At 49.3% G+C, this 57671-nt stretch carries 53 protein-coding genes and 1 pseudogene (2 of these 54 cut by a window edge); 28 read left to right on the top strand and 26 right to left on the bottom strand.

Annotation, left to right across the window (positions count from 1 at the left end):
• Nucleotides 1-668, bottom strand: partial view of a preprotein translocase subunit SecA gene (gene secA / locus WJT86_RS11500; protein ID WP_346337723.1) — the 5' portion only. It extends 2131 nt beyond the left edge of the window; only the first 668 of its 2799 coding nucleotides appear in the window; its start codon is at nucleotides 666-668; its stop codon lies beyond the left edge, outside the window.
• 468 nt (nucleotides 669-1136) lie between these two features.
• Between secA and WJT86_RS11495 the strand changes: the two genes are divergently transcribed.
• From WJT86_RS11495 to WJT86_RS11485, 3 genes are all read left to right on the top strand, one after another.
• Entirely contained in the window at nucleotides 1137-2030 is an 894-nt protein-coding gene (locus WJT86_RS11495) for a foldase protein PrsA (RefSeq protein ID WP_346337722.1), read from the top strand.
• Between the two features lie 79 nt (nucleotides 2031-2109).
• Nucleotides 2110-3351 (top strand): bifunctional glutamate N-acetyltransferase/amino-acid acetyltransferase ArgJ, encoded by a 1242-nt coding sequence (gene argJ, locus WJT86_RS11490; protein ID WP_346337721.1) that lies wholly within the window; start codon nucleotides 2110-2112, stop codon nucleotides 3349-3351.
• Between the two features lies 1 nt (nucleotide 3352).
• The gene (locus WJT86_RS11485) at nucleotides 3353-3769 is read left to right on the top strand and encodes a (deoxy)nucleoside triphosphate pyrophosphohydrolase (protein ID WP_346337720.1); all 417 of its coding nucleotides are present in this window, start codon (nucleotides 3353-3355) and stop codon (nucleotides 3767-3769) included.
• Here the strand turns inward: WJT86_RS11485 and WJT86_RS11480 are convergent, their stop codons facing one another.
• Nucleotides 3770-5113, bottom strand: coding sequence for an MFS transporter (locus WJT86_RS11480; protein WP_346337719.1), 1344 nt, complete (start codon nucleotides 5111-5113; stop codon nucleotides 3770-3772). It abuts the gene before it with no gap.
• Between the two features lie 83 nt (nucleotides 5114-5196).
• A complete protein-coding gene (locus tag WJT86_RS11475; RefSeq protein WP_346337718.1) occupies nucleotides 5197-6597 on the bottom strand; it encodes a helix-turn-helix domain-containing protein in 1401 nt (466 codons plus the stop codon).
• 168 nt (nucleotides 6598-6765) lie between these two features.
• Here WJT86_RS11475 and WJT86_RS11470 point away from each other — a divergent pair, with 168 nt between their 5' ends.
• The 3 genes from WJT86_RS11470 (at nucleotide 6766) to WJT86_RS11460 (ending at nucleotide 10717) form a co-directional block, all read left to right on the top strand.
• Entirely contained in the window at nucleotides 6766-7029 is a 264-nt protein-coding gene (locus tag WJT86_RS11470; RefSeq protein ID WP_346337717.1) for a hypothetical protein, read from the top strand.
• A 158-nt stretch (nucleotides 7030-7187) separates the two neighbouring features.
• On the top strand, nucleotides 7188-8486 hold the full coding sequence (gene aceA, locus WJT86_RS11465) for an isocitrate lyase (RefSeq protein WP_346337716.1): 1299 nt from the start codon (nucleotides 7188-7190) through the stop codon (nucleotides 8484-8486).
• A gap of 65 nt (nucleotides 8487-8551) precedes the next feature.
• Complete coding sequence (locus WJT86_RS11460; protein ID WP_346337715.1) at nucleotides 8552-10717, top strand: malate synthase G; 2166 nt, start codon at nucleotides 8552-8554, stop codon at nucleotides 10715-10717.
• 55 nt (nucleotides 10718-10772) lie between these two features.
• Here the strand turns inward: WJT86_RS11460 and WJT86_RS11455 are convergent, their stop codons facing one another.
• On the bottom strand, nucleotides 10773-11645 hold the full coding sequence (locus WJT86_RS11455; RefSeq protein ID WP_346337714.1) for a methyltransferase domain-containing protein: 873 nt from the start codon (nucleotides 11643-11645) through the stop codon (nucleotides 10773-10775).
• A 206-nt stretch (nucleotides 11646-11851) separates the two neighbouring features.
• Here WJT86_RS11455 and WJT86_RS11450 point away from each other — a divergent pair, with 206 nt between their 5' ends.
• The 7 genes and pseudogenes from WJT86_RS11450 to WJT86_RS11425 all read left to right on the top strand — a co-directional run bounded on the left by WJT86_RS11450 (nucleotide 11852) and on the right by WJT86_RS11425 (nucleotide 16636).
• A complete protein-coding gene (locus WJT86_RS11450) occupies nucleotides 11852-13087 on the top strand; it encodes an aminotransferase-like domain-containing protein (RefSeq protein WP_346337712.1) in 1236 nt (411 codons plus the stop codon).
• A 63-nt stretch (nucleotides 13088-13150) separates the two neighbouring features.
• Nucleotides 13151-13378: pseudogene (locus tag WJT86_RS12300) on the top strand (double zinc ribbon domain-containing protein); the annotation flags it as partial.
• A gap of 45 nt (nucleotides 13379-13423) precedes the next feature.
• Entirely contained in the window at nucleotides 13424-13954 is a 531-nt protein-coding gene (locus tag WJT86_RS11445; protein WP_346337711.1) for a ComF family protein, read from the top strand.
• Nucleotides 13955-13979: 25 nt separating this feature from the next.
• The gene (grxC, locus tag WJT86_RS11440; RefSeq protein ID WP_346337710.1) at nucleotides 13980-14237 is read left to right on the top strand and encodes a glutaredoxin 3; all 258 of its coding nucleotides are present in this window, start codon (nucleotides 13980-13982) and stop codon (nucleotides 14235-14237) included.
• A 6-nt stretch (nucleotides 14238-14243) separates the two neighbouring features.
• The gene (locus WJT86_RS11435) at nucleotides 14244-15074 is read left to right on the top strand and encodes a carbon-nitrogen hydrolase family protein (RefSeq protein ID WP_346337709.1); all 831 of its coding nucleotides are present in this window, start codon (nucleotides 14244-14246) and stop codon (nucleotides 15072-15074) included.
• A 60-nt stretch (nucleotides 15075-15134) separates the two neighbouring features.
• Nucleotides 15135-15581 carry a DUF1178 family protein gene (locus WJT86_RS11430; protein WP_346337708.1) on the top strand — a complete coding sequence of 149 codons (447 nt, stop codon included), beginning with the start codon at nucleotides 15135-15137 and terminating at the stop codon, nucleotides 15579-15581.
• Between the two features lie 68 nt (nucleotides 15582-15649).
• Nucleotides 15650-16636: a bile acid:sodium symporter family protein gene (locus tag WJT86_RS11425; RefSeq protein WP_346337707.1), complete on the top strand. Its 987-nt coding sequence runs from the start codon at nucleotides 15650-15652 to the stop codon at nucleotides 16634-16636.
• On the opposite strand, the gene ubiG is transcribed toward WJT86_RS11425, so the two are convergent.
• Nucleotides 16633-17385 carry a bifunctional 2-polyprenyl-6-hydroxyphenol methylase/3-demethylubiquinol 3-O-methyltransferase UbiG gene (gene ubiG, locus WJT86_RS11420; protein ID WP_346337706.1) on the bottom strand — a complete coding sequence of 251 codons (753 nt, stop codon included), beginning with the start codon at nucleotides 17383-17385 and terminating at the stop codon, nucleotides 16633-16635. The genes WJT86_RS11425 and ubiG overlap by 4 nt on opposite strands.
• Nucleotides 17386-17643: 258 nt before the next feature.
• Between ubiG and WJT86_RS11415 the strand changes: the two genes are divergently transcribed.
• The 5 genes from WJT86_RS11415 to WJT86_RS11395 all read left to right on the top strand — a co-directional run bounded on the left by WJT86_RS11415 (nucleotide 17644) and on the right by WJT86_RS11395 (nucleotide 24581).
• Nucleotides 17644-18882: an aspartate kinase gene (locus WJT86_RS11415; RefSeq protein ID WP_346337705.1), complete on the top strand. Its 1239-nt coding sequence runs from the start codon at nucleotides 17644-17646 to the stop codon at nucleotides 18880-18882.
• 182 nt (nucleotides 18883-19064) lie between these two features.
• The gene (gene ptsP, locus WJT86_RS11410; protein ID WP_346337704.1) at nucleotides 19065-21338 is read left to right on the top strand and encodes a phosphoenolpyruvate--protein phosphotransferase; all 2274 of its coding nucleotides are present in this window, start codon (nucleotides 19065-19067) and stop codon (nucleotides 21336-21338) included.
• Nucleotides 21335-22420 carry a peptide chain release factor 1 gene (gene prfA, locus WJT86_RS11405; protein WP_346337703.1) on the top strand — a complete coding sequence of 362 codons (1086 nt, stop codon included), beginning with the start codon at nucleotides 21335-21337 and terminating at the stop codon, nucleotides 22418-22420. Before ptsP ends, prfA begins: the two co-directional genes overlap by 4 nt.
• Entirely contained in the window at nucleotides 22410-23303 is an 894-nt protein-coding gene (prmC, locus tag WJT86_RS11400) for a peptide chain release factor N(5)-glutamine methyltransferase (protein WP_346337702.1), read from the top strand. Before prfA ends, prmC begins: the two co-directional genes overlap by 11 nt.
• Before the next feature lie 459 nt (nucleotides 23304-23762).
• Nucleotides 23763-24581 carry a DUF4167 domain-containing protein gene (locus WJT86_RS11395; protein WP_346337701.1) on the top strand — a complete coding sequence of 273 codons (819 nt, stop codon included), beginning with the start codon at nucleotides 23763-23765 and terminating at the stop codon, nucleotides 24579-24581.
• Nucleotides 24582-24640: 59 nt separating this feature from the next.
• On the opposite strand, the gene WJT86_RS11390 is transcribed toward WJT86_RS11395, so the two are convergent.
• The 10 genes from WJT86_RS11390 to WJT86_RS11345 form a co-directional block, all read right to left on the bottom strand.
• A complete protein-coding gene (locus tag WJT86_RS11390; RefSeq protein ID WP_346337700.1) occupies nucleotides 24641-25786 on the bottom strand; it encodes an MFS transporter in 1146 nt (381 codons plus the stop codon).
• Nucleotides 25787-25975, bottom strand: a complete 189-nt coding sequence (gene ccoS, locus WJT86_RS11385; RefSeq protein WP_346337699.1) for a cbb3-type cytochrome oxidase assembly protein CcoS — start codon at nucleotides 25973-25975, stop codon at nucleotides 25787-25789.
• On the bottom strand, nucleotides 25972-28230 hold the full coding sequence (locus tag WJT86_RS11380) for a heavy metal translocating P-type ATPase (RefSeq protein ID WP_346337698.1): 2259 nt from the start codon (nucleotides 28228-28230) through the stop codon (nucleotides 25972-25974). Before WJT86_RS11380 ends, ccoS begins: the two co-directional genes overlap by 4 nt.
• Nucleotides 28231-28237: 7 nt before the next feature.
• Complete coding sequence (locus tag WJT86_RS11375) at nucleotides 28238-28741, bottom strand: FixH family protein (RefSeq protein ID WP_346337697.1); 504 nt, start codon at nucleotides 28739-28741, stop codon at nucleotides 28238-28240.
• A 119-nt stretch (nucleotides 28742-28860) separates the two neighbouring features.
• A complete protein-coding gene (gene ccoG, locus WJT86_RS11370) occupies nucleotides 28861-30333 on the bottom strand; it encodes a cytochrome c oxidase accessory protein CcoG (RefSeq protein WP_346337696.1) in 1473 nt (490 codons plus the stop codon).
• A gap of 206 nt (nucleotides 30334-30539) precedes the next feature.
• Nucleotides 30540-31469 (bottom strand): cytochrome-c oxidase, cbb3-type subunit III, encoded by a 930-nt coding sequence (gene ccoP / locus WJT86_RS11365; protein WP_346337695.1) that lies wholly within the window; start codon nucleotides 31467-31469, stop codon nucleotides 30540-30542.
• Between the two features lie 2 nt (nucleotides 31470-31471).
• The gene (locus WJT86_RS11360) at nucleotides 31472-31627 is read right to left on the bottom strand and encodes a cbb3-type cytochrome c oxidase subunit 3 (RefSeq protein WP_346337694.1); all 156 of its coding nucleotides are present in this window, start codon (nucleotides 31625-31627) and stop codon (nucleotides 31472-31474) included.
• Nucleotides 31628-31637: 10 nt separating this feature from the next.
• Nucleotides 31638-32381 (bottom strand): cytochrome-c oxidase, cbb3-type subunit II, encoded by a 744-nt coding sequence (ccoO, locus tag WJT86_RS11355; protein ID WP_346337693.1) that lies wholly within the window; start codon nucleotides 32379-32381, stop codon nucleotides 31638-31640.
• Nucleotides 32382-32393: 12 nt separating this feature from the next.
• Complete coding sequence (ccoN, locus tag WJT86_RS11350; RefSeq protein WP_346337761.1) at nucleotides 32394-34022, bottom strand: cytochrome-c oxidase, cbb3-type subunit I; 1629 nt, start codon at nucleotides 34020-34022, stop codon at nucleotides 32394-32396.
• A 251-nt stretch (nucleotides 34023-34273) separates the two neighbouring features.
• Nucleotides 34274-35038, bottom strand: a complete 765-nt coding sequence (locus tag WJT86_RS11345) for a helix-turn-helix domain-containing protein (RefSeq protein ID WP_346337692.1) — start codon at nucleotides 35036-35038, stop codon at nucleotides 34274-34276.
• A gap of 332 nt (nucleotides 35039-35370) precedes the next feature.
• On the opposite strand from WJT86_RS11345, the gene hemN reads away from it, so the two are divergent.
• Nucleotides 35371-36720, top strand: coding sequence for an oxygen-independent coproporphyrinogen III oxidase (gene hemN, locus WJT86_RS11340; protein ID WP_346337691.1), 1350 nt, complete (start codon nucleotides 35371-35373; stop codon nucleotides 36718-36720).
• A gap of 37 nt (nucleotides 36721-36757) precedes the next feature.
• Here the strand turns inward: hemN and WJT86_RS11335 are convergent, their stop codons facing one another.
• A complete protein-coding gene (locus tag WJT86_RS11335) occupies nucleotides 36758-38950 on the bottom strand; it encodes a glycoside hydrolase family 3 N-terminal domain-containing protein (protein WP_346337690.1) in 2193 nt (730 codons plus the stop codon).
• Between the two features lie 364 nt (nucleotides 38951-39314).
• Between WJT86_RS11335 and WJT86_RS11330 the strand changes: the two genes are divergently transcribed.
• Nucleotides 39315-40628, top strand: a complete 1314-nt coding sequence (locus WJT86_RS11330; RefSeq protein WP_346337689.1) for an ATP-binding protein — start codon at nucleotides 39315-39317, stop codon at nucleotides 40626-40628.
• A 31-nt stretch (nucleotides 40629-40659) separates the two neighbouring features.
• Here the strand turns inward: WJT86_RS11330 and WJT86_RS11325 are convergent, their stop codons facing one another.
• Both WJT86_RS11325 and WJT86_RS11320 read right to left on the bottom strand, forming a co-directional pair.
• Nucleotides 40660-41019 (bottom strand): hypothetical protein, encoded by a 360-nt coding sequence (locus WJT86_RS11325; RefSeq protein ID WP_346337688.1) that lies wholly within the window; start codon nucleotides 41017-41019, stop codon nucleotides 40660-40662.
• 106 nt (nucleotides 41020-41125) lie between these two features.
• Nucleotides 41126-42523 carry an MATE family efflux transporter gene (locus WJT86_RS11320; RefSeq protein WP_346337687.1) on the bottom strand — a complete coding sequence of 466 codons (1398 nt, stop codon included), beginning with the start codon at nucleotides 42521-42523 and terminating at the stop codon, nucleotides 41126-41128.
• 268 nt (nucleotides 42524-42791) lie between these two features.
• Between WJT86_RS11320 and WJT86_RS11315 the strand changes: the two genes are divergently transcribed.
• Both WJT86_RS11315 and WJT86_RS11310 read left to right on the top strand, forming a co-directional pair.
• Entirely contained in the window at nucleotides 42792-45236 is a 2445-nt protein-coding gene (locus WJT86_RS11315) for a DUF3772 domain-containing protein (protein WP_346337686.1), read from the top strand.
• A gap of 85 nt (nucleotides 45237-45321) precedes the next feature.
• Nucleotides 45322-45810 carry a CAP domain-containing protein gene (locus WJT86_RS11310; protein WP_346337684.1) on the top strand — a complete coding sequence of 163 codons (489 nt, stop codon included), beginning with the start codon at nucleotides 45322-45324 and terminating at the stop codon, nucleotides 45808-45810.
• A gap of 21 nt (nucleotides 45811-45831) precedes the next feature.
• Here the strand turns inward: WJT86_RS11310 and WJT86_RS11305 are convergent, their stop codons facing one another.
• The 3 genes from WJT86_RS11305 to WJT86_RS11295 are packed head-to-tail and all read right to left on the bottom strand — an operon-like array spanning nucleotide 45832 to nucleotide 48882.
• Complete coding sequence (locus WJT86_RS11305) at nucleotides 45832-47118, bottom strand: HlyC/CorC family transporter (protein ID WP_346337683.1); 1287 nt, start codon at nucleotides 47116-47118, stop codon at nucleotides 45832-45834.
• A 10-nt stretch (nucleotides 47119-47128) separates the two neighbouring features.
• The gene (gene aroB / locus WJT86_RS11300; protein ID WP_346337682.1) at nucleotides 47129-48250 is read right to left on the bottom strand and encodes a 3-dehydroquinate synthase; all 1122 of its coding nucleotides are present in this window, start codon (nucleotides 48248-48250) and stop codon (nucleotides 47129-47131) included.
• A complete protein-coding gene (locus tag WJT86_RS11295) occupies nucleotides 48247-48882 on the bottom strand; it encodes a shikimate kinase (RefSeq protein WP_346337681.1) in 636 nt (211 codons plus the stop codon). The genes aroB and WJT86_RS11295 overlap by 4 nt, the downstream gene beginning before the upstream one ends.
• A gap of 180 nt (nucleotides 48883-49062) precedes the next feature.
• On the opposite strand from WJT86_RS11295, the gene WJT86_RS11290 reads away from it, so the two are divergent.
• Both WJT86_RS11290 and xerD read left to right on the top strand, forming a co-directional pair.
• Complete coding sequence (locus WJT86_RS11290) at nucleotides 49063-49209, top strand: hypothetical protein (protein WP_346337680.1); 147 nt, start codon at nucleotides 49063-49065, stop codon at nucleotides 49207-49209.
• Nucleotides 49206-50138: a site-specific tyrosine recombinase XerD gene (gene xerD, locus WJT86_RS11285; RefSeq protein ID WP_346337679.1), complete on the top strand. Its 933-nt coding sequence runs from the start codon at nucleotides 49206-49208 to the stop codon at nucleotides 50136-50138. Before WJT86_RS11290 ends, xerD begins: the two co-directional genes overlap by 4 nt.
• Here xerD and metW read toward each other — a convergent pair whose 3' ends face one another.
• On the bottom strand, nucleotides 50139-50795 hold the full coding sequence (gene metW, locus WJT86_RS11280; protein WP_346337678.1) for a methionine biosynthesis protein MetW: 657 nt from the start codon (nucleotides 50793-50795) through the stop codon (nucleotides 50139-50141).
• Nucleotides 50792-51961: a homoserine O-acetyltransferase MetX gene (metX, locus tag WJT86_RS11275; RefSeq protein WP_346337677.1), complete on the bottom strand. Its 1170-nt coding sequence runs from the start codon at nucleotides 51959-51961 to the stop codon at nucleotides 50792-50794. Before metX ends, metW begins: the two co-directional genes overlap by 4 nt.
• A gap of 204 nt (nucleotides 51962-52165) precedes the next feature.
• Here metX and WJT86_RS11270 point away from each other — a divergent pair, with 204 nt between their 5' ends.
• The 3 genes from WJT86_RS11270 to WJT86_RS11260 all read left to right on the top strand — a co-directional run bounded on the left by WJT86_RS11270 (nucleotide 52166) and on the right by WJT86_RS11260 (nucleotide 55126).
• A complete protein-coding gene (locus tag WJT86_RS11270) occupies nucleotides 52166-53002 on the top strand; it encodes a chorismate mutase (RefSeq protein ID WP_346337676.1) in 837 nt (278 codons plus the stop codon).
• Between the two features lie 72 nt (nucleotides 53003-53074).
• The gene (gene hisC / locus WJT86_RS11265; protein WP_346337675.1) at nucleotides 53075-54169 is read left to right on the top strand and encodes a histidinol-phosphate transaminase; all 1095 of its coding nucleotides are present in this window, start codon (nucleotides 53075-53077) and stop codon (nucleotides 54167-54169) included.
• Nucleotides 54170-54184: 15 nt separating this feature from the next.
• Nucleotides 54185-55126, top strand: coding sequence for a prephenate/arogenate dehydrogenase family protein (locus WJT86_RS11260; RefSeq protein WP_346337674.1), 942 nt, complete (start codon nucleotides 54185-54187; stop codon nucleotides 55124-55126).
• Here WJT86_RS11260 and WJT86_RS11255 read toward each other — a convergent pair.
• A complete protein-coding gene (locus WJT86_RS11255; RefSeq protein WP_346337673.1) occupies nucleotides 55120-56154 on the bottom strand; it encodes a DUF2125 domain-containing protein in 1035 nt (344 codons plus the stop codon). The two genes, WJT86_RS11260 and WJT86_RS11255, sit on opposite strands and share 7 nt — an antisense overlap.
• Nucleotides 56155-56259: 105 nt before the next feature.
• Here WJT86_RS11255 and WJT86_RS11250 point away from each other — a divergent pair, with 105 nt between their 5' ends.
• Nucleotides 56260-56808: a gamma-glutamylcyclotransferase gene (locus WJT86_RS11250; protein WP_346337672.1), complete on the top strand. Its 549-nt coding sequence runs from the start codon at nucleotides 56260-56262 to the stop codon at nucleotides 56806-56808.
• On the opposite strand, the gene WJT86_RS11245 is transcribed toward WJT86_RS11250, so the two are convergent.
• On the bottom strand, nucleotides 56805-57539 hold the full coding sequence (locus WJT86_RS11245) for a lysophospholipid acyltransferase family protein (RefSeq protein WP_346337671.1): 735 nt from the start codon (nucleotides 57537-57539) through the stop codon (nucleotides 56805-56807). The genes WJT86_RS11250 and WJT86_RS11245 overlap by 4 nt on opposite strands.
• A gap of 77 nt (nucleotides 57540-57616) precedes the next feature.
• On the bottom strand, nucleotides 57617-57671 hold the final stretch of the coding sequence (locus WJT86_RS11240; protein WP_346337670.1) for a YdcF family protein. It continues 689 nt past the right edge of the window; 55 of the gene's 744 nt are visible here — the last part of the coding sequence; the start codon falls outside the window, past its right edge; its stop codon occupies nucleotides 57617-57619.

Genomic DNA, 57671 nt, shown 5'->3' with positions numbered 1-57671 from the left:
GGCGTACGGGCTTCGTCAACGAGGATCGAGTCAACTTCGTCGACGATTGCAAAGTTATGTCCGCGCTGAACCATCTGCGCGAGCTCATACTTCATATTATCGCGCAGATAATCAAAGCCATATTCGTTATTGGTGCCGTAAGTGATGTCACACTCGTAAGCGGCCTTGCGCTCTTCATCATCGAGACCATGAACGATGATACCGACAGTCAGCCCGAGAAAACGATAAACACGCCCCATCCACTCGGCATCACGCTTTGCGAGATAGTCGTTGACGGTCACAACGTGAACGCCTTTACCTGAAAGCGCGTTCAGATAAACAGCCAGTGTCGCAACAAGCGTTTTACCTTCACCAGTGCGCATTTCAGAAATGCCGCCATCGTGAAGCACCATACCGCCGATGAGCTGAACATCGAAGTGCCTCTGCCCAAGGACACGCTTGGCAGCTTCGCGAACTGTTGCGAAAGCAGGAATCAAAAGGTCATCAATCTTCTTGCTGCCATCTGCAATCTGAGCTTTGAACTCAGCAGTACGGGCCCGCAGCTGATCATCCGTCAGTTTAGAAATTTCACTCTCAAGTGCATTAATAGCAGCAACCTTCGGGTGATATGACTTCAGACGGCGTTCATTGACCGAGCCAAATAGTTTCTTCGCAATGGAGCTGAGCATCGAAAACCTGTTATCTTTTTTAGATCATGACAAGCGAATATTGTCCTAAGATAGTCATCCATTCGCCTATCTAAAAGGGCTAGAGACCCACTAATCGTCAAAAAAGCAGGTTTAAAGCCGAATATAATTCTGTTTAGGCTGATAAACTCCCGTTAACAAGAGCATTCTCAGGAGTTTTCTAAGGCTTCCAAGGAAGAATTACTTTTCTGAAAGACCTTACTTCGCCATAGCTAGAATAATATTTCCCAACTTCTTAGACCATAACTCTTTCCAAGGCTTTAATATGGCGGAATTTCATCATATCTTCCAATAACCTGAGAATGTTTGAAAGTTGAACAACAAAATACCTCAATTTAAGTGAATTTCTCCAAATCAGAGCACTTTCTCGAAGGAATGTCTTGTCAAGAGCAGGCAACTCAGTCATTCGGTGCTCTATCCGCAATGCATCAGCATGAAATGGGTTTTTAAATGTCTTCATTTGTTTCACAAACACTTCGTATGAGCCTCCTTGCCGCCGGCCTCGCAATCAGCTCGGTATCGTTTTCTCCAGTCATGGCTCAAACAGCAACTGAAAAGCCTGCTGCTGATGCTGTCATTGCCAAAGGTAACGGCTTCACCGTCACAGAAAAAGAACTCGCTGAGATGATGAACGATCCATCTCTCGGTGCAGATAGCCTGCCAGAAGATCAAAAGCGTGAAGCTCTCATCAATTACCTAATTGACCTGAAGGCCGTCTCACAGCTCGCCGCGGCATCTAAGCTTGATCAGGCTCCTGAGTTTGCCAAGAAGATCGCTGATCTGAAACAGCAGCTTCTGGTTCAGACATACCTTGATGAAGAAGTGAAGAAGCTTGTTACCCCTGAAGAAATCCGCAAGCTTTATGATGAAACCACCAAGGAAATGAAGCCGGTTCCGGAAGTTCGGGCCCGTCACATCCTTGTCAAGACAGAAGATGAAGCCAAGGCTGTTGTTGCCCGTCTGAAAAAGGGTGACGATTTTGCCAAGGTTGCTGCTGAACTTTCACAAGATCCAGGTTCCAAGGATAGCGGTGGTGAACTCGGCTTCTTCTCGGCTGATCGCATGGTTGCTCCTTTCTCTGAAGCTGCCTTCAAGCTTGAACCAAAGCAGATTTCAGCCCCGGTCAAATCTGATTTCGGCTGGCACGTCATTGAAGTTGAAGAGAAGCGTAACCGCCCTGTTCCTTCCTATGATGAGCTGAAGCCACAGATCGAAGCTTATCTGACACGTCAGTCTCAGCAGAAGGTTATGGAAGCTGCTCGTGCAACCGCTAAGGTTGAGCGGCTGGACAAACCAGCAGCTGAAGACAAGGCACCGGCTGACAGCACTGCTCCAAAGAAGTAAAGACAAACTGAGGTAAGCAGCTATAACTGCTTACCTCATATCCGTTTCCTGCGGTGACGCCAGTTAGCGAGTTACATTCATGTCAGCACAAATCTCTCCCCTTGCTCCCAAATCCTATGCCAAGCTGACACCAGTTGATGGTGTGACAATGGCAACGGCAGAAGCCAATATCCGCTATAAGAACAGAACTGATGTTCTGTTTGTTCTGATGGACAAGGGCACAGAGGTTGCTGGTGTTTTCACAAAATCCAAATGCCCTTCAGCTCCGGTTGACTGGTGCCGCACCTCACTCGCACAGGGCAAGGCCCGCGCTCTTGTTGTCAACTCCGGTAATGCCAATGCCTTTACCGGAAAAAAGGGTGCTGAAGCCGTAGAACTGACAGCAAAGATCGCCGCCAAAGCCGTCAACTGCAAACCTGAAGAGATTTTCATTGCCTCAACGGGCGTAATTGGTGAGCCACTGGATGCAACCAAGTTTAATGGTGTTCTTGAGAGTTGTGCCAAACAGGCTTCTCCAGATAACTGGATGGAGGCTGCTCAGGCCATTATGACCACCGACACTTTCCCGAAACTGGCTGGTCGGAAAGTGCTGATTGGTGATCAGGAAGTAACCATCAATGGCTTTGCCAAGGGTGCTGGTATGATCCAGCCTGATATGGCAACCATGCTGTCTTTCATCTTTACAGATGCTCCAATTGCAGCCCCTGTCCTGCAGGCCCTGCTCAAGAAGGGTGCCGATAACAGTTTTAACTGCGTTACAGTTGATGGTGACACCTCAACATCAGATACCTTGATGATGTTTGCAACGGGTGCTGCGGCTAAGCGTGGTATCAGGAAAATTGAAAGCACGTCTGACAGTCGTCTGAAAGCTTTTAAGGCGGCCCTTGATGATCTGCTTGCCGAGCTTGCTCAATATGTTGCTAAAGACGGTGAAGGCGCACGCAAGTTCGTAACGGTTTCCGTATCCGGCGCAACCAGCAATGCTTCGGCCAAGAAGATTGCTTTCGCCATTGCAAACTCCCCGCTCGTCAAAACGGCAGCCGCCGGTGAGGATGCAAACTGGGGCCGTGTTGTCATGGCCGTTGGCAAGGCAGGCGAGCCTGCACAGCGTGACCTTCTGACAATTGCATTCGGAGATATCGTTGTTGCACAAAAGGGTGCACGCGCCCCGGATTACAGCGAAGAAGCCGCCTCCGCTTATATGAAAAATGCACACATCACCATCAGCGTCGATCTTGGCCTCGGCAAGGGTAAAGCCCGTGTCTGGACCTGCGATCTGACAAAGGCCTACGTCGAAATCAACGGCGATTATAGGTCCTGATATGACACAGGATATCAAACTCCTTCTCGTCGTCGCTGTGGCTCTTGTTGATCAGGATAACCGCATTCTGCTGGCCCAGCGCCCGGAAGGTAAACAGCTTGCTGGGTTATGGGAATTTCCCGGCGGTAAGCTGGAGCCAAATGAACGGCCAGAACAGGCGCTTATCCGTGAATTGAAGGAAGAGCTTGGCATTGATGTCAAAGAAGACTGCCTTGCCCCTCTGACGTTTGCAAGCTTTGCTTATGAAGAGTTTCATCTTCTGATGCCACTTTACATCTGCCGACGCTGGGAAGGGTTTGTTCAGTCCCGGGAAGGTCAGGCGCTGAAATGGGTTAAGCCTCTGGACTTGCGCCAATACCCAATGCCCCCAGCGGATGAACCACTTATTCCACCTCTGATTGACCTACTGAATATCTAATCAGATTGACGGCCTGCGCAAACCGCTTGTGCAGGCCGCTGCAAATGCCAAAGCGGCAGCCAGCCAGAGTATCAGAATTGTATCGTGGCCCTGTACCAAGCCGAAGATTACAGCCACCAGTGCAGCCCCTGTTGACTGACCAAGCAGACGCCCCGTTGATTGCAACCCACTTGCGCCACCGCTTCTTTCAGGCGGTGCACTGCTAATAATAATCCGGTTATTCGGTGCCTGAAACAGGCCAAACCCCACACCACAAATCGCAAGGCGCCAGCTGATATCAAGAACAGATGGATGATCGCCAATGACAGCCATCAACGCCAGTCCAGATCCAAGGAACACCAAGCCTATTACTCCAAGAAACTGAGGCGCAATCCGGTTGGATAACCGCCCTGACAATGGTGCAATCAATCCGGTCATAACCGGCCATGGCGTCAGTAAAAGCCCGGTCATCGCTGCTGAGTAGCCAAGGGTTTCTTCCAGATAAAAGGGAAGTGATACATAGGCCATGGTTTGAGCGGCAAACGACCCGAAAGACGTCAAGATAGAGAGTGCAAAGATTGGCCGTTTCAACAAATCAACCGGCAGCATCGGCGTCGTCAGTTTCAGCTCACGGCGAACAAAAAAGGCCCCGGCAACACAGGCAATACCAAGCATCCACAAACTGGTATCTAACGCCTTGCTATCACTCAGTGAATTTAATCCGGCAATCAAAAAGCCAAAGGTCAGCGCATTTAAAATAAAGCTCTGGAAATTAAATGGCTTCCCGGCTGCGGGTGTCACCGGTAACGAGCGCGCTGCAATAACCAGTGCAATCAGCCCCAAAGGTACATTGACCAGAAACAGCCATTGCCATGAGCCAAGTGTCAGAATACTGGAGGCAATACTGGGGCCAGCTGCTGATGAAACGGCAACGACAAGCGCGTTATAGCCAATTCCTGCACCTAACCTGTCTTTGGGAAAAATAAACCGAACCAGAGCAATATTCACGCTCATAATTCCCGCTGCCCCTATCCCCTGAACAACACGGGCCAATGACAGCGCCAGGAAACTTCCGGACATGGCACAGGCAAAAGAGGCCAGAGTAAAAACGGCAAGCCCACACCAGTACACTTTCCGATAGCCAATGCTATCGCCGAGGGCCGCTAAGGGAAGCAGAAAAACAATGATTGCCAACTGATAGGCATTGATAATCCAGACGGAATCTGCCGACGAAACAGCCAGCTCACGCTGGATTGTCGGCAAGGCAACATTGACAATAGCACCATCAAGTACGGCCATTGTCAGTGCAATTACAATCGTAAGAAACGCAAAGAACCGTTGCGGATATGCCAATCCATCAGGCAAGATCAGTCTCCAGAATATCTGTCAGCTGTCTTATTCCTCAAAGATACTATGCGCCAGCCATATTGCAGGACTTAAGCACAGGATCAGCCATTCCCCATATAAAGGTTCTCCATGCGCTGGGTTCCATCGACGGGGAAGCGGTGATCGGCAGGGGGATGTGCACGCTGCCCGCACTCATGCCGCGGACAGATACGGCAACCAACACCGATCGGGACAGCCCCTGCTGGCGCATTCAGGTCAATTCCATCGGCATAAATCATCTGGCTGGCATGGGTAATTGAGCAGCCAAGCCCGATGGAAAGATAGCGGCGTGGCGCATTATAGCTATGCCCGCCCTTAATGACGGCTTTAGCGATACAGAAGTAACGCCGCCCATCAGGCATCTGGCTTAGCTGAATATTGATCTGCCCGGGATTCAGAAACGCAGCGTAGATATTCCACCGTGGGCAGGCACCGGTGTGCCGAGGGATATGAATTCCGGAAAGTGAAAAACGTTTGGAAATATTCCCGGCAATATCAGTTCGGACCAGATGAAGGGGAATACCACTCATACCGGGTCGCTGCAAAGTCGTCATGCGGTGGCAGACCTGCTCAAAGGTTGCACGAAAACGACGACCGATGCGCTCAATATCATACCGACTATCCCGGCAGGCATTAAAGAACGGACCATAAGGCATGATCAGCGCAGCTGCCGTATAGGATGAGAGGACTGAGCGGACAAGCCCGACGGAATCAGGCTGCGGTAATGTACTCTGCTCAATCAACGCCGTTATCTCATGCTCGGCAATCAGCCGCGCCAGATGCTGGGCCATACTGAACAACGCTGAACGGGGCTCGAGAATATCGGAAAGCGCTAAGATGCGACCATGATCTTCAAGACGTAAAACAACGCCTCTCGGTAAAGACATCTGTCGGACTTCCGTACCAAATACATTGAACAGGTAGTCCTTTAACCCCTGTTCGAAATCTTCAGACACATTGTCAATTTCCTGCCGCACGCGTTCTGCGGCGGCTTCCAGCGTCGGAAAGTAGTTGGCATTTTCCTGTAAAAAATCAGAAACCGCCTCCGGCATAAGGTTATACCCGGAGGTAGCCACATCTCTAGCAGCCTCCGGCCTTTGTAATTCTTTTACACGATCAAAGAGCTTCAGAACGGCCCGCCCGACAGCCGGATGAGACTGCACAAGATCGCGGATATCCTGATTGGTGAGATCACTGTCAGCAAACAGGTCATCCCCAAAGAGCTCCATGAGATCTCCGGTCAGCTGCCCATCATCATTCTCGGCCAGCTCACCCGGCTCAACGCCAAAATGCCCTGCAATCCTGAAAAGCAAAGGTACCGTAATACGGCGACGGTTATGTTCAATCAGGTTGAGATAGCTGGTGGAGATATCAAGCGCCACGGCAAGTTGGGTCTGGCTCAGACCCTTCTGGTGTCTTAACCGCTTGATGCGCCCACCGATTTGCAATTCGGCGTGTGCCATCTGTCATTCCTTCCTTTTACACAATTTACAAAAACTGTGCTTTTTCTTTTCAACTTTTTACAGCTTAACTTGCTGATTTCATTATTTATCTTGTCATTTCACCCGAAGTTGTCAATTATTTACTTAACGAGAACGGCAATGAACGTTCCGGGTTCCAGGAGGACGGCCATGAGCAATTTGAGCGATCAGACACACGGTTCACAACGGTTGGAAACCAGCCAACCTGATGAGTTCATTACGATTATTGCACCTACCCTTGCAGAGGTAATGGAGAGCTTCCGAACACAGGGTCTTGCCGAGAAACACTATACTATTGTTCATCGTGCTGGACGTCACAGTTTTACGGTTGCAGGCAATAATAGTGAGGCCGAAGCCCTGTTTAATGGAACACCAATGGTCGCTGCTACTTTTGCCCGACGCTTACAGGCTTAACCTGTACAATTTTGAGGCTAAGAGAAGTCCTCTTCTCTTAGCCCTTTAAGATAATAACCACGACCAATTTTAACAAAGCAACTCTTGCAAGCTGGTGCGGGCAAGGGAACGCCTAAACTCACCCTAAAACCAACATAATGACATCAGGAGAACGACAGATGGACAAGATTAATCCTTATCACAAAACAGATTTCCCAACCCCTGAATGGGCAGCTGACCGCTGGAAGAATATCAAGCGTGATTATTCTTATGATGACGTTCTCAGACTTTCCGGCTCTCTCCCAATTCGCAACACACTGGCTGAGAATGGAGCCAAGCGTTTATGGGAACTTCTGCACTCGGAAGACTACGTTCCAACGCTCGGCACCTTCACAGGTAATCAGGCTGTTCAGCAGGTCAAGGCAGGCCTGAAAGCCATCTATCTTTCAGGCTGGCAGGTTGCAGCTGATGCCAATACATCCGGCAATATGTACCCTGACCAAAGTCTCTATCCGGCTGATTCTGTTCCGGCCATCGTCAAGCGCATCAATAAAGCACTGCAACGTGCTGATCAGATTCAGACCATGGAACGTTTTGACGGCAAATCCGATACGGACGTTAATTATTACGTTCCGATTATTGCGGATGCGGAAGCCGGCTTTGGTGGCGCGCTTAATGTCTTCGAGCTGATGAAATCCATGATCGAAGCAGGTGCTGCTGCTGTCCACTTTGAAGACCAGCTGGCCAGTGAAAAGAAATGCGGCCACCTTGGTGGTAAGGTCCTTGTTCCCACCCGTACCTTTATCCGTTCTCTGAATGCGGCTCGTCTGGCAGCAGACGTCATGGGTGTCCCGACACTTATCATGGCCCGGACAGACGCCGAAGCGGCACAGCTCATCACCTCTGATGTCGATGAATATGATGCACCATTCATCACGGGTGAGCGCACTGAAGAAGGTTTCTATCGTCTCAAGGGCGGCTTTGAAGCAGCAATTGCCCGTGGGTTGGCCTATGCACCTTATGCTGACCTGATCTGGTGTGAAACATCAACACCCAGCCTTGAAGATGCCAAGCGTTTTGCTGAAGCCATCCGTAAGGAATATCCGGACCAGCTGCTGGCTTACAATTGTTCGCCATCGTTCAACTGGGCCCGTCATATGGGCGATTCGGAAATGGCAGCCTTCCAGCGCGAGCTGGGTGCAATGGGTTATAAATACCAGTTCATTACATTGGCAGGCTTCCATAACCTTTCGTACACTACCTTCAATCTTGCCCGTCGTTACAAGGAACGCGGCATGGCAGCTTATTCTGAGCTTCAGCAGGCAGAATTTGCAGCAGAGAAGGACGGTTTCTCTGCCATGCGCCATCAGCGTGAAGTCGGCACCTCATACTTTGATGCAGTTGCCACCGCCGTCTCACGGGGACAAAGTGCAACAACGGCCATGTCTGGCTCAACTGAAACTGCACAGTTTCACTAACCAGATATCTTCAGGGCGGAGTTGCTACTCCGCCCTCCCCTTGTGATTTTTAAAAGGGATATCAGATGAGCACCTACGTTAATCGTGCCGGATTGAAAGTTGCTGCCGAGCTTGCCGATTTTATCGAGCACAAGGCATTATCAGGTCTTGATGTCACAGCTGAAAGCTTCTGGCAGGGACTGACATCCCTGGTTGAAACCCATATGCCGGAGAACCGGGCATTACTGAACATCAGAGCAGAGCTTCAAAAGCAGATTGATGACTGGCACCCCAAACATGGCCCAGCCACATCTCAAATGGAGAACTACATCAGCTTTCTGAAAGAGATCGGTTATCTTGAGGATGAGCCAGCCAGCTTCCAGATTTCAACTGAGAACCTTGACCCCGAGATTACACATCTTTGCGGCCCTCAACTTGTGGTTCCCGTTTCCAATGCCCGTTACGCACTCAACGCAGCCAATGCCCGCTGGGGTAGTCTGTATGATGCACTTTACGGGACTGATGCCATCTCCCGTCAGGGAGAACTGGCTCCGGGGAAAACCTACAATGCGATAAGAGGTAAGGCTGTTTTTGAACGCGCAGCTGCATTTCTGGATCAGGCTTTTCCTATTAATGGCGCATCGCATAATGATGTCATCGGTTACAGCATCAGCCAAAATGGGGATGGTGCCCAGCTGATACTTCAAACAGCAAGTGGCGAAGTACAATTAAATAATCCGGATGCCTTCCATGGCTTTTCTGAAAGCAATAAGGGCCTTCACATCCTTCTCAGGCATCATGGATTATTTGCAGAACTGTTGATTAATTCCGCAGATATGATCGGCAAATTACATCCAGCACATGTTGCTGATGTCACGATTGAAAGTGCGCTCTCTGCCATTCAGGATTGTGAGGATTCTGTTGCGGCCGTCAATGCAGCAGATAAGGTTCACATTTACAGCAACTGGCTTGGCCTGATGCGTGGAGACCTTGAAGATACTTTTGAAAAGAATGGCAAGCAGACGACGCGCCGCCTCAACCCTGAGCGCAGCTATACCGGCCGTGACGGACAACCACTGAAAATCCGCAGCCGCTCTCTCCAGCTGGTTCGCAATGTCGGACATCTGATGATGAGTGATGCTATTCTAGATAAAAATAATGATCCGATTGGCGAAGGTATAATGGATGCAGCGGTAACAACGCTTTGCGCCATGCACGATCTCAAGCTCAAAACTAATTCACAAACCGGCGCAATCTATATCGTCAAGCCCAAAATGCATGGATCAAGGGAGGTCGCATTTGCCTGTCAGGTCTTCACGGATGTCGAGAATTTCCTCGGCCTGCCGAAAAACACCATCAAGATTGGTGTTATGGACGAGGAACGCCGAACATCTGCCAATCTCAAAGCCTGTATATTCGCAGCTCGTGAAAGAATTTTCTTTATCAACACTGGCTTTCTCGATCGGACAGGTGACGAAATCCATACCTCCATGGAAGCTGGCCCGGTCTTACCAAAAGATCAGATCAAGTCAGAACGCTGGCTACTAGCTTATGAGAACCGCAATGTCACAATCGGGTTAAGCTGTGGCCTCTCCGGCAAAGCTCAGATCGGTAAAGGCATGTGGGCAAAACCTGATGACATGGCCGATATGCTGACACAGAAGATCGGCCACCCAAAAGCAGGTGCAAATTGTGCCTGGGTGCCATCGCCAACAGCAGCCACACTCCACGCTCTGCATTATCATGAAGTAGATGTTCATGCCGTTCAGAGAGCACGTCTGAGCGAACCAACCGCTTCACTGGAATATCTCTTCTCGATGCCGGTGCTTGACCCACAGTCCCTCTCTGCCGAGCAAATCCAACGCGAACTTGATAACAATGCTCAAGGTATTCTCGGTTACGTTGTCCGTTGGGTTGATCAGGGCATCGGCTGCTCAAAGGTTCTGGATATTAACAACGTCGCATTGATGGAAGACCGGGCAACCTGCCGTATTTCCTCACAGGCTATCGCCAACTGGTTACGGCATGGATTAGTAAGTCAAGAACAGGTTTTAGCAAGCTTTACCCACATGGCCCGGACAGTTGATGAGCAGAATGCCGGAGACCCGCTTTATATCCGGATGTCTGATAATCCCGACCGTTCTGTTGCTTTCAAAGCCGCTCTGGACCTGGCGATAGAAGGAACTGTTCAATCCTCTGGTTATACCGAACCAATTCTACATGCCAGCAGACTAAGATTTCTTGAAAAATAACACCTATCACAGTCAAGCCCGCTTCTCAAAAGCGGGCTTTAAAAATATAAATGCTTTAAACATCCTTGACCTTCAATGCATCAGCCAGTCGCATCTTGGCACTTCCCGGCCGCATGGGCTTCTGCTGACTTTCATGCGGCGCCCAACCAAGGAGCCAGACCAGATCGAATGTCGCTCTGAGGCGCCCGTCAGGATCGGCAAACTGTTCAGCATAGAGCTCTGCTGCACGCATCAGGGTCTGACGTTTAAACGGAACCTTACGGCGCTCCGTCATAATGTTTGTCAGTCCCATCGCACGCAGATCATGCATGAGATTGAACATTGAGCTGTAACGCACAGTCAGAGGTTCACAATCAACGACCGGCAATGCAAACCCGGCACGCTGCATCAGTGCACCAGCATCACGAATTTCAACGAACGGAGCCACCCTAGGGCTGATGCCCCCTTCTATCTCAGCTTCCGCCTGCATCAGAACCTGCCGCAATTCCGTCAGCGTATTCCCGCCCAACATGCACCCCAGAAACAGGCCATCAGGTACCAGACTACGAGATATCTGAATGAGGGCGCCCGGCAAATCGTTAGCACTCTGTAGCGCGAGTAAAGAGATTACCAGATCAAATTCCTGCGCACCGAAAGGCAATGCCTCCTCATCACCTTCAATCTGTTTAATACCGACGGAGGTTTCTGAAGCGACCGGTGTCAGATGAACCAGTTCCTCAACAATACCCGCTTCTTTCAGAAACCGGCCAGCCTCTGGCAGAACCGTTCCCACATCAGCTGCATTTTTGAAGCGGCGTGTAATAACACTCAGTCGTTCACCAAGATCAGCAATGGCATAATCCAGCAAAAAGCGCTCATACCCATTGGCAATGGCACGAAGATAACGTTTCCGCATAAGGCTGCGGTCAAACAGGGGCAGGGTGTTCATAAATCCGTTTTACCCCTGAAATGCCATAAAACCAACGAAAATCATCATACCCATACGCGAATTTTTATAACGACAAAGCGCTATTATTTTTTTATTTAGTACAAATAGGTCATAATTGTTGACATATTTATTTAAAAATGGCTACACCATAGGCCAACAACATTCCGGCCTTACCGGATCATAGAGTACGTTTTGGAGAGTAAGCCATGTCCGAAGCACAGGACGAAAGCAACTGGGATAATCGTTACGCCACCCGCTCAAGCCGGATGCAGGCATCCGAGATTCGTGAGCTTTTAAAGCTTCTGGATCAACCTGACATTATTTCCTTTGCCGGGGGTATTCCTGACCCTCATCTGTTTGCTGCAGAAGACATGCGTAATGCTTATTCTGATGTTCTATCAAAAAATGCTAACGCTGCGCTTCAGTATTCAACCAGTGAAGGGTATGAGCCCCTGCGTCATTGGTTGACAGACTATATGTCAAAAATTGGTGTCAAATGCACACCTGACAACATCATGATTGTCTCAGGCTCACAGCAGGCTCTGGACTATTGTGGCAAGCTTTTCCTGTCACCTAATGACACGGCTCTTGTTACACGCCCGGCTTATCTTGGCGCTCTTCAGGCTTTCAATGCCTATGAAGCACACTATGATTTCATTTCACCTGAAAGTGGCAACAGGACGCCGCAGTCATACAAAGATGAAGCAGCCAAGGCTGGTGGAAGGCCAAAATTCGCTTATCTGACACCAGATTTTGCGAATCCAACAGGAGATACAATTTCCAGAGAAGCCCGAATGAAACTTCTCGCTCTGGCTGATGAACTGGATATCGTTGTTCTGGAGGATTCTGCTTATCAAGGTCTACGCTATAGCGGCGAACATGTTCCACCAATTATTTCTCTCGACCTTGAGCGCAATGGTGGTGACATTGAGAAAATCCGCACACTCTACAGTGGCAGCTTCTCGAAAACAGTTACCCCCGGCCTTCGACTTGGCTGGATCTGTGGGCCTAAGGAAGTCATCCGCAAGCTTGTCCTGATCAAACAGGCAGCCGACCTCCACACGCCTACAATCAACCAGATGGTTATGTATCAGGTTGTCAGCAATATCTTTGACAAACAGGTCGATAAAATTCGTAAAGCCTACCACCACCGCCGTGATCAAATGCTTGCTGCTCTTGAGAAGTATATGCCAGCCAGCGCATCATGGACAAAACCGGAAGGTGGTATGTTTATCTGGCTGACGGTTAAAGAAGGTCTTGATTCTAAAGAACTTCTTGCCAAATCTCTTGAAACAGAGCGTGTAGCCTTTGTTCCAGGAAAGGCATTCTTTGCGGATGGTAGCGGAGCCAATACAATGCGCCTGAGCTACTCTCTGGCCAGTGATGAAGAGATTGATCAGGGCATTATGCGCCTTGCCCGCCTCATTAAATCTTACGAATAAATTTCAACTTTTTGCATGGTTGCCTGCGCTCTCCAGATATGAGGAATATCTGTTGAGGCAACCATGCAATCAAAGATCAGACCATCTGTTGGTTCGTCAACAGCCAAGCATTTTTTATCAGGGAAGCCATACCGTTTCCTAACCAGATGCTTTCGGCACTTTACCGATTTTCTCTACCCGCCAGCATGTCTTAACTGTCGCCTTCCCACAGAACAGCCAGATGCCCTCTGTCCGAAATGCTGGGGGCAACTTGAGCTGATCGAACAGCCTTATTGTGAACGGCTGGGCATTCCCATAACGGAATCCGCAGATGGGCCAATTATCTCTCCAAGAGCGATGGCAGAACCACCTGTTTATGGGAGAGCACGCTCAGCCTGTCGTTATGAGGGATTAGCCCGTCATCTGGTCTATGCACTGAAGTATGGTGACAAACCTGAATATGCAAAAATCATGGGCAGAATGATGCATACAGCCGGGCGGGAGTTGATTGATCAGTGCGACCTGATCATCCCAATCCCCATGCACAGGAGACGTCTGTTTCATCGCCATTATAATCAGGCCGTTATTCTCGCGAATACTATTTCCCAGATAAGTGGCTGCCAAAGTTCAGCCTCTGCTCTCAGACGTATTCGCCCAACTCAAGCGCAAAGCTTTCTCAATAAGGCCCAGCGACGCAAAAACCTTAAAAGGGCTTTTGCAGTAGCGCAGAAAGAAGCCCCTATGATTAAAGGCGCCCGTATCTTATTAGTTGATGACGTTTTAACGAGCGGAGCAACGGCCGACAGTGCGGCAAATGTGCTACTTCACACGGGGGCAAGTGCAGTTGATATCTTGACCTTTGCCCGTGTCGTGAAGAACTACATATAAGGGTCTAAACTTATAGGAAGACGGAATGCCTAAAATTATCATCTACGCCAAAAGCTGGTGCCCATATTGCAAATCTGCCAAACAATTGCTTGAGCAGAAAGGCGCAACCTTTACCGAAATCGACGTCGAGAAAGAAGCCGGCGCCCTTGATGATATGCTGGCGAAATCCGGCGGACGAAAAACCGTTCCGCAGATATTTATCAATGATCAGCACATTGGCGGCTTTGATGATCTGTATGCCTTTGACCAGAGTGGTAAGCTTGATCCTCTTTTAAAAGAGTAATCCATTATGTCAGTGAGCTTCAAAGCAGCCTGTATCCAGATGCAGTCGACACGCGACCCAAGCACTAACAGGGATACTGTCGTTAAATTAGCTTCTGAAGCCGCTAACCTTGGTGCGGATTACATCCAGACGCCGGAAATGACCAATATTCTGGATCGTAACCGTGATACTTTCCGAGCAAGAGTAACAACCGAGGACAATGATATTGTCCTCGCTGCCCTGTGTGACCTTGCACGCCAGAGGCAAGTCACCATTCATATTGGCTCTCTGGCAATTGTAGATGGAGAGCAATATGCAAACCGGGCATATGTCATTAATTCAAAAGGTGATATCTGCGCCCGCTATACCAAAATCCATCTCTTCGATGTTGATCTGCCGAATGGCGAAAGATGGCACGAGTCAGCAACCTATAAAGGTGGGGCTCAGGCTGTCGTTACGGAACTCCCTTTCGGACTGCTCGGTCTAAGTATTTGCTATGACCTAAGGTTTCCAAACCTGTATCGACAGCTCTCTCAAGCTGGAGCAATCTGCCTGACAGCACCATCCAGTTTCACGAAGCAGACAGGTGAAGCCCACTGGCATATTCTTCAACGGGCACGCGCAATTGAAAACGGCGCTTTCATGATTTCTGCAGCACAGGCTGGCCTTCATGAAGATGGTCGCCAAACCTATGGGCATTCCATTATTATTGACCCATGGGGGCGTATTCTGGCTGAAGCAGATACAATCCTGGGCATTATCATGGCTGAAATTCATACAAGTGCAGTCGCAGATGCCCGTCAGCGCATCCCCTCCCTGAGCCATGACCGCCCCTACGCGATTTTAAACATGTCATAGGTCTTGCAGAACAGTAAACAATCACAAATATATAATGGAAGCAGATAACAGAGAGGGGCAATGATCCGTTACGCACTGGCCTGCCATCAGGGTCACGAGTTTGAGAGCTGGTTTCCATCGAGCGCCTCTTATGAAGAGCAGCGCAGCAAAAAACTCGTCTCTTGCCCGCTGTGCAATTCTCTGAAAATTGAGAAACAGATCATGGCACCACAAGTAGCGCGAACAGATAAGGACAAAACAACACAAGCCTCACCCAAACAATCGATTGGCCTGCTCTCTGAAAAAGAACAGCAGATCAGAGAAACCCTTCGCGCACTTCGCAGGCATGTTGTTGAGAATGCAGAAGATGTTGGAGAACGTTTCCCGGAAGAAGCACGGCGTATTCATGAGGGGAATGTCGAGAAACGCTCTATCTATGGCCGTGCAACACTCAAAGAAACTAAAGAATTATTAGACGAGGGCATAGATATCATGCCTCTTCCGGATATTCCCGACGACAAAAACTGACACACTTTTCCTATTCACAAACAATAGGCAATCTCTTAAAACGACTTGAACTCTTACGCGGTTTTAAGATGCTTGCTCGCTTTTTCATCCCGGACAAATTTCTGGTCATACTGATTACAACCCTGTTATTGGCAACCTTTCTGCCAGTCACGGGCAAAGCAGCAGACTACTTTGAATATGTCATCAATTGCGCCATAGCCCTTCTTTTCTTCCTGCATGGCGCAAAGCTTGAGCGATCAACCGTTATTGCCGGTCTTGTACACTGGCGCCTGCATCTTTGTGTCCTGACCGCAACCTTCATTATCTTTCCATTGCTTGGCCTTGGAATTGGTATTCTCTCTCCCTCACTCATCAGCCCAGAACTTTACGCCGGACTGATGTTCCTCTGTATTCTGCCGTCAACGGTTCAGTCTTCCATCGCATTTACCTCAATTGCAGGCGGCAACGTTCCGGCAGCAGTCTGTGCCGCTACCGCCTCCAATATTATCGGCATATTTTTGACCCCGCTTCTGGCAGCTCTGTTTCTGCAACGGCAGGCAGGTGGCGTTTCACTTGATTCAATTGAAGCCATTATGCTGCAACTGCTGTTGCCATTTATTCTGGGCCAGATCGCCCAGCCCTTCCTTGGGAATTTTCTGGCAAAATACCGCAAGATTGTCGGTATCGTTGATCGTGGTTCAATTATACTGGTAGTCTATGCCGCCTTTAGCCATGCAGTCTCAACGGGTTTATGGCACCGCGTCTCAGCAAATGATCTGATCATCATTCTTATTGTAAACGGTGTACTGCTGGCGGCTATTCTCGCTATCACAACCTATGGCAGCCGCTTGCTGGGCTTTAATCGGGAAGACGAAATTACAATTACCTTCTGCGGCTCAAAGAAAACCCTTGCCAGTGGGGTGCCTATGGCAACAGTACTTTTTGCCGGGCAGAATATCGGCGCCATTCTCTTGCCGTTGATGATTTTCCATCAGATGCAATTAATGGTCTGCGCCCTCCTTGCCCGTCACTTTGCGCAACAGACAAAGCATGAGAGTGATGACGGCGGCTATTAGTTTGAAGGCTTTACAGCCGTCACAAGATAATTGACGGCTGTATCATTTGACAGGCTCCATTGGTCGCGCAATGGATTATAGACAACACCACGGACTTCTTTGATATCCACGCCATTAGCCTTAATCGCTGATGTCAGTTCATCAGGCGTCACGAACTTTTCCCACTGGTGTGTCCCACGCGGCAACCAGCGCAGAACGTATTCAGCACCAACAATCGCCAGAGCGAAAGAACGCATTGTTCTGTTCAGTGTAGCCATAAACAGCAACCCACCGGGCTTCACGGCAGTACAACAGCTCTTCATGAATGTTGGTACATCAGCCACATGCTCAACGACCTCCATCGCCAGAACGATATCAAAGGTCTCTCCTCTGGCAACGACATCCTCAATGGTCTCTGCAACATAGGAAACTGTCACACCATTACCTTCAGCATGGGCTCTGGCGATAAAGACATTCTTCTCGGCCGGATCAATACCAACAACAGTTGCGCCGAGGCGGGCCAAAGGCTCGGAAAGCATCCCTGCGCCACAGCCAATATCAATAATCCGCAAACCGTCTAAAGGCTGAGCACTCTTCACATCCCGATTGAAGTGAGTGCAGATGGCATCGCGCAGATACTGAATGCGTAAAGGGTTAAACTTGTGCAGGGGCTTCATTGGTCCTTTCGGATCCCACCAGGTTTCAGCCAGCTTGGCAAAACGCGCAATCTCATCCGGATCGACCGTTGACGTGCTTGTTTTCTGGCTCATCCCTATATCTCCTGACCGCATGAATAACGGCATCGTTTGACTGTAAATACCCTTGTCTTAACCTTATAGCTTGGACTGGTGGTGGAACAAGGTTCTATCTACATAAAAAAGCACAGCTGTTACATTGACATGTGCGCTCGCGCCCTGCATCTATATGCATCTTCCGTATTTGAGAAATCAAAAATTTCCGAAAGCGGATATGGCTGATGAAAAAATTTCATCAGCTCCGTTTGGCCCCAATCCGAATCGAGGCTTTTGATGCCCCGTCTGGTGATGAAGTTCGGCGGCACGTCTGTCGCCAATATTGAGCGTATTCGAAACGTCGCATTGCATGTTAAACGCGAGGTCGACGCTGGCTATGATGTTGCTGTTGTTGTCTCTGCAATGGCAGGCAAAACCAATGAACTGGTAGGCTGGTGTAAAGAAGCTTCGCCAAACTATGACAATCGCGAATATGATTCCATTGTTGCATCTGGTGAACAGGTCACAGCAGGTCTTCTGGCTCTGACATTGCAGAACATGGGCATTAACGCCCGTTCATGGCTTGGCTGGCAGATTCCGGTGATGACATCGGATGATCATGGCTCAGCCCGTATTTCAGCTATTGATGGCACAGGCATCCTTGCCGGTTTTTCAGAGCGCAAAGAAGTTGCGGTTGTTGCCGGTTTTCAAGGTATTCACCAGCCAACCAATCGCATTACAACACTTGGTCGTGGCGGTTCCGACACCAGTGCCGTTGGCCTTGCGGCCGCCATTAAGGCTGAACGCTGCGATATCTACACTGACGTTGACGGTGTCTATACCACTGATCCGCGTATCGTTTCCAAGGCGTCCCGCCTTGACCGCGTTTCCTTTGAGGAAATGCTTGAGATGGCGTCACTTGGCGCCAAAGTTCTTCAGGTTCGTTCAGTTGAACTGGCCATGCTGTACAAGGTTCCAACCTATGTACGTTCCAGCTTCGACGACCCTGCCAATCCGCAACTCGGCACTTTGATTTGCAACGAGGAGGACATCGTGGAGCATCAGGTTGTTACCGGCATCGCCTATTCCAAAGACGAGGCACAAATTACGTTGCGCCAGGTTGCCGATAAACCTGGCATCGCCGCTTCCATTTTCGTTCCATTATCGGAAGCCAATATCAATGTTGACATGATCATTCAGGTTGTCTCTGCTGATACCAAGACAACTGACATGACATTCACGGTTCCGTCTGCTGATTTTGAGCGTGCAAAAGCCGTATTGATGAAGCATCGCGATGCCATTGAGTTTAAAGATGTTCAGGGCACAACTGATGTCGTTAAAATATCGGCAATTGGTATCGGAATGAGGAGCCACGCCGGTGTTGCAGCCAAGGCGTTTAAGGCTCTCGCAGAAAAAGGCATTAACATCCGGGCGATTACCACCTCGGAAATCAAGTTCTCTCTTCTGATCGATGCCCCTTACACCGAGCTTGCAGTACGTACACTGCACTCTCTGTATGGCCTCGACAAAGAATAATTTGAATAGCGGTTTGCCGCACCATAATAATGTCTTAAAGTGCATCCACTGCGATTGTTTTAAGACATAATATTTTGGTTTTGATACGACGAAATACCATGAACCCAGCGGGGCGGTTCAAGTCGATAATGACTTTAACCGCTCTATGATTATTAGTTAGAGCAAGAACAGGAACGACGGCTATGGTCACCGCTCCCGGTGGTCCGCGAATTCTGCTCCGGCGCCTTAGAGAAATCATGGCGGAGCAGGCCGCGCCACAAGACCGGCTTAACAAAATTGTCGTCCAGATCGCCGCAAATATGATTGCGGAGGTATGCTCGGTCTATGTCCTGCGCTCTGATAACACCCTTGAACTTTATGCAACCGAAGGTTTGAATCAAAGTGCTGTTCACCGCACGATTCTGGCTATGGACGAGGGTCTCGTTGGCCTGATTGCCCAAACTGCCGAACCATTATCTCTGGCAGATGCCCAAACCCATGAGGCCTTTTCGTACAAGCCGGAAACAGGTGAGGAAATCTATCACGGTTTCCTAGGTGTACCATTGCTGCGAACCGGCCAGACACTGGGTGTTCTGGTTATCCAGAATCGTAGTTTCCGGACATATACGGAAGAAGAGATTGAGATCATGCAGACCACTGCAATGATCCTCTCTGAGATGCTGGCAACAGGTGAGCTTCAGGCGATTGCCTCCCCTGGTACCTCACCACTGATTGGCCGTCCACTTCATATCAAGGGTAAGACTCTTGCTGATGGTATCGGGCTTGGCCACGTTGTGTTTCACCAGCCACGTATTGTTGTCGAAAACCTGATTGCCGAAGATGTCGACAGTGAACTGAGACGCCTTGAGCAGGGCATTAGTGCCATGCGTCAGTCAATTGATGAGCTGATTGAACGCGGCGACATTGCCCATCACGGCGAACACAGGGAAGTCCTCGAAACTTTCCGTATGCTTGCCAATGACCAAGGCTGGTTACGGCGCCTCCGTGAAGCCATTCACAGCGGCCTGACAGCTGAAGCATCTGTTGAGAGGGTGCTCTCAGATAATCGCGCCCGCATGATGCGCCAGACTGACGAATACTTACGTGAGCGCCTGCATGACCTGGACGATCTGTCGAACAGATTGTTACTCCAGTTAAGTGGCAAAGATATCCTCTCAGAGCGCCTTCGGCTGCGTGAGAACGCGATTCTCATTGCCCGCTCCATGGGCCCGGCAGCCCTTCTTGACTATGAACCGGCAAAACTGCGTGGCCTCATTCTGGAAGAAGGCGGGCCAACCAGCCATATTGCTATTGTTGCCAAGGCAATGAATATCCCGGTTGTTGGTCAGGCTGCCAATATCGTGTCACTGGCCGAACATGGCGATGCAATTATTGTTGACGGGACAGAGGGTGAGATTCACCTGCGCCCGACCCCGGACATTCAGGCATCTTATGCTCAGAAAGTCCGGATGCGGGCCCGGCGTCATGCTCAATATCGTAAACTCAGAACGGTACCTGCGGTCACATTAGATGGTGTTGCCATCACCTTGCAGATGAATGCCGGGCTTGTTGTTGACCTCCCCTATCTGGAAGATACAGGTGCAACAGGCATCGGATTATTCCGGACTGAACTTCAGTTCATGGTTGCTGAACGCATGCCGACAATGCGCGAACAGCAGCACCTTTATGAAGCCATCTATGATGGTGTGAACGGTAAGCCGATAACCTTCAGAACCCTTGATATTGGTGGCGATAAAATCTTGCCTTACATGGATAAGGTAGAGGAAGAGAACCCGGCCTTAGGCTGGCGTGCCATCCGCATTGGCCTTGATCGTCCCGGCCTTCTACATGCTCAGGTCAGAGCTCTTCTGAAAGCTGCAAACGGCCGTCCGGTCCGTATCATGTTCCCGATGATTGCCAACTGCTCAGAATTTGAACAGGCCAAAGCCATCGTTGAACGACAGAAAGCGTACCTTGTCAGGCATGGGCACCCTCTCCCATCCGAGATAAAACTCGGTGTTATGGTTGAGGTTCCATCTCTGCTGCTGGAGCTTGATGAGATTTGTGCGCAGGCAGATTTTCTTTCCGTTGGCACCAATGATCTTATGCAGTTCCTGTTCGCGGCAGATCGTGAAAATCGTTTTGTTGCCAATCGGTTTGACAATCTCAGCACACCGATGATCCGCGCGCTCAAACGCATCGTTGATAAGGCAGACAAACATAATTGTTCTGTTACAGTCTGCGGTGACATAGGCGGTAAGCCAATTGAAGCCCTAGCCTTATTTGGTCTTGGCTTCCGCTCATTGTCCATGACACCGGCAGCCGTTGGCCCGATGAAAGCACTGGTTCTGAAACTGAACATTGCAGAAGTCTCTTCCATCATGGAAAAAGCCCTATCAACGCATGATGATGGTTCTTTGCTGCGTCAGGCTCTTAATGACTTTGTTGAAACGCGGGGCATCCCATTACCATCATGAGTATTTCATTTTCTAAAGAACGCCTCGATACCATTCTTGCCCGCGCTGAAATCATTACTGCCACTCTTGCCTCTGGCCCGGATGCCGAGACATTTGTGACATTATCACGTGAGTTTTCAGAGCTTGAGCCTGTCGTGGCCTCCATCAAGAATTACCTGAGTGCTCTGGATGATCTGGAGGGAATCGAAGCCCTTATTGCAGATGCAGCAACAGACCCAGAAATGCGCCGCTTCGCAGAAGATGAAAAGCATGATGCAGCAGAGCGTGTAGAAACGGCAGCTCAGGATCTCCGTATCATGCTGCTTCCAAAAGATGCAGCCGACGAGAAAAGCGCAATTCTTGAAATTCGTGCCGGTACTGGTGGCGATGAAGCTGCCCTTTTTGCTGGCGATCTCTTCCGTATGTACAGTCGCTATGCCGAACTCAAAGGCTGGAAAGTTGAAGTGATTTCGCTTAGCGAAGGCACCGTTGGCGGCATTAAGGAAATTATCGCTGAAGTAAAAGGTAAAGGCGTGTTTGCCCGTCTCAAGTTTGAAAGCGGAGTGCATCGTGTTCAGCGTGTTCCCGAGACAGAAGGTTCAGGGCGTATCCATACCTCTGCTGCAACGGTTGCTGTTCTGCCAGAAGCCCAGGGCGTCGACATTGAGATCAATGAATCTGATCTGCGTATTGAAACCATGCGCTCAAGTGGTGCCGGCGGTCAGCATGTCAACAAAACGGAATCAGCAATCCGTATCACTCATATTCCGACAAATATTGTCGTACATGTACAGGACGAGCGCTCCCAGCATAAGAACCGCGCCCGTGCCATGGATCTGCTGCGTTCAAAGCTTTATGATGCCGAGCGAACCCGCAAGGATTCAGAGCGCGCGGCTGATCGTAAATCACAGGTTGGTTCCGGCGATCGCTCAGAGCGTATTCGTACCTATAATTTCCCGCAGGGGCGTATTACCGACCACCGCATTAACCTGACACTTTATAAACTTGAAGAAGTTATTGCCGGTAATGCGCTGGATGAAATTATTGATGCATTGACAACTGAGCATCAGGCCAGCCTTCTGGCGGCCGAGAATGAAGCCTGAGAAAGTGTCTTCAACGCCTCACTTCCCAGCTTCTGTCAGTCGCAAAGATGCGCTTGCCATTTTCCGTCAGAATCTAACTGCTGCCGGGTTTGAAACGGCTGCTCTCGATAGTCGTCTTCTCTTGACAAGAGCTCTCGGCATTACGCCCAATGAATTGATCATCAATGATCACGTTGCCATCCCACCAGATCAGATTGTAACGCTTGAGCTCTATTTGAACCGACGCCTGCAAGGTGAATCTGTCGCCCGCATTACCGGCTTCAGAGAGTTCTGGGGGCTTCCTTTTCAGCTCGGTTCAGACACTCTCGAACCCCGGCCGGATACAGAAACCCTGATTGAAGCAGTTCTTGATTACTACCCGGATCGTCAAGCACCTCTACGTATCCTTGATCTTGGTACCGGTAGCGGCTGTATCCTGATCAGTCTCCTGACAGAATACGCCAAAGCCAAAGGCACGGGTGTTGACCTCAGCGCATCGGCAATTAAAACGGCGAAGCAGAACGCTGCTGCCAATGCTGTCGACAGCCGCAGTCAGTTCCTCATCTCAGACTGGTTTGATAAAATTAATGGGACCTATGACCTGATTGTCTCAAATCCGCCCTATATCAGGACAGATGTCATCCCTACCCTATCTTCCGAGGTGCGTAATTTTGACCCGGATCGCGCCCTGGATGGGGGCGCAGATGGGTTGACTGCCTATCGAAAAATTATGGAGCAGGCTCGACAATATCTGGCTCATGAAGCTTATTTGGGCTTTGAAATTGGTTTTGATCAGAAAGAAGCCCTTGAAAAGCTTGCATCTTTGCACGGCTATAAATTCATTGAGTGTCGCAATGATCTCTCAAACAACCCACGAATTGTTGTTTTAAAGAGACATAAATAGCCAAGTACAAATATATTACGGCGATCTTAAACCATGGTTTAAAATCTATTTTCCAATTTTTCTGAATTTTTGCTTGTTGCGCGGCGAGAAAACAGGTAGATTCTTGACTTAAGTGTCGTACATACCCTTACTGGACAAATATGGTAGACCATAAAACAGGGATTACGATATAAGTCGAGTGAACGGGGCATTTTAATAACCCGACACAGACAATAAAACCCAAAAGTTTAAGGAACATCCGGCAGACCGGCAAGCAGATACGCAAGACTCATGAAACGAGGGTTCATAAGACCATCGTGCATTTCAACCGCATCTCGCCTTAAATGTTTTCATATCGGAATTTTCGTATGTTCAGTGAAATTCCGAAGCTTAAAAGAAGATAACGGGTCTTAAAATTATTGGGGTTCATGTGGTGCTGAAACATTACCCCCGCGTCACTAGAAACAGCGAAAGTCGTAGATGAGCATGAGATTAGGACAAAACAGACGGATGCGTGGCCGCAGTCGCAACAATAGCAAGGGCCCGAACCCTCTGACACGCAGCTATGAGTCAAACGGCCCAGATGTCAAAATCCGTGGCACCGCTCAGCATATTGCAGAAAAATACTCCCAGCTTTCCCGGGATGCTCAGGCTGCAGGTGACCCTATTGCTGCTGAAAACTACTTACAGCACGCAGAACATTATTTCCGTATTATTGCCGCTTCTCAGGAGCAGATGCGCCAGCAGTATGGTCAGTATCAGCGCAGCTCTGATGACGAGCATGAAGAAGGCGATGGCGAATCCGAGGAAAATGGGCACTACAACCCAGAAACCGATGAGCAGCCAACAATAGATGGCTCCGACTTCGTTCCTTCACAATCTGCTAATTACGAAAATCATGATTCCCGCCGTGACCAGCAACGCCCACAGCGTCGCAGCCGTTATGGCCGCATTGATCGTAACCGCACCAGCAATTCTGACCATCAACGTTATGATCAGGAAGGCATCGGAGAAGGAAATTCTGAGGGCGCCCCATCACGTAATCGCTATGGCCGTCAGGAGTTCAACGAAGAGCGTCCGGTCCGCCGTCGGACACCGCGCACCGAAGGAGTGGAAGAGAACAATGAAGCTCAGTCTTCACTGCCAGCATTCCTGACAAACCCAGTCCGTCAGTCTGCCAAAGCTGAAGAGCCTGAAATGAGCTTCAGTGAACCACCTGAGAATGATGAAGAGGCCAAGCCTGTTCGCCGTCGTCGTCGGGTTGTTCGCAGCGTCGAAACGGATGCGGGAGCAGAATAAATCCCTGCTCAAGATATTTTTACATGAAGGGCCCCCTCAAGGGGCCCTTTTTCTTTTATCTAAAGAGCAATCCAGCCCGCAGCAATGGCACCCGCAATAGCACCGGCAAGCAATAGGGCATCATGAATAGCAAGCTGTAATGAAGATGGCGTCCCTGCATCATAGAGAAGCAAGGTTGCTGCAACGATAGACAGAGACCATCCAAATCCCAGAAAAATCAGAGACGAACTGAAGACAAGCGTTGTCTGTCCAATCATGAACAAGACAACAGCCAGGATCAGGCATGATAAACCGACAAACGCAATTTTCCAGGCAGAGATGTTTTGTGGCAAACGCGGGACTAAAAGAGCCGGCATATACATTGCCAGAACGTGCCAGCCAATAGCTCCTGTTACCTCTGTACCGTTAATACCGCACCCAATCATCGCGATAGGCGTTGCACCCATCAGTGCCGTCATTAAAAACCATGACGTAGCTCCAACAATTGTCGGAATAAGCAATCCGCTCCATGCCATATTCGCTTGTCTGACAGCGGCAATCACCCGTCGCCCGGGTAACGCGATTGCCAATGCTAAAGCACCGACATGAGCGAGCGCAGCCAAAATGGCTGACCCAACAAAGACACTTGGTGACCATTGCTCTGCATAAACGGCAAGAGTTGGTGCAACAAGCCCTACAACAGCACCGGCACCAAAAAGTATTGAAACGGCATTACGCCGTCCTGACATCCCCAGACCAGCGGCAGCATGGCGATAGAAAAGGCCAAACCCATTGGCAATGCCAAGCCAGAATGCCCCAAGAACAACAGCCTGAAACTGTGCATGCATCAGCCCCCAGGCCAGCACAAGTCCACCTGCAATACCAAGACTGGCACCCAGACCAAAAGCTGCACGACGTCCAAAGCCATCCAGCAGGAACGAGGCAGGAAAACTGGCAACCATGGCGCCAACAAAGAAGGATGCGAAGGGTAATGTGACCAGCCCGGAACTTGGCGCATATAATCCACCAATTAATGGTAACATACCCAGAGTAATAATCTGAGAAAGAACGGAAAAAGCAAACCCTGCAGCAAGCAGGAAGATATTTGCTGTTCTGCGGCCACTGTCATCTTCAGGAGCTTCGATGCCATCACATAAACACGACAAACGCCCCGGCCGGGAACGGCTGGTTTGCATTTGTCTGCCTATCTGTGCCTGATTACTCATTCACTTGTCCTGAGATTGATCCTGTTTATGCGGTCTTTCCTCTGGAGGAAGATCGTCATCATTCAGAATGCGAACGGCTGCTCCCTCAAGATCATCATACTGACCTGATTTTAAAGACCAGAGGAAAGCCCCCAAAGCCCCAAGGCCAATAAACAGAGCCATTGGCAAGAGATAAACCAGAACGTTCATACAGAGCTCTCCAGAGGGCCATTGATCAGGGTTTCTTTTACGGTTCCTGCTTCCTGAGCTTTAGTGCCAACCCCGACCTGTCGTCTCACCCTTAACCCGTTCAGGGTTACAACCAGAGAAGAACCCGACATGGCAAGAGCCGCAACCAGGGGGGTAACATGCCCAAGAAAAGCCAGTGGAACAGCAACAAGGTTATAGAGAAGAGCAAAGCCAAGGTTCTGACGCATCAAACTCCGCGCCTTACGTGCTGTTGCCAGAGCCTGAAAAACAGGCATCAGCCTATCGCCAAGGAAAACGGCATCGGCATGAACCTGAGCCAGATTGGAGGCTGAGATAGGTGACAGGGAAACACTGGCAGCCGCAAGAGCCGGAGCATCATTCAGGCCATCGCCGACCATCAGAACCGAAGCACCCTTTGTCTGCAATTCTTCAATAGCCCTAATCTTGTCAGCAGGCTTCATGCTCCCATGCCAATCTGCTACCCCAAGCTTATCAGCGATTGAACGAACAGCCTCTGGCCGATCACCCGACATAATACGGATATCATGAATACCAAATTTCCGCAGAGCCTGAAGCGTTGCGACAGCATCAGGCCGCAAGGCCTGATGAATAGCAAGAAGCGCCCTCTGAGCCCCATAGGCAATAGCAACAATCGATATACTCTCATCCTTGAGCAACGCGTGCGTATCAGCTTCTGAGAAACCACAGAAACCATAACTGCCAAGGCGGGCTTCCTGGCCATTTACAATAGCCCGTACCCCCTCACCCGCAATTTCTTCAACCTGATCGTAAGGCTGACATTCTTTAGCCTCCGTTGCTACAGCGGCAGAAAGTGGGTGATGACTTGAGATAGCTAAACGAGCTGCAATTTCCAGAAGATCAGCAGGAATATCATTACGATTGGCAACCTGTAATTCCGGTAGGGTCAATGTGCCGGTTTTGTCAAAGACAACCGTGTCAACTTTTGCCAGACGCTCAATCGCGTCACCTGCATTCAGTAGTAACCCGGCCCGAAACATATTGCCCGATGCAACAACCTGCACAACAGGAACGGCTAATGCCAGCGCACAAGGGCATGTGATGATCAAAACGGCAACAGCAGTCAGAATAGCGTCATGGAATGACGCACCAAGCATCAACCAGATGCAGAGTGTTATCAGGGCTGTTGTATGAATAACCGGCGCATAGGCAGACCCAACCCGATCGGCAAGCTGGATGTAGCGCGATTTACTGCTGGATGCTTTTTCAAGCAGACGCTCGATTTCATCGAGCAGGGTATCTTCACCGATAGCTGTCGCCTGTACTGTGATAGCGCCGCCATAGTTTGAGCTACCCGCATAAACCGTTGCACCTGTCTCAATGTTTCGTGGCAGGGTCTCACCAGTAACCATGCTCTCGTCAATCTGTGAGGTGCCTTGGACAACCAGACCATCAACAGGCACACGCTCACCCGAACGAACAAGAATCTTATCATTTGGCTGCAGAGCGCCAACCGGCACAAGAACTGCCTGCCCATTTTCATCAAGGCGATATGCTGTTTCTGATTTCAAAGCAGCAAGATTACCCGCGACAGCTCTGGTTTTACGCCGCATGGCCTGTTCAAGCGTCCGCCCGCAGAGCAGAAAGAACAGAAGCATCACGCCTGAGTCAAAATAAGCGTTCTGGGCATGGTTTAATGTCTCATAAACGGACATAACCATGGCAAGAATGATAGCAACAACAATCGGAACATCCATATTGAGGCGGCGCTCACGAAGGGCTGCGAATGCACTTCTAAAAAATGGCTGCCCGGCATAACCAATTGTCGGCAAAGCAATTAATGCAGAAATCCAGTGAAACATATCACGGGTTTCAATGCTCATCTCTGAGGCGTTTCCGGCCCATACCGAAATGGACAGCAGCATGATGTTCATTGAAGCAAAGCCAGCAATGCCAAGACATCTCAGCAACCATTTTTCCTTGCGGGCTTCCGCTTCTTCTTCAGAGCGAACAATATGCGGATAGGCGCGATATCCCAGATCTTTCAGTGTCGTCAGAAAGATTGCAGGATCAAGCTGGTCAGCCTTCCAGGCGACCTTCACACGGTGATTTGTATAATTCAGACGTGCATCCAGAACGCCGTCGATACGTTCCAGCCCACCTTCTATTTCATGGATTGCATCCGGACCAGTAATGCCATCAACGGCAAGCTCAACAAAGACAGCCCCATCTTCCCGATGTTGGACAAACAACGAGAGGTCTATCATCTCAGCCATAATGGCCTCACTGCAACTTGATGGAATTACGTGAGCGGAATTTAACTTCACCATTCTGGTTCAGCGTCAGCTGCAGATACCAGTTACCGCTTTCCGCTTCAAACTGCCCCGTAAAGGTTCCCGGTGACACTTCTGTCATCTTTACAGGTGCATCCTTGCCTGCATCAGACGGATGGGTCAGATACAAAACGGCATTCAGACCTGTCAGTGCAGCATCATCTTTTGTACGGGCCGTCACGGTTACATTGTGTTTTGTACCGGCACTTTCACCCATAATGATATCAACATTCCATTGTCTTTCGGTCTGTTCCCGTGCAGCGACAACATCCTGCTGATAGGCAACACCGCGTTCATAGGCGTTTTTCACATCCAGTCCGCGTAATGTTGTTGTGGCAGTGTACACCATATAGGCATTAACGGCCCCAACAATGGCAAAAGCTCCGACAAAGATTGTCAAAACATGCCAGCCATTCAGTTTAAAGCCGCCTGTATTCTCTGGTGCAGACATCATAAGGTTCCCATATCTTCCAGAGAGTTTCTCTCTTCCGGAAATCACAATGCAAAGTACTGGCTTATGCCCCCATCGGAGAAAATGATCCCCCGATGGAGTGACTATACATTGTCTATCTTCTAACGGCGACGGGCATCGAAGAAGTGATCACTCACTTTTGCGTTATTACGCGCGTCTTCTGTATCAATAATCGTGAAGACAATTGCCTTGCGCTCAGGAACATCATCAGAAACCGTTACAAGCACACGCGCTTCCAGTGTCTGATCCGGACCAACCGTAATTTCCGGCACACCACTTTCCGAACTCTGATGGCGGTTCACCAGCTGGACTGTAGCATGGTCAATACCATCGACATTCAATGTGAAGGTTCGTGGTGTATGAAGCTTGTTACCAATACGGATTGTATAGGCATTACGGATAGAGCCATTTCCAAGACGAACAGCTAGCGGATTTCTGTCATGCAGAACACTGAATGTCTGAGCAGAACGGTTCAGCAGTGAATACATCATGACACCGGCAACGGCACAGATCAGCGCAACATACATCAGCGTACGCAGACGAATGACACGTGGCTTGATTGGCTCTTTGCCCTGCTCACGGAGCTTGACGTTCAGGTCCGTATCATAGGTGATCAGGTTCGGCGCTCTACCAAGCTTGGCCATCACATTATTACAGGCATCGATACACAGACCGCACTGGATACAGCCAAGCTGCGAACCTTCACGAATATCAACACCTGTGGGGCAGACGGCAACACACTGGTCACAATCAACACAATCACCGGCAGGCAGGCCCTGCAGACGCAAGGCATCATTTTTCTTGGCATGGCCGCGTGGCTCACCACGATCACGCTCGTACGTGACGTTAAGCGCATACTCATCCGTCAAGGCTGCCTGAATACGTGGCCATGGACACATGTAGATGCAAACCTGCTCACGCAGAAAACCTGCAAGTGCATATGTCGTAAATGTTAGGATGGCGATCCAGATATAAGCCATCCAGGGCGCTTCACCTGTCGCCAGTTGCCAGACAAGTGTAGGAGCATCTGCGAAATACAGAACCCATGCACCACCTGTCCACCAGGCAATCATGATCCAGATCCAGTGCTTAAGGATTAGAAGCGAGAAGGCTTCAAGCTTACGGCCTTCTTTTTTGCGTCGGTCACGGGCTCTCTTCTCACCTTCAACCCAACGCTCAACCGCATAAAATAAATCTGTCCAGACGGTTTGCGGACAAAAATAACCACACCAGACACGGCCTGCCACGGCATTCATCAAGAACAGCATAAGTGCGGCAAGAACCAGAAGCCCCGTAAAATAGAAAACTTCCTGCGGCCAGATTTCAATTCCGAAAAAGTAAAACCGTTCATGCGCAAGATCAAGGAGAACAGCCTGTGTGGGCGCATCTGGCCCACGGTACCATCTGACAAAGGGAAGAAAATAGTAGACACCAAGCGCAACGATCAGAATAGCCCATTTGATCGTCCGAAAGCGGCCCTTCACAGCCTGAGGATAGATTTTCTTACGGTCCTCATATAATGGCGGCTCAACAGCCTGGTTTGGTTCGGAGCCCATCATAGAAGCATCAGCCATCGGTTCCCCTGCCTCCCGGTATCAATTTGGTCAGACGATGATGCGTTAAGAAAACACCGTGATCTGGCCTTATAAAAATTTTTCACCCTACAGGTATTAGGCATACCTGTTCCCTACTGCTCAAGTGCACCTATTTTAGAAAAATTACAAGAAAAAAAGCCGCAATTGGCTAGCAATTGCGGCTTCCTCATCAGATTGTGATCGCTTTAGTTCTTGGGAAGAACAGCGCCACCAAAATTGACAACATAGACTGCAAGTGCCTTGATTGTTGTATCATCAAGACGGCCTTCCCATGTCGGCATCACATTACCCTGACCATTGGTAACGGCACGAATGATCTGTTCTCTGTCAGAGCTGTAAAGCCAGATCTTCGGCTGCTTCTTACCGTCGACAACACGTGGGAAGAGGTTTGGAGTTCCAAGCTCTTTCATACCCATGCCATTGTCACCATGACAAACTGTACAGTTTTCCTCGAAAACAACTTTACCAGCATCAAGGTCAGCTTTTGCATCAACCGGCAGATCGTTCTGTGCACGGATGTAATCCGTAACATTGGCAATCTGTGTTGGATCAAGCAGGCCATCGCGCCCGAAAGCCGTCATGACACCTGAATGCGTTTCAGGGCTTGTTGAGCGAACACCAACCTTGATGGTCGTATAGATCTCTTCAGGTGTACCACCCCAGAGCCATTCGTCATCGTTCAGGTTTGGATAGCTGAATGAACCCTGTGCACCCGAGCCATGGCAGGGAGCACAGTTATCTGCAAACGCAGCCTTACCCATCGCTACAGCAAAGTTGTAAAGCTCAGGGTCTTTTTCGTTATTGGCAATGACTTCATCAACGGAAGCCGCCGCCAGCTTTTGAGTCATTGGCCCGCGGAGCGTCTTCAGCCCCTGAAGCTCTTCTTCCACAGCTGAACGGGAGTGCCAGTTGAAAGCGCCAACCGTATAGCTCTGAACCAACGGCCATGATGGGTAGACCACCCAATAGCCAATGGACCAAATAATCGTTGCATAGAACATATACAGCCACCACTTTGGCAGCGGCGTATTCAGTTCTTCAATGCCATCCCAGGAATGACCGGTCTTGGTCATTCCGGTCACGGCATCAACCTGTTTCTCTTCGTGGTGAGCCATGATCAGTCCTCCCGAAGCGGCATACGAGCCGCGGCATCGAATTTGTTCTTACTTGAGGGCAACAGGGCGTATACAAGCACGCACAGAAACCCGACTAGGAACATGACCAGCCCGCCAATCTGCGAGAACGAGGCCACAGAAGCATAAGTCTCAGGCATCGTCCCCTCCTTAGCGAATGTTGGCCTTGTTGTCGTACAGTTTGAAATCGACCAGAGTGCCAAGCATCTGCAGATAAGCAATCAATGCATCGCCTTCTGTGATATGACCGCTAGGCGTTGTTGTGCCTGTATATTTACGGGCAATAGCCTTTGGATAACGGGCAACCATCTCGTCAATTCCCGGATCATCAAGCGATGCCTGAGCTACGAGATCGGCTTCAGCCTTCGCAATCATTTCATCCGTATACGGCACACCTTCAATCTGCTGAACCTTCATATCGGCATCGATATATCTGTAATCCAGCGGTGTTGTGAAGAGGAACGGATAACCCGGCATAATCGAGGTCGGGACAACCTGACGTGGGTTTTTCAGATGGTCAACATGCCACTCGTCTGAATACTTGCCACCAACACGGGCAAGATCAGGGCCAGTACGCTTGGAGCCCCACTGGAAGGGACGATCGTACTTGCTTTCAGCGGCAAGTGAGTAGTGACCGTAACGCTCAACTTCGTCACGCAGGGAGCGGATCATCTGGCTGTGGCACAGATAACAACCTTCACGGACATAGATGTTGCGACCGGCAAGCTCAAGCGGTGTATAAGGCCGCATGCCATCGACAGTTTCGATTGTGCTCTTCAGATAGAAGAGCGGAACAATCTGGACGAGACCACCGATCGATATCACGATAAGGATACCGATCAGCAGAACAATCGAGTTGGTCTCGAAGATTTTATGGCGGTTCCAGAGGGACATATTCTGTTTCCTTTACTGGGCAGCCGCAGGAGCGGGTTCGAGAGCAGCGGATGATTCTTCTTCAGGAGAAGCAATCGTCTTATAGATGTTCCAAGCCATGATAAGAGCACCAACAAGGAACAGGACACCGCCGTATGCACGGATAAGAAGGAGAATGTGCTGTCTCTCAACGACTTCGATGAAGGAATATTCAAGGAAGCCAAGCGCATTATAAGCACGCCACATCAGACCTTCCATAATACCGGAAACCCACATCGCGCTGATGTAGAGAACGATACCAACCGTGGAAATCCAGAAATGCCAGCTGACGAGCTTGAGAGAATACAGTTCCTTACGGTTCCACAGCCACGGAACGAGGCAGTAGAGCGCACCGAAGGAAACATAAGCAACCCAACCCAGAGCACCTGAGTGAACGTGGCCGATACCCCAGTTGGTATAATGGCTCAGTGAGTTCACAACTTTGATGGACATCAGCGGGCCTTCGAATGTGGACATACCGTAGAAAGCCACGGAAACAACCATCAGACGCAGAACCGGATCAGTACGCAGCTTGTCCCAAGCACCCGAAAGGGTCATCAGACCGTTGATCATACCACCCCAGGACGGCATCCAGAGCATGACGGAGAAGGTCATACCAAGTGTCTGCGCCCAATCCGGCAGAGCCGTATAGTGCAGGTGGTGAGGACCAGCCCAGATGTACATGAAGATCAGAGCCCAGAAGTGAATGATTGACAGACGATAACTGTAAACCGGACGTTCTGCGCGCTTTGGAATGAAGTAATACATAATGCCAAGGAAGCCAGCTGTCAGGAAGAAGCCGACGGCATTATGACCATACCACCACTGGAACATCGCATCCTGAACACCAGACCACAGGATGTAGGACTTTGGTGAGAAGATGGAAACCGGAATAGTGATGTTATTGCCGATATGAAGCATGGCAATTGTTACGATGAAGGCCAGATAGAACCAGTTCGCAACATAGATATGTGCTTCTTTACGGCGCCAGATCGTACCGAGGTAGACGAGCAGATAAACCACCCAGACAACCGTCAGCCAAAGATCAGAATACCACTCTGGCTCAGCATATTCTTTACTCTGTGTGATACCGAGCAGATAGCCTGTACCAGCAATAACGATAAAGAAGTTAAAGCCAAGAATGACAAACCAAGGCGCGATATAACCAGCCAGGCGGGCACGACATGTACGCTGAACAACATAGAAAGATGTTGCCAGCAGGACGTTACCACCAAATGCAAAGATAACGGCTGATGTATGAAGAGGACGCAGACGTCCAAAACTGATCCATGGCAGATCAAAGTTCAATGCCGGATAAGCCATCTGAAAAGCGATAATCACGCCGACCAGAAAGCCTGCAACTCCCCAGACAACCGCTGCAATAGTCGCAAATTTGACTGGCCCCATATTATAATTCGGCTTGTCACCGATCATAAGGGAAGGCAGAGCTGCCTCGCGGTTATAGTAGTTATTGATAATGAGAAAAACGCTTGCAATAGCGCCTGCTGCAAAAAGAAAGGCATGGAATGCATAAGCTGTCGACCAGGCCTTTGCAGCAATCACAACGCAAAGCAGTGCGAAGGCTGCAAAAACGATAGCTGAACCAGCTTCCCCTACCGACATTCTCTTTACAGGCAAAGATGTTGAACTTGCCATGAACCCGATTCCTCCTCGGCAAGCGCTCCCACCTTTTCACAAAAGATGGACCACGCTGATTAAGGCATATTGTCGCGATAACCTACTCAAGCATTGACGCAAATCAAGACCAAAAGGTTATTACTATTGAACCTTGGACAAATAATTTGAATTTTTCTAATCTTTTAAATGAGTTAGATTGGCCACAAAAAAGACAAAATCTTTTATGTGGACCTTCCTTAAGCGGCTAATGTCTCTAATTTTTCCATTTTCAGGAAACGAATCCCGTCCGGGACAATCAAAATGACCTTGTCTTTGGCCAGTTTGGTCAGTGTCCGGCTAACGGTTTCAATCGTCAGACCTAAAAAGTCTGCAATATCCTGACGGCTCATAGGCAGCCGAAGGGTGGGAGAATGATACCCAATTCGATAAAGCCGATCCCGCAAACCAATCAGGAACGCGGCAATACGCTCTTCGGCAGAGCGGCGTCCCAGCAGAACCATCTGTTCGCGAGCAAGCGTCAATTCATAGGTTGCTGCTTCATGGAGCCGTTTCAGCAGTGCGGGCGTCTGGTCGACATAAGCTTCGAACAGCTTGCGCGGGAACCGACAAGCAACCGCACTTGTAACAGCATCAGCCGAGAAACTGTAAGTTGGCTCGAATGCCAGCCCAAGAAAATCCCCCGGCAATGCAAAACCGACAATCTGGCGCCGACCATCTGGCAGTAATTTATAAAGGCGAACCATACCTTCTGTCAGATTGAAAACAGCATCGGCTTCTTCATCCTGAGAAAACAGACTTGTCTTCGCATTATAGCCAACAGAATGCCCAAGATTACGGAACGTCTTGATTTCCTGTTCGTTAAGAACATTACAAACGCTGAGTGGTCTGATTTTACATCCATCACAAAGGCATCCGGATGGGTCGAGAACACACCCCCCGCAGTTTGGATCACCAAAGGCCGGCTCAACTGGATCTTTGAATTTCTTGGGTTGCAGCAACATGATCTTTTCGGCACTCCCCACGCCTTATGATTATGTCATGTTCAGTTCGCTTGATAAAGTGCAAACTGAGATCGTTCAATTTGCCATTTCCCGAGCGATCAATGTTCTCACATTGGAGGTTGGTCGAAATAAGCTACCTTTTTGATTGACAAAATTACATTAAGGGAGCGTATGACCATGAAAGAACGATACAAGCTTCTAGCAGATTTCGACAAATTGTCGCAACCTCTATTAGCCATATTTGACAGACAAACTGATAATATTTTTTAATCAGGACTTCTATTACCGAGAAGTTGTATAAAGGGGAGCCGCCTCTTAAAGGTGGGATATGCATGACACCAGATGCTATAGCTCGTTATGATCTGCGCGTACCAAGGTACACCAGCTATCCGACAGCCCCCCACTTTACACCTGAAGTCAATGCAGGGACTTATGCGGGCTGGCTTTCTGCACTTCCTGAAACAACAACGGTCTCACTGTACGTTCACATTCCTTTCTGTGCAGAGCTCTGTCTTTATTGCGGGTGTCATACAACCGTTGCCAGAACCTACAACCCTATTGCCAGCTATGTAGAGTATCTGCTGCAAGAAATTGCGCTTATTAAAAAGCAGCTCAGCAAACGGCTGAATATTTCCCATATTCACTGGGGTGGCGGCACACCAACAATTGTCTTATCTGATGACATGGCTCGCATCATGCAAGCATTGGCTGATACTTTTAATTTTAAAGATGAGGCTGAAATTGCCATCGAGATTGATCCCAGAACTGTCACACGGGATCAGGTTGAGGCCCTGGCTAAGGCTGGGTTTAACCGTGCAAGCCTCGGCGTGCAGGACTTTAACCCACAGGTCCAGAAAACGATTAATCGCATTCAGTCCTTTGAAGAAACCCAACAGGTTGTTACATGGCTGCGCGAGTTTAACATTTCTGGAATCAATCTTGATCTCATGTACGGCCTGCCTCATCAAACCGTTGAAGGCGTTATCAGCTCAGTCAGAAAAGCACTGGAGCTTGAACCGGATCGTTTAGCACTCTTTGGCTATGCCCATGTTCCGTGGATGAAGAAGCATCAAAATCTCATCCCTGAAAGTAGCCTTCCAGGTGCAACTGACCGTGTCAGCCAGATGCAGGCCGCAGAAGAAACCATTACCAAAGGCGGCTATGTCACTGTTGGCATCGACCATTACGCCAAACCGACAGACCCAATGGCTGTCCAGCAGAAAGAAGGAAAACTGCACCGCAACTTCCAAGGCTATACAACCGATACGGCAACAGCGCTCATTGGCTTCGGGACATCTGCCATTGGCTTCCTGCCTCAGGGGTATGTCCAGAATGCCTCTTCAACCGTTGTTTATCGAGATGCCATTAAAGAGGGCAATCTCGCAACCGCACGTGGCATCGCCATATCTCAGGATGACATACAAAGACGTTCAATCATAGAACGTCTGATGTGTGATTTTGAGATTGATATCGATGCCTTCACAAAAGCAAACGGACTACCTGCAAACAGCTATGACGATGAGCTGGAACGCCTTCATCCACTTGTTACTGATGGCATTGTTGTCATGGATGGCAGATATATTCAGGTCACGGCTGGTGCCCGCCCTCTTGTCCGTCTTGTCTGCGCCGTCTTCGACCGTTACTTCCAAAGTAAGCAGGGGCAATACTCCAAAGCCCTATAATAAAACAGGCTGAATCCTGTCAGCCTGTCACTTTTATTTATTGAAACCGGGCTCCAAAAATGGAGCCTTTTTCAATTGAGAACTCAGCACTCAGGCGCGCATCTGAATTTCCGCCAACCCAAAGCTGATAACCTCCAGGGGAAACCTGATAAGCAACCTCTGTCTGCCCCTCCTTATAAAAACTCAGGTTCTGGAGAGGAATCTCAAACTGCACGGTTTTTGCCTCTCCGGCAGCAAGTGATACCTTACTGAAAGCTTTCAATTCACGAACCGGGCGGGACTCCTCGTCAAACGGCTTACGAACATAAACCTGAACTATTTCCTCCCCTGATCGGTCACCCGTATTCTGGACCAGGACAGAAAGCTTGAGGCTATCCTGCTCAACATTCAGATGCTCTGCCTTTTCAATTTTCAGATCACTGTAATTAAAGGATGTGTAAGTCAGCCCCCAGCCGAACGGATACAATGGCAGATAGGATTCATCGTAATAACCATAGGTGAAACGGTTATCATCAAGATGCGGACGGCCACTTGGCAAATGATTATAATACACGGGCACCTGTCCAACTGCACGAGGATAAGTCAAAGGCAGCTTTCCAACAGGGGCCTTATCACCAAACAGGACGTCAGCAACTGCGTTGCCTCCTTCCGTTCCCGGATACCATGTCATGAGAATAGCACCGAGCTTCTCCTGATAACGGGTAATGTCCAGTGGTCTCCCAGCCATTATAACAAGAACAACAGGTTTATCGGTCTTCAGGAGGCCATCGAGCAGGTTCTCCTGTTCTCCAGATAATCCAAAATGTACTTTGGATGCCGCTTCCCCTGAAGCATCCCGCGGTTCACCAAGTACGGCAATAATCACATCAGTTGTTTTTGCTGTCGCAACAGCGTCTTCAATTTTCAGTTCATCAGTACAGAAGATATCGCAGCCCGCCTGATACGAGACCTTTACGCCAGATTGGCTTGCCCTTTTCTCAATACCTTTCAGATAAGAAACAGCATCCTCACATCCACCTCGTGCCGCATGAGGCCCCAACTGTTCACAAGGCCTATCGGCCAGCGGGCCAATAACAGAAATGGATTTCACATCTTGAGAAATGGGGAGCAGATCACTGCTATTTTTGAGAAGAACAAAACTCTTTACTGCAGCTTCACGTGCAAGCCCGCGGGAGGCATCCGTCGGAAAAACCGTATCAACTCTTTCCGCGGGTGTATGGGGAGCCTCAAACAGACCAAAGCGATATTTCGTCAGCAAAACACGACGAACGGCTTGATTAAGGGTTTCTTCAGAAACCAGTCCCAGCTGAATAGCCTTGTAAAGGTTCCGCTTATAGAGCTTGCTCATCATATCCATATCGACACCGGCATTGATTGCTATCGCGGTGGCGATCAGTTCATTAGCGGCAATACCATGCGCCATAAGCTCCTGAACAGCACCCCAGTCTGATGTTACAAATCCATCAAATTTCCATTGATCACGCAGCAGGTCACTCAGCAAAAAGCGATTAGCCGTTGAGGGCTTGCCATTGAGAGCATTGAATGCACTCATAACTGAACCCGCACCAGCACGAACACCCGCATGATAAGGTGGTAGATAGAAATTATAGAGCTCTGATTGCGGGATCAGCGTCTCGGCATATTCACGCCCGCCAGCAGGTGCACCATAGCCTGCAAAATGTTTAACTGTTGCAACAAGTCCTCCGGCCTGAATTCCCTCAACACGGGCAGCCGTCAGCAGGGATCCAAGATACGGGTCTTCACCGAAGCCTTCAATAATGCGTCCCCAACGCGGGTCACGTGAGAGATCTGCCATAGGAGCATAAGTCCAGTTGACGCCCACATAACGGGCCTCTTCTGCCATTGCCTTGGCAACGCGGCGCGATAAATCCGGATCGAATGCAGCAGCTTCCCCTAGAGGTGTTGGGAACTGCGTTCTGAACCCATGGACAACATCCAGACCAATCAACAGCGGAATAGCCAAACGGGTTTTCGCTGTCATCTCCTGAGCCTTGGCAATATCCTGCGCATTGTTGAAATTGATCAGAGCCCCTGCTGTTCCATTACGAACGGCTTCCCAATCCATTAAGGGACCATTGGAAATCAGGACAAGTTGCCCAATCTTTTCATCAAGGCTCATCTTTGAAATGAGTGCATTGACCTTGCCTTCAAGAACCTTGCATTCAGGCGTTAGACCAGAGCTATCCTGATTGCAGTTTATACGTGGCATTATGCCACTATCAGCTAAGGCCATCTGTCCGGTGAGAACAAAAAAAAGCCCAATTATCAAAATATTACGGGCGAAATGAAGCAATTCGTTTCTCATTTATTTATCTACACTCATTACAAAGGCGGATATACAAGCTTGAAGAGAAAATGGCATTTTCTACAAGTGTATAAATTCCATCAGGCATTTTAGCATAACTTTTTTGCCTGATCTTTGAAATTGAGTCTCAAGATAGTCACTCTGGATCACTCCTTTAATGTTTTCTACCAAGACCAGTTACTCGCAGAACCTTTTGCTTTTAAAAGCCTGCTTACCCCTCATACTTGGGGCACTCACGATTTTTATTCTTTTGTCACAAAAAGCAGATGTGACAGCTGTATTAATCTGCGCCATCAGTGCTATCATCTGCTCCGCCCTACTTCTGAAACGTGACGGTTTGAAAACACCCTACGCAAGCGAAGCACAGAGCCGAAGCAACACAGTAGCCCAAATACAGAAGACTATTCCTGAAGCACCAGCTGTTCTCAATGAAAACCAAGCTGACAAGCAGGAAGATATTATTTTGTCTGCGCGGGAAGCTTACCGTAAACGGCAAATGCAATATGAGCAGATGATTGAAGTCATCAATAACCTCACAGGCGCGATAACACATGATATGAATCTGCGGCTCAATACCATTGAGACCAGCCTCAGTGAGGTTATCAATCAGCTCAATGATCAGCCCCCCCTAAAACGCAAACTTAAAACTGCTCAGTCTGCCTTATATAAAGCTGAGAATCTGATGGCGAAGCTGGCCTCCTTCTCCAGTCAGAGAGAGTGGCAATCCCACCATGTGGACATCAATGAACAGCTTACGGTTATTGCTGATCTGATCCGCAGGTCTCTGCTGAGTGAGGCAATCAAGCTGGATATACAAACCGGTCAGGATTTATGGCCTGTGGAGCTTGATCCAGACCAGCTGCAAATGTCCCTCATCAATATTGCGATTAATTCCCGTGAAGCAATGCCAAGAGGCGGCACCATCACCATGATTGCTGAGAATGCATTACTCAGGGATGAAGCGCTTAAGCTTTACGGAGATTTTGTCACCATCACAGTAAAAGATACCGGAGCAGGTATTTCCTCAGAAACTTTGGAAAAGGTTTTCCGTCCGTTCTTTACAACGATGGAGTTGAGAAAAGGCGTTGGCATAGGCCTTAATCAGGTCAAAACATTTGCCATGCGCGTTAATGGTGATGTGACTATTGAAAGCATTCCGGGCGCTGGAACAAGTGTCACTCTTTATCTGCCGAGAGCCTCTCATGAAGCAGAGAGCCAGGAGCTTGTACACTCAGATATAACCAATGACTCCTCGATACTGATTGTTACCGAAGAGAGCTCTTCTGAAATTCTGGAACTTCAGAAGAAAATTGAGCATATTGGTTATTCTGTTATTTTTGCCCATACACCGGAAGAGGCTCTGGATATTATCAATCAGAACCACCCATCTGTTATCATGACAGACCCAACGATGCGTGGCACACTTGATGGTATAACTCTTGGAAGGCAGTTAAGACACCGCAACCCGGAAGCAAAAATCATCATGCTGACTGAGAGTATCATGACCGATATAGATTTTCCGGTTCTGCATCTTCCAGTACAGACAGAGCAGCTTCAAACGCTTCTGAATCCCATGCAATAAAAAAGCAGAGCATCAGCTCTGCTTTAAAAACTTACCCAACTATTGGGCGGGGGAAGTTGGCCTGTCCACCTAAGACAAGAGAAACTTCACCAACGGCCTTGGCGGATGGCTTTGAAACCAGCCACTCTTGTGAGCCATGGGAATGGAAAGCCTCTGATGGTTTCAGACGACGGGCTGTTCCGTCACTGGAAATCTCATCAATAACAACAAATCCGAAAATTGTCAGACGCACAGCCATGCGCTTGGTTGCATAATCATTTGCGGAAACAGGCAAGCTTCCTGCAGCATAGACAGCATCCATGAAACATTTCTGATCTTTGTAATGCGAGCCAGCGGCCTGACCATTCCGAAAACGAACAACGCTCGCCGAACTACCGGAAGCAAGTCCCATACCATCATCCCTTCTTGCAGATTCGCCCCAGCGCGAATCACGAGAAAAGAATGCCAGCAGGTTATTAAGAACAACCTAATAAAGACCACAGATTAATTTTCATGGATCACCTGACCCATCGGTTGATCTGGTTACGTTTGCTCCAACGCCATACAACAGCAAAGGCGACAAGTGTCAGGCCTGTCACAAAACCAATCCAGATTCCCTGCCCGCGTAAAGGCGTATTAAAGGCAAGCGTAATGCCAAGGGGAAGTCCGATGACGCAATAACCAATTCCGGCCAGGATCATTGGAATACGGACATCACGCAGTCCACGAAGCATCCCCACCCCAACAGCCTGTACGCCGTCGCTCAACTGGAAGACTGCCGAATAGAACAGGAAGCCCGTTGCAAGAGCAACAACAGCTGCATTCTTTGGATCACTCAGATCAAGATAGAATGATACCAGAAGCTCTGGCATTAAAATCATAACTGTTGCCGTACACAGCGCGAACCCAAGAGCCATTGTCATTGCTGCCCGTCCTGCCAGGGTCACGCCATGGGAGTTACCCGCACCATTGGCAAGCCCGACACGAATAGCAACCGCCTGCCCCAGACCAACAGGAACCATAAAGCATAGCCCTGATATCTGAATTGCAATTGTATGGGCTGCAAGCTCATTGGTACCGAGCACGCCCATCATCAACGCTGAGAATGTGAACGCGACAACTTCAAACACCATATGTAAGCCTGCGGGCAGCCCAAGACGCCAGATGGCAAAAAACTTTGGCCAGTCTGGACGCCAGAACCGTCCCAACAAGCGATATCTGCGGAATTTCTTTGCCCGTAGAACCACAACCAGCATGCCAATCGCCATATAGATGCTGGCAAAGAGAGTTGCATAACCAGCTCCCGGCAATCCAAGTGCCGGCATTCCAAAGTTGCCGAACATCAAGGCCCAAGCGACAAGAAAATTGATAGGCAATGCTGTCAGGCAGATAAACAATGCCCAGGCAGGTCTTTCAAGAGTCGCAACGAATGAGCGAACCAAAGCATAAACCAGCGTTGGGAAATACGCCCATTGCAGAACATGCATATAGTGCCCAGCCTCTGCAGCAAGCTCTGGCTTTTGGCCAATATAAATTAGAATCTCTTCTGCATGCCACAGTACAATCCAGACCGGAACACTCAGGCAGGCTGCCGCCCAGAGCCCCTGCCGAAAAATGCGGCGCACTTCCCGCACATCATTGCGCTTGCGCCCAAGCGTATTGGCAATGATTGGTGAGGTAACAGTGACGACACCCACACCAAAGATAAAGAAACCGAAATACAGATTTGTTGCCAATGCACCTGCCGCAAGGGCTTCCGCCCCCAAGCGACCTGTCAGCATAACGTCAATAACCGTCAATGCCGTTTGAGACAGATTGGTCATAATCATTGGCCAGCTCAATAAGAGCATTGCCAGAAGTTCCTTGCGGAAACCAGACCAATCAAAACCTGTATTTTCTCGCTGTTGCGCGAACATAACTTTACCTAAAAATTAAACATCACAGAGAATGGGCCGTCCATCCTCTATTGGGGAGCCGATACGCAGCTGAGTTGAGTGAAAAGCAGTAAATTTATAAATTATTCTGCTCACGGATGCCATTAATGCGGCATTATTGATATTTCTTCAACTTTTGATTTCTAAAAAGAAAAGAAAAGCGCAAGGTGTCAGATATTCCATCTGACTATTTTTTTGCCGCATTCATGCTGAAAGACATTCAGCATATTATATTCTCAGGGAGTTAGCAGTGTCCTATTTGCGTCGGTTCTGGCTCTGTTCGTTTCTCATTTTATCCCTTATAGGCTTAACACCCAACGCTTTCGGTGCCGGGGTAGAAACATCTGCAACAACAATCGCTCCGACGGTTGATGCCAAAACGATTCGCAGCTCCTTTGAGAAATATAAAGCTACTCTCGACACTATTGAGAAGGCTTTGACGAATGATACACTCTCAGACAGTCAGATGCAGAACGCCCGGGAGCAGATATCTCCCATCGTTGATGACATTCAGCTTTCTCTCACAACCATTACACCACGCATCACCACAACAAAGGCGCGCCTTGATCAGCTCGGGCCTAAACCTAAAGATGCAACAACCGAAGAAAGTCCGGAGGTTGCCAATGAGCGTACTGAAAAGGAAACTTTATTTGCTGATCTTACAGAAACCCAGCGTCTGGGTAATGTAACACTCGTTCAGGCAACGCAGCTTCTGACAGAACTCAGCGATAAAAGAAGAGCCCTTTTCCAAAAACAGATTTTTCAGAAAAGTAACAGCATCGTTAGCCCTGATCTCTGGATAAATGTCCTTTCCTACATCCCGGAAGAAATCACGACCACAAAGGCTGTGCTTTCAAGCTGGTTGTATGAGCTGAAGAGCAATGCTTCTCTGGCAACCACATTACTCTTCTGCTTTGCCGCTTCTATCTGGCTTCTTCTGTTTGCCGCCCGTCCTTTATTTGCCGGTAAGCTGATTAAGCGCGACCCGGCTGTTGAGGGTCTAACCCACCAAAGGAAAATTCTGGCAGCTATTGCCGTTGTTCTGTTCAGGACAGTTCCTGCCGCCATTGGGGCGATTGCAATCTACAGCGCCGTACAGCACACCACATGGGTTCCGGATAGATTAAGCATAGTTGTTGCGACTGTGTTGATCTCTATCGTTAGCTTCGCCTTTGTAAATGCCCTTTCTAATGCTGTTCTATCACCAAAAAACCGCCCGTGGCGGCTGGTTTCAATGGCAGACAGCACTGCCGCCCGGTTACGGCATTATATTCTGCTTATCGCTGCAGTGTTCATTATTGGCAAAATCGCAGATTCATTTTATCAGGCGTTTGAAGTTGCTCTTCCCATCTCGGTCGCCAGCAAGGGGGTATTCTCCATTGCGGTCGCTGTTCTGCTGATGATGCTGCTTTTGCATTTTGCCATTGCCGGCAGGATCAACGAGGAAAGCCTTGCCGCCTACTCAGCCGCGGAAATGGAAATAGGCGGGCCGCTGCGCATGATTGGCTGGCTGTTGATTATCAGCATCATTGGCACAGCATTATTTGGCTATATTGCGCTCAGTTCATTTCTCGTGGATCAGGCGGTCTGGCTCGCGGTTCTTTTCACCGTTTTGCGGATGTTCTTGTCATTCATCAATGAACATATGAATGCTCATACGGCAACGAGCGGTAAATTCTCTCTCTTCTTACAAGCCAATACAGGGCTCACAAAATCTTCACTGGAGCAGCTGGCCGTTATCCTCAACGGTCTGTTGCGCGTCAGTCTGATTATTATAGCCGCAACACTGGCGCTGGCTCCATGGGGCATTGAATCTCTCGATTACACCGCCCTTGCCCGTTCTGCCTTCTTCGGTTTTCAGGTTGGCGAAATGACCATTTCAATCTCGTTGATTGTGATGGCAATCGGTCTGTTTGTGCTCGGCATCATCATTACCCGCCTGATCCAGCGCTGGCTTGATACGACCTATCTCCCGGCAACCAAACTTGATGCCGGACTCCGAAATTCAATTAAAACGGGCGTTGGTTATATCGGCTTTATCATCGCCGCTTTTGCAACCTTGAGTTACGCCGGTATCAGCCTCAGCAATATTACAATTGTTGCCGGTGCCCTCTCAGTTGGTGTCGGTTTTGGTTTACAGTCCATCGTCAATAATTTCGTCTCCGGCCTCATCCTTCTCTGGGAAAGACCGATCAGGGTGGGTGACCTTGTTGTGGTCGGTGATGGTGAAGGAAATGTCCGGCGTATAAATGTCCGCTCGACCGAGATTGTTACTTCAGACAGAACAACGATTATCGTTCCAAACTCCAATCTGATTTCAGGTGTTGTCCGCAACCGTGTCCGTGGAGACAGAATGAATCGGATTGTGATTGCCATTCCGGTTGATCGGACAATTGACCCTGATCTGCTCGCAACAATTGTAAAAAAATGTGCGCTCGACAATCGTGATGTTGCCAGCTCGCCGCCACCAAATGTCCTTTTCAAGAAGATCGCAGAATCTAATCTTTATTTTGAGCTGGTCTGTTTTGTGGAAGAAATCGAGATTACCTCACGGGTCTCCAGTGAGCTGCATTTTGCTATTTTCAGGGCCTTACGTGAGGCCGGAATTATCACCAGTGCATCACCAACACAGATACAGCTTCAAGGTCTCGAGCCTGTTGCGGATTCTATCAATAACCTTGCAGGGCAACGGTAACGAATCTTTCACACGATACGGGTAACATGCAGGCGAATGATGAATTAGCGGCCTTTGTGGTTCGCCTGCGTGAGATAATGCCCAAATGAGAAAACTGATTGTTACCTGTGCACTGGCAGGCCTGGCCCTGACATTGGCCGCCTGCGATAATGATGCCAAGAAATCACGCCCAAGCTTTTATGTGTCTTTAGCTTCAGCTTCAGCACAGATTGACAGCAAAATGGCAAGCAACATGATTTCGGCTTACCGCCGCAACCATGGCCTCGGCCCACTGGTACTTGATCCGGCATTACAGGCTGCGGCAGAACAAGAAGCCCGTGCTATGGCTGGTAGTGACAAGCCGACATCGGCAGATACTATCAAACAGCGCCTTGCACGTAGTGGTACGGCTAAAGCAGAAGTCAACACATCTGCCGGCTATCATACACTCGCCGAGGCCTTCTCCGGATGGCGTGACAGTCCTCAGCACAACCGCGTGATGCTGAACGCCAGTATGAAGCGGATGGGTATTGCAACGGCTTATGCACCCGGTTCAAAATATAAAGTCTACTGGGTACTGATTGAAGCCCCATAATATGATTATGGAATGCCGGGTTTAACCCGGCATTTTTGTTTTAAGCTTATCCAGTGGTGTAATCAGCAAAGCTGTCAGACGGTTCCGTGATTTCCGGACAACCTGAAAACGATACCCATAGAAGTTGAATATCTGGCCGGTGTTTGGAATCTGTCGTGCTTCATGAATAACCAGCCCGGCAATTGTTGTGGCTTCCTCATCCGGCAACCGCCAATCCATCGCACGGTTAAGATCACGGATTGGCACGGTACCATCAACAATAACCGCACCATCTTTACGTGGGCGCACTCCCTCAACCGTCAGATCATGCTCATCCGCAATATCACCGACAATTTCCTCCAGAATATCTTCAAGGGTCACAAGCCCCATCACCTCACCGTATTCATCAACGACAAGCGCAAAGTGCGTTTTCTTTGACAGAAATGCCTGCAGTTGATCCTGCAAAGAGGTGCTCTCAGGAACGAACCAGGTTTCAAGCGCAATCTCATCAATTTTCAAGCGGCTTGCATCCCCATCAACGGCGCTTAGAGCACGAAGTAAATCCTTGGAGTGCAGAACCCCAACAATATTCTCCTGCGTCTCACGCCATAAAGGCAGACGGGTGTGAGATGAAGCGATAACCTGACGGACAATCTCAATTGCTGGCAGATCAGCATCAATACTTTCCATCTTTGTCCGATGCACCATGACATCAGAGACAAACAGCTCTTTAAGATCAAGCAGGCCACCAAGCATATCCCGCTCATCTTTAATGACATCACCCTGCCGATGGAGAAGTGCAACCTGACCTTTAATTTCTTCGCTTGGTGTCAGCAAAGGTTCACTATGGCGTACTTTCTCACCCAGTATCCGCAGAATAATCTTCACAATCCAACCAGCCACCTGCGTCAATGGCCCCAGAATACGCATGGCATAAACAACCCAGCGAGCCATACGCAATGAGGCGCCATCGGGAGATTTAATCGCCAGAGTTTTAGGCAGTATTTCTGCGAAGATAATGACGAGAATAGAAATGATAACGGTAGCTGCAATGACACCGTAATGTTTGCCAAGAAGAATTATCAGGATACTGGTTGCGAGTGATGAGACACCAATATTAACAATGCTGTTGCCAATCAGCATTGTTCCTAAAAAGCGTTCCCTTGCTTCAAGAATACGAAGTACACGCTTGGCGCGCCTGTCACCCTTCTCAGCAAGCCCGATCATCCGGGCTTTGGAGGTCCCCGTAAAGGCCGTCTCTCCGGCGGAGAAGAAAGCAGACATCAATAGACATAAAATAACAATCAGAGATGCCAGCCAGATATCCATGATTAACCCGTCAGCTATTCCATTCATCCATCAAAAAGGCCGCAACATCAGCCTTGTTTAAATCATGTGCAATGAAGCTTTTTCCAATCCCCTTCGCAAGGATGAATGTCAGCGTACCAGCCTTGACCTTCTTGTCCTGTGTCATGGCATCAAGGATAGCGTCTACGGAACCAGCACCACCGGGAACATCCTGCAACCGGGTTGGGAGGCCAACACTTTTCAGATGCGCTTCGACACGCCCTGCGTCCTGCCCAGCGCACAGGCCAAGGCGCGCAGAAAACCGGAAAGCCTGAGCAAGCCCGATCGCAACAGCCTCACCATGCACAAGGCGTGCATTGTCGTATTTAACTATGCGCTCAAGCGCGTGACCGAATGTATGCCCAAGATTAAGCAGTGCGCGGTCACCATTCTCGAACTCATCACGTACAACGACTTCAGCCTTGGCACGGCAGCTATGGGCCACAGCCTCATCCCGCTCTGGTCCACCAGCAAAAATCTGCTGCCAGTTTTCTTCACACCAAAAGAAAAAGCGTTCGCTGTTAATCAAACCATATTTGATAACTTCAGCATATCCTGCGCGTAATTCCCGCTCAGGTAACGTATCCAGAATTGCCGTATCAGCGATAACAAGGCTTGGTTGATGAAAGGCGCCAACCAGATTTTTCCCGTGGGATGAATTGATGCCGGTTTTTCCACCAACAGAAGAATCGACCTGAGCCAGAAGCGATGTAGGCATTTGGACAAAACGCATTCCGCGACGGACTATTGCCGCTGCAAAACCGGCAAGATCACCAACGACACCACCACCCAAGGCAATAACAAGATCACCACGCTCAACGCGTGTTGCCAGAATATCATCGCAGGTTTTAGCAAGAACAGCATAGCTCTTGGAGCTTTCTCCCGCGGGAACAACAACAGGTGCTGCAACATCAACGCCATTGTCAGCTAATGTTTTAATGATACGCTCAGCATGCAGCGAGTGAACATTCTCGTCTGTTACAAGAGCAACCTTACGCACCCCTAGCTTTTTGATCTGCTCAACACCCTCACCCAGAATATTGCGTCCCACCAGGATGTCATAGGCACGCGCACCAAGAGGAACGGGAACAATCAAAGGCTTGGAAGTTGTCATGACTGAGGCTTTTCCTGCTTATCAAGATAATGGCGCAAAGATCGAACAATGGCTGAGACAACACGATCATGCGGCCCTTCACGCGATTCAATATGGACGTCCGCCATCGCATAAAAAGGGTTACGCTCGCTTGTCAGTTTCTCAAGAATAGTTTTCGGATCACTTTGCTTGAGAAGAGGACGGTTATTTCTGCGGCTGACACGCTCAAGCAGAACATCAACATCAGCTTTGAGCCAAACTGCGACGCCCTTTTCAGAGACAGCCTTACGTGTCTCTTCATTCATATAGGCGCCCCCACCTGTTGCAAGCACCAATGGCCCCTCTTGCAAAATGCGGGCAATAACCCGGCGTTCGCCCTCACGGAAATAATCTTCACCATGTATTTCGAAGATATCCGGAATCGACATGCCTGCCGCAGTCTCAATTTCGTGGTCAGCATCAAGAAACGGAAGCCCGAGCCGCATGGCCAGGCGACGCCCAACCGTGCTCTTGCCAGCGCCCATCAATCCGACAAGCACAATTGAACGCCGCCCGAGTTGGTTACGCAGACGTTCGGCCCGTCGGTTGAAAACCTGCCGCATCCGCAGGCTACGCCGTGCTGATACAGGGCTGATTTTACGCTTCTGTTTCATAAACCTATCCCAAAGCGCCCCACGTGAACCGCGAAGCACAACATGTCACTAAAGCATTTTGCTTACAGTTTGAATTGGAAAATGCCCCATTTCGTCTTTTGATGGGGGCATTGTTTCATGATCGGTAAACTTTCCTGCTTTATGAGAGTTATAAATTAGGAAATCTGAGCGCGGAATGCCATGCCTACATTAAGCAGATTACTGGTTATTCTTGCTATTATCGCGATCGCGGTATTCGCTGTCATATATGCGCTTGCAACATTTGTTGAACCTCAGCAACGCACAATCTCAATTCCGGTAATAGAACGAAATCAGAATACACAATGAACCCCACCCGTCTTTTAAATCTGTTTCTGGATATGCTGGCCGCCGAACGCGGCGCCGCTGAAAATACACTTGCCGCATATAGACGCGATCTTGAATCTTATCTCGATTTCCAGATCGACAATGGTGTCAAACTTGAAAAAACAGACCCGAAGGATATTCGTGAATTCCTTAACTCTCTTGAAGGTAAAGGCTTAAAGGCTTCATCAGCGGCCCGTCACCTGTCAGCCGTCCGGCAGTTCCATAAATTTCTTTATGTCGAAGGCTATGCCAAGCAAGATCCAAGTGCTGCAGTTGATGCTCCGAAAACCCATCAGGCCACACCTAAAGTTCTGTCAGTTGAAGATGTGACACGTCTCCTTGATCTCGCACAGGAATATGCCGGTAAGACAGAGGATACCTCCCCGTTCGAACGGCTTAAAAATGCCCGTATGCACTGTTTGCTCGAACTTCTCTATGCCACTGGTCTGCGTGTTACAGAACTTGTTTCACTACCAAAATCTGCGGCCAGAACCCGTGAGAAATTTTTGGTTGTTCGGGGCAAAGGTAATAAAGAACGACTGGTGCCTCTGACAGACAGTGCCCGTCAGTCAATGACCCACTATGTTGAGATGCTGGAAACCAGCCGCCGTGATAGCCCGTCATGGCTTTTTCCGTCAGATAGTGAGAGCGGACATATGACCCGGCAGGCTTTTGCACGTGACTTAAAAGCATTAGCGGGAGCCGCAGGTATTCGTGGCGACCATATCTCGCCGCACGTTTTACGCCACGCCTTCGCCAGTCATCTTTTACAGAATGGGGCTGATTTACGGGTCGTACAGGAACTGCTTGGCCACGCCAGCATCAGTACAACCCAGATCTATACCCATGTTCTGGATGAACGCCTGAAGAGCATGGTCCGGGATCTGCACCCGATGGGATCAGGTAATTAGTTATCTGTCCTTGCGCCGCAGAAGAAACATGCCCTGCTCGCCAAACATATTCCACACCCACCAGGGCAGGCTGAAACGCATGGGCTTACCATTGGCGTGCAGAGCTTCTGCCCGTTCCATTTCAGCTCCGACTTCATCACACAGATTGATGAAGTCACGGATAGTGCAGAAGTGAATATTGGGTGTGTCATACCATGAGTAAGGCAAGCTCTTGGACATCGGCATCCGCCCAAACAGCGCAAGATGCAGCCGGACTTTCCAGTAACCAAAGTTCGGAACCGAGACGATGACCCGGCGACCAATTCTCAGGAGATGCTCCAGCACCACCTTCGGTTGGTAGGTTGCCTGTATGGTCTGTGAGAGAATGACATAATCAAAAGCATCCGTCGGGTAATCAGCCAGATCAATATCGGCATCACCCTGAATGACTGACAGGCCCTGTGCCATGCAGGCCGAGACGCCCTCACGCGACAGTTCAATGCCACGTCCGTCAACCTGTCGTGTATCCCGTAAAAAGGCCAACAGCTCACCGTTACCACAGCCAACGTCGAGCACGCGTGCTCCCGGAGAGACCATATTGCCAAGCAGACGGAAATCAAGGCGGACACCATCGCTACCCCGTGGGGCAACAAGCTCTTTTATTTCTGAACTCCTCATGCAATCCCCCGGGCTTTGGCACTGGCTTCAACGAAACCTGTGACTGCCTTGAACATTTCCGGCTCATCAAGCAGGAAGGCATCATGTCCCTTATCGCTCTCAATTTCCATGAAAGCGACAGATGCACCCGCTGCATTCAGCGCATGCACAACAGCCCGTGAGTCACGTGTGGGGAACAGCCAGTCTGATGTAAATGAGATGACACAAAAGCGTGTTCGCGAGCCTAAAAAGGCTTTTGCCAGTATGCCATCATGTTCGGAAGCCAGATCAAAATAGTCCATGGCGCGTGTGACATAGAGATAGGAGTTTGGATCAAACCGCTCAACGAAGCTCTGGCCTTGATAGCGCAAATAACTTTCGATCTGGAAATCAGCCTCGAACGAGAACGTCTTGTCTGTACGATTCTGAAGGCGGCGACCAAACTTGTTATGCAAAGCTGTCTCAGAGAGATAGGTGATATGTGCCGCCATCCGGGCAACGGCGAGCCCTTTGGCAGGGCGTACACCTTCTTCGAGATAACGACCTTCTCGCCAATCCGGGTCAGCCATAATGGCCTGACGACCCACTTCATCAAAAGCAATATTCTGAGCGGAATGTCTGGCTGTTGTCGCAATCGGGATCGCCGAGAAAACTTTATCCGGATAACTGACTGCCCATTGCAGGACCTGCATACCGCCCATTGAGCCACCTATCACACAGAAAAGTGAATCGATGCCGAGACGATCAATCAGCATTTTTTGCGCACGCACAATATCGCGGATTGTGACAAGGGGAAAATCTACCCCCCAAGGTTTATCGGTTTCAGGGTTAATTGAAGCCGGGCCTGTTGAGCCCATACACCCACCAATAATATTGGAGCAGATCACAAAGAAACGATCAGTATCAATCGGACGTCCAGGCCCGATCATAACTTCCCACCAGCCAGGCTTCCCGGTAACAGGATTAAGGTTCGCAACATGCTGGTCACCCGTCAGGGCATGACAGACCAGAATTGCATTGGAACGATCTTCATTCAGTGTGCCGTACGTCTGATAGGCAATCTGCCAGGGCGCGATTTCAACCCCGGCATCCGTACAAAGTGGTTCATCCGCACCAAACTGCGCGACAAGGCTTTCAGGATCATTAGCCTGAATAACCTGTTCCAGTTTCTTTGTTATGGCCACCATCTGCCTCAACACAATCATTTCGTTCTGTATTCAGAACACATTGTTATTTGAGGCGGACAAATCCGTCAATCAGAACTATTCCTTTTTGATGATTTTATTAAACCGGTGGCATTTCACTTTTAATCAGCTTACAAAGAAAACCGCTTATATTAAAAGTAAATACAATGGCCCATAGGTGCCAAAGGTAAACTACGGAACACAGTGATGTCAGATACACCCGCCAAGCTCAGCCTTACCGATCTACGCAATGAAATTGATCGGATTGACCATGAGATGCATCAGCTTCTGATGCAGCGCGGCCAGATTATTGACACCCTCATACAGGTCAAGAAAACCTCTGAATCCGGCTCAGCTTTCCGCCCCGGTCGTGAAGCTTCAATGATGCGCGCAATTGCAGAGCGTCATAAGGGCCTTCTACCCCTTGATACGGTTGAAGGTATATGGCGCGTCATCATCGCAACCTTCACCTACGTACAGGCACCCTTTTCTGTACACGCTGATATCTCAGGCGGTGATGACCTGATGCGTGATTCAGCGCGTTTCCATTTTGGCTTTACGGTTCCCTATCATACCCATCCAAGTGCGACTGCCGTTATTTCAGCAGTTGCTGAGTCTCGGGGGGACCTCGGCATCTTCCGGCTGGATCAGGGTGTTTCATCAGGTGCATGGTGGCGCCTTCTTACCTCAGAGAACTCTCCCAAGATTATCTCGCGCCTGCCAATGATTGAACGGCCCGATCATCCTGCCGGAACACCTGTGTTTGTCATTTCAAAACCTCTGACAGATGCCGCTGTCCGAGATGTTATTTTGTACTCCGCACGTTTTGAGCGTTGGCGGGCACAGGATTATGCCAAGATCGCCAGCTTTGGTGGTGAGGTTATTGCCAGTGCGGCAGACAATAATGGCCTGTCTGTTCTTCTGGCAGCACCGGGCAATATTTCACCAGAACGTATCCGCGAAGAATGTGGCGCAGATGGTGGAATGCCGGAGCTTATCGAAATTGGCAGCCACGCCGAACGCTTTCACCATGTAGGTGAGTAGATTTTCATTCCATTTAAAGGTTTATGGGTTTAATAAATACCCGATTATTCAAGCGCAGGAATAGGCTCCGACATGACAGTACACCCTCAACCCCGCCCAAGCATTATGCAAATTGATGCCTATGTGCCCGGCAAAAGCGCGGCAACAGGTGGTGGCAAGGTCTTTAAACTGTCTTCAAATGAGACCCCATTGGGCCCATCTCATGCTGCTATTGAAGCTGCCCAGAAAGCCCTGAGAGGGCTTGAATTCTATCCGGATGGCAGCAGCACAAAACTGCGGCAGAGCATTGCAGCAAAGTTTGGCCTCGACCCTGAGCGGATCATCTGCTCAAATGGTTCTGACGAGCTCCTGACACTTCTCGCCCATACCTATCTGGAAAAAGGTGATGAAGCGATCATCACAGAACATGGCTTCCTTGTTTACAAGATAGCTGTTCTTTCCGCGGGTGGAACGCCTGTTACAGTTCCGGAGAAAGATTGCCGCGTCGATATTGATGCCATTCTTGCAAAAGTTAACAGCAAGACAAAGCTGATTTATATTGCCAACCCTGCTAATCCTACCGGCACATATCTGCCATTTGATGAAGTGAAGAGATTACAGGCAGCTCTACCACCAACAACAATTCTGGTTCTTGATGCAGCCTACGCTGAATATGTCCGGAATAATGATTATTCCGCAGGCCTTGAACTGGTCGCCACCAGTGAGAATGTCGTGATGACACGTACATTTTCAAAGATTTATGGCCTCGCAAACTTACGCCTTGGCTGGATGGTTGGCCCGGCAAGTATCATTGATGCACTTAACCGTGCCCGTGGTCCATTCAACGTCAATGGTGTCGCCATGGCTGCCGGTATTGCCTCCATCAAAGATGAAGAGCATGTTGCCAAAACATCGGAACATAATAACAAGTGGCTTCTATGGCTCACTGAAGAACTTACAAAGCTTGGCCTTCAGGTTACCCCAAGTGTCACAAATTTTGTTTTAATTCACTTCCCTGAGACACCCGGCAAAGGCGCTGCAGAAGCGGATACTTTCCTGTCTTCACGCGGATTGATTCTACGCCGTGTCACAGGATACGGCTTCCCGAATGCCCTACGCCTGACCATTGGAACAGAAGAAGCGAACCTTCTTGTTATCGCTGCCCTGAAAGAATTTCTGGCAAGCTGAGAGATAGAGATAACCGTGCCTAATACGACTTTGCCTACTCCTCTGGCACAACCGCTTTTTGATCACATCACTATTGTTGGTGCGGGCCTCATTGGTTCGTCCATTGTCAGAGCTGTTAAGCAGCAGAATGCCGCAAAGCATATTACTGTCGTTGATGGAAGCCAGCAGGTTATTGATCGCGTTGCCGCTCTCAAAATTGCAGATACGCAGACAACCGACATTGCTTCAGGTGTGAGGGACGCAGATCTAGTTATTCTATGTGTTCCGGTTGGTGCAATGGGCACTGTTGCCGAAGCAATGGCAGCCCACCTGAAATCAGGTGCAATTGTTTCAGACGTCGGTTCAACAAAAGCGTCTGTTATCCGTCAGGTCGCCCCTCATCTTCCCAAAGGCGTTCATTTCATTCCAGCGCATCCTGTTGCCGGTACGGAATACTCAGGGCCAGATGCCGGTTTTTCAACATTGTTCAACAATCGCTGGAGCATTCTGACACCAACAGATGGTACAGATCAGGCTCTGGTTGAGAAAATGCGGACCCTCTGGGAGTCTTTCGGCTCCAATGTCGAGATCATGGAACCACAGCATCATGATCTCGTGCTGGCAATCACAAGCCATGTCCCTCACCTGATCGCTTATAATATCGTCGGAACAGCCGCCGATCTCGAAAAGGTAACCCAGTCGGAAGTTATCAAATTCTCAGCGGGTGGTTTCCGTGACTTCACACGTATTGCGGCATCCGACCCAACCATGTGGCGTGACGTCTTCCTGAATAACAGGGAAGCTGTGCTTGAAATGCTCGGACGTTTCAATGAAGACATTGCCGTCCTGACCCGTGCCATCCGGAATGGTGATGGTGATGCACTCTTTGAGCTTTTTTCAAAGACACGCACCATCCGCCGGAACATCATCACCCATGGTCAGGAAACCGACGAGCCAAACTTCGGACGACGTCAGTAAAGCGGCGCCAGTCTTACTTTCGGCACATCAAACATTCCACCAATACGAATACGCCCGTTCGTCAGCACAACTTTGGGAAGTGCAACAACAGCTGTTTTAGCCGCATCGGCTGGCAGCGGTTGCAGCGGGCGTGGTTCCTGATTACCGGATGTCAGACGCGCCATCAGATCAGAATAATTTGCCTGCGCAATATCAACTGATCCTTTCAGGCGATGCTCTTCATCCAGTCCCAGCTCAGCCTGCACATTCAGGATGCGGAGACCTTTACGGGTATCAAGCTTCTGGAGTTTTACAGAACCGCCAACAACGCGCCACATCTCAAGAATGACATTAGCAGGCTCTCCCCCTCGCAGTTTGGGAAAGTTGACGAAGGTTGCCAGTGCATCAACATCAAGCGGTGCATCGTCTCCCATACGCGCATTCATAAGCGGTATCACTGCACCAGACACATTGATGGCAACATCAAACGACTGCATGACCGGATTGTTATCCGGAGCCAGACGAATGTGAATCTCACTGTTATTGGAAGAAGCCTCTACAGTAGCGACTTCCGGCAAACCGGAAATTCTGACATTCGATTGCTCAGCAACAAGAGCAATACGTTCAAAGCCACCCTTGTTTAAACCAGAAATGCTGGCCTCAAGCGATTTCCAGTTTCCGGTGCCTGAAACATTTCCGTCTGTAAATTCCATCGGCCCAGTGGCTTCAACAATCATATGGCGCGGATTATAAACCTGAGTAACAACCTTTGTCGGCCCCAAGGTGACACGTGTATTCCCGGCCGTATATGCAAAGCTCTCACAACTCACTTCGAAGCGGAAAGGGAACCCGCCAATTGTCCGGTTCGGGCAGTCCCATACCCGGCCACGCATTGCCTCAACTGTTAGAAAATTCTGCGTGGCTTCCTCAACCTTCCCGCGCATATAAAACCAGCCACCACACCAGCCCGCAACAAGAATGATTAGCAAAGCCGTTGGGCCATAGAGCCAGAACTTGCTTGCTTTTCTTTTAACTGGTTGTACCTGCATTCCATATATCCCTTTTGAAAGGCTGTGCTAAAAGCAGTCAGTATCATTACAGTACGGACAAGAGCTAGACCTTAATTTCCCTGAACCATAATGGACATAACCGGAATGCATCAAACAGAAGAAGCAGAAATACCCTCACAACAGGATGATTTATGGGTATTTGGTTATGGTTCCCTGATGTGGAGACCAGGGTTCGAATTCATTGAAAAACATATTGCGCAGCTGGAGAATTTCCACCGTTCTTTCTGCATTCTTTCCCATGTCCATCGCGGAACTCCGGAGAAACCCGGCCTCGTCCTTGGGCTTGATCATGGCGGTTCCTGCACCGGTATCGCCTATAAGGTCAAAGCTCAGAACAGGACAGAGACAATCGCCTACCTGCGCGAGCGTGAGCAGGTCACCAGTGTTTATCTGGAAAGATGGTTGCCTGCCAGACTGGCGTCAGGTGAAGAGGTTAAGGTGCTTGCTTATATTGTTGACCGTGACCACAAACAATATTCCGGCACTTTAAGCAACACCGAAAAGCTCACATTCATCAAACAGGGAAATGGTATCTCTGGCCCGAACAGCGAATATGTTCGCTCAACCTACGAGCACCTTCGTCAGATTGACATAGAAGATCATGATCTGGCTCAGCTTGTCGCTGATCTTTAGAGAAGACGTTCCCGCTCTTCCAGCCCCTCTTTCCAGAGGCGGTTAGAAGATGTCTCTATGCCGGTTTGCAACTGCTGCTCAAACTCATCTGCCTTTAACCCAGCCGGGATTATCGGCAGAAATTCGATAACGATCGTACCGGGATAACGCAGAAATTTGCGACGGGGCCAGAACAGGCCTGAATTCAGCGCCACCGGAAGGCACGGCTTGCCCAAACGTTTATAAAGATGGGTTGTACCGGATTTATAGCTTGGTTCAGCTCCGGGTGCACGACGCGTTCCTTCAGGAAAAATAATAAGCTGCCGCCCCTCTTCAACAGCCTCTTTGGACTTAGCCGTCAGGCTTTTAATGGCAGAAATCGTGCCATTCCGATCAACCGGTATCATCTTTGATTTCAGGATATACCAACCAAAAAGCGGGATCCATGACAGCTCCCTTTTAAGCACAAAGGCAGCGTCATCGAAGTAAGGTAACAGCGCAAATGTTTCCCATAAAGACTGGTGTTTGGATGCAACCAGCAAACCACCCTGCTGAAGGTTTTCAAGGCCTCGGGCTTCAACACGTGTGCCCACAATAACCTTCATCAGCCACATGCTGGAACCAGCCCAGGCAATCATCAGATTCTGAAGATTACGGCGTGGAAAAACAAAGCATGGCAGGCCAACAACCAGCCACAGAGCCATATTGAGATAAAAAGCCAGATTGAAAACGAGCGAACGAAATACCAGCATATGCATTAATCAGTCATTATCGGAAATATGCCGATAGCATCTTTTGGCATAAGGCTCCAGTAGATTAGGCAGCGATATCAATTGCCGGGCTCAACAATATTCTTGACTGGCTTTCCTAAAATACGCGCGGCA

Source organism: Hohaiivirga grylli (assembly GCF_039655745.1).
Classification (GTDB): Bacteria; Pseudomonadota; Alphaproteobacteria; order Rhizobiales; family Beijerinckiaceae; genus Hohaiivirga; species Hohaiivirga grylli.
This window is presented reverse-complemented; position numbering and strand designations above follow the sequence as displayed.

Bases quoted from the DNA above. Each gene is read 5' to 3' on its own strand.
- WJT86_RS11415 (WP_346337705.1), top strand. From the start codon at position 17,644: ATGCCCCGTCTGGTGATGAAGTTCGGCGGCACGTCTGTCGCCAATATT.
- WJT86_RS11305 (WP_346337683.1), bottom strand. From the start codon at position 47,118: ATGGATATCTGGCTGGCATCTCTGATTGTTATTTTATGTCTATTGATG.
- WJT86_RS11455 (WP_346337714.1), bottom strand. From the start codon at position 11,645: ATGAACACCCTGCCCCTGTTTGACCGCAGCCTTATGCGGAAACGTTAT.
- hemN (WP_346337691.1), top strand. From the start codon at position 35,371: ATGACACCAGATGCTATAGCTCGTTATGATCTGCGCGTACCAAGGTAC.
- ubiG (WP_346337706.1), bottom strand. From the start codon at position 17,385: ATGAGCCAGAAAACAAGCACGTCAACGGTCGATCCGGATGAGATTGCG.
- xerD (WP_346337679.1), top strand. From the start codon at position 49,206: ATGAACCCCACCCGTCTTTTAAATCTGTTTCTGGATATGCTGGCCGCC.
- WJT86_RS11450 (WP_346337712.1), top strand. From the start codon at position 11,852: ATGTCCGAAGCACAGGACGAAAGCAACTGGGATAATCGTTACGCCACC.
- aroB (WP_346337682.1), bottom strand. From the start codon at position 48,250: ATGACAACTTCCAAGCCTTTGATTGTTCCCGTTCCTCTTGGTGCGCGT.
- WJT86_RS11470 (WP_346337717.1), top strand. From the start codon at position 6,766: ATGAGCAATTTGAGCGATCAGACACACGGTTCACAACGGTTGGAAACC.
- WJT86_RS11310 (WP_346337684.1), top strand. From the start codon at position 45,322: ATGAGAAAACTGATTGTTACCTGTGCACTGGCAGGCCTGGCCCTGACA.
- WJT86_RS11395 (WP_346337701.1), top strand. From the start codon at position 23,763: ATGAGCATGAGATTAGGACAAAACAGACGGATGCGTGGCCGCAGTCGC.
- WJT86_RS11475 (WP_346337718.1), bottom strand. From the start codon at position 6,597: ATGGCACACGCCGAATTGCAAATCGGTGGGCGCATCAAGCGGTTAAGA.
- prfA (WP_346337703.1), top strand. From the start codon at position 21,335: ATGAGTATTTCATTTTCTAAAGAACGCCTCGATACCATTCTTGCCCGC.
- WJT86_RS11445 (WP_346337711.1), top strand. From the start codon at position 13,424: ATGGCAGAACCACCTGTTTATGGGAGAGCACGCTCAGCCTGTCGTTAT.
- ccoN (WP_346337761.1), bottom strand. From the start codon at position 34,022: ATGTCGGTAGGGGAAGCTGGTTCAGCTATCGTTTTTGCAGCCTTCGCA.
- argJ (WP_346337721.1), top strand. From the start codon at position 2,110: ATGTCAGCACAAATCTCTCCCCTTGCTCCCAAATCCTATGCCAAGCTG.
- WJT86_RS11345 (WP_346337692.1), bottom strand. From the start codon at position 35,038: ATGTTGCTGCAACCCAAGAAATTCAAAGATCCAGTTGAGCCGGCCTTT.
- hisC (WP_346337675.1), top strand. From the start codon at position 53,075: ATGACAGTACACCCTCAACCCCGCCCAAGCATTATGCAAATTGATGCC.
- WJT86_RS11255 (WP_346337673.1), bottom strand. From the start codon at position 56,154: ATGCAGGTACAACCAGTTAAAAGAAAAGCAAGCAAGTTCTGGCTCTAT.
- WJT86_RS11250 (WP_346337672.1), top strand. From the start codon at position 56,260: ATGCATCAAACAGAAGAAGCAGAAATACCCTCACAACAGGATGATTTA.
- WJT86_RS11320 (WP_346337687.1), bottom strand. From the start codon at position 42,523: ATGTTCGCGCAACAGCGAGAAAATACAGGTTTTGATTGGTCTGGTTTC.
- ccoO (WP_346337693.1), bottom strand. From the start codon at position 32,381: ATGTCCCTCTGGAACCGCCATAAAATCTTCGAGACCAACTCGATTGTT.
- WJT86_RS11375 (WP_346337697.1), bottom strand. From the start codon at position 28,741: ATGATGTCTGCACCAGAGAATACAGGCGGCTTTAAACTGAATGGCTGG.
- ptsP (WP_346337704.1), top strand. From the start codon at position 19,065: ATGGTCACCGCTCCCGGTGGTCCGCGAATTCTGCTCCGGCGCCTTAGA.
- WJT86_RS11380 (WP_346337698.1), bottom strand. From the start codon at position 28,230: ATGGCTGAGATGATAGACCTCTCGTTGTTTGTCCAACATCGGGAAGAT.
- WJT86_RS11245 (WP_346337671.1), bottom strand. From the start codon at position 57,539: ATGCTGGTATTTCGTTCGCTCGTTTTCAATCTGGCTTTTTATCTCAAT.
- WJT86_RS11430 (WP_346337708.1), top strand. From the start codon at position 15,135: ATGATCCGTTACGCACTGGCCTGCCATCAGGGTCACGAGTTTGAGAGC.
- metX (WP_346337677.1), bottom strand. From the start codon at position 51,961: ATGGTGGCCATAACAAAGAAACTGGAACAGGTTATTCAGGCTAATGAT.
- grxC (WP_346337710.1), top strand. From the start codon at position 13,980: ATGCCTAAAATTATCATCTACGCCAAAAGCTGGTGCCCATATTGCAAA.
- WJT86_RS11290 (WP_346337680.1), top strand. From the start codon at position 49,063: ATGCCTACATTAAGCAGATTACTGGTTATTCTTGCTATTATCGCGATC.
- ccoP (WP_346337695.1), bottom strand. From the start codon at position 31,469: ATGGCTCACCACGAAGAGAAACAGGTTGATGCCGTGACCGGAATGACC.
- aceA (WP_346337716.1), top strand. From the start codon at position 7,188: ATGGACAAGATTAATCCTTATCACAAAACAGATTTCCCAACCCCTGAA.
- WJT86_RS11295 (WP_346337681.1), bottom strand. From the start codon at position 48,882: ATGAAACAGAAGCGTAAAATCAGCCCTGTATCAGCACGGCGTAGCCTG.
- WJT86_RS11360 (WP_346337694.1), bottom strand. From the start codon at position 31,627: ATGCCTGAGACTTATGCTTCTGTGGCCTCGTTCTCGCAGATTGGCGGG.
- WJT86_RS11335 (WP_346337690.1), bottom strand. From the start codon at position 38,950: ATGCCACGTATAAACTGCAATCAGGATAGCTCTGGTCTAACGCCTGAA.
- WJT86_RS11325 (WP_346337688.1), bottom strand. From the start codon at position 41,019: ATGGGACTTGCTTCCGGTAGTTCGGCGAGCGTTGTTCGTTTTCGGAAT.
- ccoS (WP_346337699.1), bottom strand. From the start codon at position 25,975: ATGAACGTTCTGGTTTATCTCTTGCCAATGGCTCTGTTTATTGGCCTT.
- WJT86_RS11435 (WP_346337709.1), top strand. From the start codon at position 14,244: ATGTCAGTGAGCTTCAAAGCAGCCTGTATCCAGATGCAGTCGACACGC.
- WJT86_RS11495 (WP_346337722.1), top strand. From the start codon at position 1,137: ATGTCTTCATTTGTTTCACAAACACTTCGTATGAGCCTCCTTGCCGCC.
- WJT86_RS11485 (WP_346337720.1), top strand. From the start codon at position 3,353: ATGACACAGGATATCAAACTCCTTCTCGTCGTCGCTGTGGCTCTTGTT.
- metW (WP_346337678.1), bottom strand. From the start codon at position 50,795: ATGAGGAGTTCAGAAATAAAAGAGCTTGTTGCCCCACGGGGTAGCGAT.
- WJT86_RS11460 (WP_346337715.1), top strand. From the start codon at position 8,552: ATGAGCACCTACGTTAATCGTGCCGGATTGAAAGTTGCTGCCGAGCTT.
- WJT86_RS11270 (WP_346337676.1), top strand. From the start codon at position 52,166: ATGTCAGATACACCCGCCAAGCTCAGCCTTACCGATCTACGCAATGAA.
- WJT86_RS11390 (WP_346337700.1), bottom strand. From the start codon at position 25,786: ATGAGTAATCAGGCACAGATAGGCAGACAAATGCAAACCAGCCGTTCC.
- WJT86_RS11425 (WP_346337707.1), top strand. From the start codon at position 15,650: ATGCTTGCTCGCTTTTTCATCCCGGACAAATTTCTGGTCATACTGATT.
- ccoG (WP_346337696.1), bottom strand. From the start codon at position 30,333: ATGGCTGATGCTTCTATGATGGGCTCCGAACCAAACCAGGCTGTTGAG.
- prmC (WP_346337702.1), top strand. From the start codon at position 22,410: ATGAAGCCTGAGAAAGTGTCTTCAACGCCTCACTTCCCAGCTTCTGTC.